The organism is Aureimonas sp. Leaf427 (assembly GCF_001425485.1).
In the GTDB taxonomy this organism is placed as follows: Bacteria; Pseudomonadota; Alphaproteobacteria; order Rhizobiales; family Rhizobiaceae; genus Plantimonas.
Map to the genome: position 1 here is coordinate 1 of NZ_LMQW01000008.1, position 57,671 is coordinate 57,671.

At 61.4% G+C, this 57,671-nt stretch carries 41 protein-coding genes and 2 pseudogenes (1 of these 43 running past the window's edge); 30 read left to right on the forward strand and 13 right to left on the reverse strand.

Going from position 1 to position 57,671, the window contains the following annotated elements; all coding sequences use genetic code 11:
• Positions 1 to 597: pseudogene (locus tag ASG62_RS07120) on the forward strand (hypothetical protein); the annotation flags it as partial.
• Between the two features lie 69 nt (positions 598 to 666).
• Here the strand turns inward: ASG62_RS07120 and ASG62_RS07125 are convergent.
• Positions 667 to 1,124, reverse strand: a pseudogene (locus tag ASG62_RS07125) (transposase); the annotation flags it as partial.
• 806 nt (positions 1,125 to 1,930) lie between these two features.
• Between ASG62_RS07125 and ASG62_RS26265 the strand changes: the two are divergent.
• The 17 genes from ASG62_RS26265 (at position 1,931) to ASG62_RS07210 (ending at position 31,203) form a co-directional block, all read left to right on the forward strand.
• Positions 1,931 to 2,854: a hypothetical protein gene (locus ASG62_RS26265; RefSeq protein ID WP_156382004.1), complete on the forward strand. Its 924-nt coding sequence runs from the start codon at positions 1,931 to 1,933 to the stop codon at positions 2,852 to 2,854.
• Positions 2,855 to 2,966: 112 nt separating this feature from the next.
• Positions 2,967 to 8,873, forward strand: coding sequence for a beta strand repeat-containing protein (locus tag ASG62_RS07140; protein WP_057180343.1), 5,907 nt, complete (start codon positions 2,967 to 2,969; stop codon positions 8,871 to 8,873).
• A 100-nt stretch (positions 8,874 to 8,973) separates the two neighbouring features.
• Positions 8,974 to 11,163 carry a peptidase domain-containing ABC transporter gene (locus tag ASG62_RS07145; protein ID WP_082537077.1) on the forward strand — a complete coding sequence of 730 codons (2,190 nt, stop codon included), beginning with the start codon at positions 8,974 to 8,976 and terminating at the stop codon, positions 11,161 to 11,163.
• Between the two features lie 3 nt (positions 11,164 to 11,166).
• Complete coding sequence (locus tag ASG62_RS07150; protein WP_082537078.1) at positions 11,167 to 12,624, forward strand: HlyD family type I secretion periplasmic adaptor subunit; 1,458 nt, start codon at positions 11,167 to 11,169, stop codon at positions 12,622 to 12,624.
• A 1-nt stretch (position 12,625) separates the two neighbouring features.
• Positions 12,626 to 13,624 (forward strand): hypothetical protein, encoded by a 999-nt coding sequence (locus tag ASG62_RS26270; RefSeq protein ID WP_156382005.1) that lies wholly within the window; start codon positions 12,626 to 12,628, stop codon positions 13,622 to 13,624.
• Entirely contained in the window at positions 13,617 to 21,758 is an 8,142-nt protein-coding gene (locus tag ASG62_RS25370) for a calcium-binding protein (protein WP_156382006.1), read from the forward strand. The genes ASG62_RS26270 and ASG62_RS25370 overlap by 8 nt, the downstream gene beginning before the upstream one ends.
• A 251-nt stretch (positions 21,759 to 22,009) precedes the next feature.
• Positions 22,010 to 22,591 (forward strand): recombinase family protein, encoded by a 582-nt coding sequence (locus ASG62_RS07160; protein ID WP_056692312.1) that lies wholly within the window; start codon positions 22,010 to 22,012, stop codon positions 22,589 to 22,591.
• A 60-nt stretch (positions 22,592 to 22,651) separates the two neighbouring features.
• Positions 22,652 to 23,089: a hypothetical protein gene (locus tag ASG62_RS07165; RefSeq protein WP_056692315.1), complete on the forward strand. Its 438-nt coding sequence runs from the start codon at positions 22,652 to 22,654 to the stop codon at positions 23,087 to 23,089.
• A gap of 155 nt (positions 23,090 to 23,244) precedes the next feature.
• Positions 23,245 to 23,520: an HU family DNA-binding protein gene (locus ASG62_RS07170; protein WP_056692318.1), complete on the forward strand. Its 276-nt coding sequence runs from the start codon at positions 23,245 to 23,247 to the stop codon at positions 23,518 to 23,520.
• Between the two features lie 5 nt (positions 23,521 to 23,525).
• Positions 23,526 to 23,990, forward strand: coding sequence for a hypothetical protein (locus tag ASG62_RS07175; protein ID WP_056692322.1), 465 nt, complete (start codon positions 23,526 to 23,528; stop codon positions 23,988 to 23,990).
• A 49-nt stretch (positions 23,991 to 24,039) separates the two neighbouring features.
• The gene (locus ASG62_RS07180; protein ID WP_056692325.1) at positions 24,040 to 24,855 is read left to right on the forward strand and encodes a hypothetical protein; all 816 of its coding nucleotides are present in this window, start codon (positions 24,040 to 24,042) and stop codon (positions 24,853 to 24,855) included.
• Between the two features lie 78 nt (positions 24,856 to 24,933).
• Positions 24,934 to 25,674, forward strand: a complete 741-nt coding sequence (locus ASG62_RS07185; RefSeq protein ID WP_082537080.1) for a dienelactone hydrolase family protein — start codon at positions 24,934 to 24,936, stop codon at positions 25,672 to 25,674.
• A gap of 110 nt (positions 25,675 to 25,784) precedes the next feature.
• Positions 25,785 to 26,915, forward strand: coding sequence for a helix-turn-helix transcriptional regulator (locus ASG62_RS07190; protein WP_244488596.1), 1,131 nt, complete (start codon positions 25,785 to 25,787; stop codon positions 26,913 to 26,915).
• 374 nt (positions 26,916 to 27,289) lie between these two features.
• A complete protein-coding gene (locus ASG62_RS07195; RefSeq protein ID WP_162246003.1) occupies positions 27,290 to 28,150 on the forward strand; it encodes an efflux RND transporter periplasmic adaptor subunit in 861 nt (286 codons plus the stop codon).
• The gene (locus ASG62_RS07200; protein WP_082537082.1) at positions 28,147 to 28,866 is read left to right on the forward strand and encodes an ABC transporter ATP-binding protein; all 720 of its coding nucleotides are present in this window, start codon (positions 28,147 to 28,149) and stop codon (positions 28,864 to 28,866) included. The genes ASG62_RS07195 and ASG62_RS07200 overlap by 4 nt, the downstream gene beginning before the upstream one ends.
• Entirely contained in the window at positions 28,863 to 30,002 is a 1,140-nt protein-coding gene (locus tag ASG62_RS07205; RefSeq protein ID WP_056692342.1) for an ABC transporter permease, read from the forward strand. The genes ASG62_RS07200 and ASG62_RS07205 overlap by 4 nt, the downstream gene beginning before the upstream one ends.
• A gap of 4 nt (positions 30,003 to 30,006) precedes the next feature.
• Positions 30,007 to 31,203, forward strand: a complete 1,197-nt coding sequence (locus ASG62_RS07210; protein ID WP_056692345.1) for an ABC transporter permease — start codon at positions 30,007 to 30,009, stop codon at positions 31,201 to 31,203.
• A gap of 87 nt (positions 31,204 to 31,290) precedes the next feature.
• Here the strand turns inward: ASG62_RS07210 and ASG62_RS07215 are convergent, their stop codons facing one another.
• The 6 genes from ASG62_RS07215 to ASG62_RS07240 all read right to left on the reverse strand — a co-directional run bounded on the left by ASG62_RS07215 (position 31,291) and on the right by ASG62_RS07240 (position 38,084).
• Complete coding sequence (locus ASG62_RS07215) at positions 31,291 to 31,932, reverse strand: recombinase family protein (RefSeq protein WP_056692348.1); 642 nt, start codon at positions 31,930 to 31,932, stop codon at positions 31,291 to 31,293.
• Positions 31,933 to 32,218: 286 nt separating this feature from the next.
• A complete protein-coding gene (locus ASG62_RS07220) occupies positions 32,219 to 33,229 on the reverse strand; it encodes an ABC transporter ATP-binding protein (protein ID WP_056692353.1) in 1,011 nt (336 codons plus the stop codon).
• 30 nt (positions 33,230 to 33,259) lie between these two features.
• Positions 33,260 to 34,105, reverse strand: coding sequence for a carbohydrate ABC transporter permease (locus ASG62_RS07225; protein WP_056692358.1), 846 nt, complete (start codon positions 34,103 to 34,105; stop codon positions 33,260 to 33,262).
• Between the two features lie 3 nt (positions 34,106 to 34,108).
• Positions 34,109 to 34,975 carry a carbohydrate ABC transporter permease gene (locus tag ASG62_RS07230; RefSeq protein WP_056692361.1) on the reverse strand — a complete coding sequence of 289 codons (867 nt, stop codon included), beginning with the start codon at positions 34,973 to 34,975 and terminating at the stop codon, positions 34,109 to 34,111.
• A gap of 287 nt (positions 34,976 to 35,262) precedes the next feature.
• Positions 35,263 to 36,519 carry an ABC transporter substrate-binding protein gene (locus ASG62_RS07235; protein WP_056692364.1) on the reverse strand — a complete coding sequence of 419 codons (1,257 nt, stop codon included), beginning with the start codon at positions 36,517 to 36,519 and terminating at the stop codon, positions 35,263 to 35,265.
• Positions 36,520 to 36,590: 71 nt separating this feature from the next.
• The gene (locus tag ASG62_RS07240; RefSeq protein WP_056692446.1) at positions 36,591 to 38,084 is read right to left on the reverse strand and encodes an alpha-glucosidase/alpha-galactosidase; all 1,494 of its coding nucleotides are present in this window, start codon (positions 38,082 to 38,084) and stop codon (positions 36,591 to 36,593) included.
• On the opposite strand from ASG62_RS07240, the gene ASG62_RS07245 reads away from it, so the two are divergent.
• Positions 38,059 to 39,123 carry an AraC family transcriptional regulator gene (locus tag ASG62_RS07245; protein WP_244487517.1) on the forward strand — a complete coding sequence of 355 codons (1,065 nt, stop codon included), beginning with the start codon at positions 38,059 to 38,061 and terminating at the stop codon, positions 39,121 to 39,123. The genes ASG62_RS07240 and ASG62_RS07245 overlap by 26 nt on opposite strands.
• 300 nt (positions 39,124 to 39,423) lie before the next feature.
• On the opposite strand, the gene ASG62_RS07250 is transcribed toward ASG62_RS07245, so the two are convergent.
• Positions 39,424 to 39,717, reverse strand: a complete 294-nt coding sequence (locus ASG62_RS07250; RefSeq protein ID WP_156382007.1) for a hypothetical protein — start codon at positions 39,715 to 39,717, stop codon at positions 39,424 to 39,426.
• A 241-nt stretch (positions 39,718 to 39,958) separates the two neighbouring features.
• Here ASG62_RS07250 and ASG62_RS25380 point away from each other — a divergent pair, with 241 nt between their 5' ends.
• Positions 39,959 to 40,216, forward strand: a complete 258-nt coding sequence (locus ASG62_RS25380) for a hypothetical protein (protein WP_082537084.1) — start codon at positions 39,959 to 39,961, stop codon at positions 40,214 to 40,216.
• A gap of 245 nt (positions 40,217 to 40,461) precedes the next feature.
• On the opposite strand, the gene ASG62_RS26275 is transcribed toward ASG62_RS25380, so the two are convergent.
• From ASG62_RS26275 to traA, 5 genes are all read right to left on the reverse strand, one after another.
• The gene (locus tag ASG62_RS26275) at positions 40,462 to 40,854 is read right to left on the reverse strand and encodes a hypothetical protein (protein WP_156382008.1); all 393 of its coding nucleotides are present in this window, start codon (positions 40,852 to 40,854) and stop codon (positions 40,462 to 40,464) included.
• Between the two features lie 63 nt (positions 40,855 to 40,917).
• Complete coding sequence (locus ASG62_RS07260; protein WP_056692375.1) at positions 40,918 to 41,664, reverse strand: DUF6118 family protein; 747 nt, start codon at positions 41,662 to 41,664, stop codon at positions 40,918 to 40,920.
• On the reverse strand, positions 41,661 to 41,996 hold the full coding sequence (locus ASG62_RS07265; protein WP_056692378.1) for a type II toxin-antitoxin system PemK/MazF family toxin: 336 nt from the start codon (positions 41,994 to 41,996) through the stop codon (positions 41,661 to 41,663). The genes ASG62_RS07260 and ASG62_RS07265 overlap by 4 nt, the downstream gene beginning before the upstream one ends.
• Positions 41,993 to 42,295: a hypothetical protein gene (locus ASG62_RS07270; protein WP_056692381.1), complete on the reverse strand. Its 303-nt coding sequence runs from the start codon at positions 42,293 to 42,295 to the stop codon at positions 41,993 to 41,995. The genes ASG62_RS07265 and ASG62_RS07270 overlap by 4 nt, the downstream gene beginning before the upstream one ends.
• Before the next feature lie 62 nt (positions 42,296 to 42,357).
• Positions 42,358 to 45,915, reverse strand: coding sequence for a Ti-type conjugative transfer relaxase TraA (traA, locus tag ASG62_RS07275; protein WP_056692385.1), 3,558 nt, complete (start codon positions 45,913 to 45,915; stop codon positions 42,358 to 42,360).
• A 361-nt stretch (positions 45,916 to 46,276) separates the two neighbouring features.
• Here traA and ASG62_RS07280 point away from each other — a divergent pair, with 361 nt between their 5' ends.
• The 10 genes from ASG62_RS07280 to ASG62_RS07320 form a co-directional block, all read left to right on the forward strand.
• Positions 46,277 to 46,606, forward strand: coding sequence for a hypothetical protein (locus tag ASG62_RS07280; RefSeq protein WP_056692388.1), 330 nt, complete (start codon positions 46,277 to 46,279; stop codon positions 46,604 to 46,606).
• The gene (locus ASG62_RS07285; protein WP_413814185.1) at positions 46,603 to 48,270 is read left to right on the forward strand and encodes a type IV secretory system conjugative DNA transfer family protein; all 1,668 of its coding nucleotides are present in this window, start codon (positions 46,603 to 46,605) and stop codon (positions 48,268 to 48,270) included. Before ASG62_RS07280 ends, ASG62_RS07285 begins: the two co-directional genes overlap by 4 nt.
• 159 nt (positions 48,271 to 48,429) lie before the next feature.
• Complete coding sequence (locus ASG62_RS07290; RefSeq protein WP_200944655.1) at positions 48,430 to 49,254, forward strand: hypothetical protein; 825 nt, start codon at positions 48,430 to 48,432, stop codon at positions 49,252 to 49,254.
• A 198-nt stretch (positions 49,255 to 49,452) separates the two neighbouring features.
• The gene (locus tag ASG62_RS07295; protein WP_082537085.1) at positions 49,453 to 50,244 is read left to right on the forward strand and encodes an AraC family transcriptional regulator; all 792 of its coding nucleotides are present in this window, start codon (positions 49,453 to 49,455) and stop codon (positions 50,242 to 50,244) included.
• 69 nt (positions 50,245 to 50,313) lie between these two features.
• On the forward strand, positions 50,314 to 50,937 hold the full coding sequence (locus tag ASG62_RS25385) for a LysE family translocator (RefSeq protein ID WP_082537086.1): 624 nt from the start codon (positions 50,314 to 50,316) through the stop codon (positions 50,935 to 50,937).
• Between the two features lie 676 nt (positions 50,938 to 51,613).
• Positions 51,614 to 51,910: a DUF1294 domain-containing protein gene (locus ASG62_RS07300; protein ID WP_413814186.1), complete on the forward strand. Its 297-nt coding sequence runs from the start codon at positions 51,614 to 51,616 to the stop codon at positions 51,908 to 51,910.
• A 119-nt stretch (positions 51,911 to 52,029) separates the two neighbouring features.
• Entirely contained in the window at positions 52,030 to 53,499 is a 1,470-nt protein-coding gene (locus ASG62_RS07305) for a hypothetical protein (protein ID WP_156382009.1), read from the forward strand.
• A gap of 456 nt (positions 53,500 to 53,955) precedes the next feature.
• The gene (locus tag ASG62_RS07310; protein WP_244488597.1) at positions 53,956 to 54,861 is read left to right on the forward strand and encodes a helix-turn-helix domain-containing protein; all 906 of its coding nucleotides are present in this window, start codon (positions 53,956 to 53,958) and stop codon (positions 54,859 to 54,861) included.
• Positions 54,862 to 55,049: 188 nt separating this feature from the next.
• Complete coding sequence (locus ASG62_RS07315) at positions 55,050 to 56,114, forward strand: alpha/beta hydrolase family protein (protein ID WP_056692400.1); 1,065 nt, start codon at positions 55,050 to 55,052, stop codon at positions 56,112 to 56,114.
• Between the two features lie 1,110 nt (positions 56,115 to 57,224).
• Positions 57,225 to 57,671, forward strand: partial view of a hypothetical protein gene (locus tag ASG62_RS07320; protein ID WP_056692403.1) — the 5' portion only. 48 nt of this gene lie beyond the right edge of the window; 447 of the gene's 495 nt are visible here — the first part of the coding sequence; it begins with the start codon at positions 57,225 to 57,227; its stop codon lies off the right edge, out of view.

Here is a 57,671-nt window from a genome sequence, read left to right on the forward strand (position 1 = left end):
GGAGAGCCACGATATCGGGGCTCTTGCCCGACTGGGAGMAAGGCCGAGATGGTCGAGCTGCGCCCCTCCGGCGGCGGTCGCCAGCGTCTCGTGTTCCACGCGCCGACGCGCGGCCTCATCGGCTACCAGTCGGAGCTTCTGACGGACACGCGCGGCACGGCGATCATGAACCGCCTGTTCCACTCGTATCAGGCCTATAAGGGTCCGCTCGCGGGCCGCAACACGGGCGTCCTCATCTCCAACGATTCCGGCGAGAGCGTCGCTTTCGCGATGTTCCATCTGGAAGATCGCGGCCCGATGATCATCGATCCAGGCGTCAAGGTCTACGAGGGAATGATCATCGGCATCCACACCCGCGAGAACGACCTCGAGGTCAACGTCCTCAAGGGCAAGAAGCTCACCAACATGCGCGCGTCGGGCAAGGACGAGGCTATCAAGCTGACGCCGCCGATCCGCATGACGCTCGACCGCGCGCTCTCCTGGATTCAGGACGACGAACTCGTGGAAGTGACGCCGAAGACGATCCGGCTGCGCAAGCGCTACCTTGATCCGGCAGAGCGCAGGCTCCCGGTCTATTACAGGCCTTTGACCGCTTAAGCCCTTATTTTAAGAGGTTTCGCCTAGCACTACTTTGGCAGGTTGATTATCAAAGGCGAAGCGAGCGGCTCATTGCAATGAGGGCAACGTGCCGGTGGCGGTCTCGCGAAGACGTTGAGGATGGCTTGCCGGACAGCCGGCATGGTCGGTTGCGGCGGCGGACCCGAGACTCTTTTTTTCCGTTCCGCTGCGGTGAGGCGGCGGGACTGGAGGAAGGCGTAGGCGATCATCGTCATCAGCGCGTGTCGGTGCAGTCCGGTCCATGATCGCCCTCCGAGGTGGTCGAGGCCGAGCTCCTCCTTGAGCTGCTGGTGCGCCTGCTCGCAGATCCACCGCGCCTTGATGGCTCCAGCGAGCGTTTTGATCGTCGCGTCGGTTGGCAAGTTCGAGAGGTAGTATTTGCGTTCGCTGGTCGAGCGATGCTCACCGACGAGCCATACTTCTTCGCCAGGTAGATGCTGGTTGCCCATGTCACGGATACGCTGAGTCGGACCGTCGGCCACGCGCACCCGCAAGACTGTCAAACGGATCACTCCAGCTTAATTGGCGTTTTTCAACGAAACAATACTTGCTGAGGCGATGAGAGTCGCGTCCACCAGCGTGCCGGTCTCCACCATGACGCCCCTCTCGTCGACCTTTTAGGACGCCGCCGTCGGCACCGGCGGCACTGAGCAGCAATGCCCATGCGAAATCGAAATCTATGCCGCATATGGATAACCTAATCATTAATAATTCGTGACCAGATGCTACTATTGCGAGCAAGGTAGAGGCGTGTTCATCTGCAAACCACCGGGCACCTTCGATGCATTTCGCTAATGCCGGCTTATAAAAGTATGACGAGTGTTTAATATGCCTGAATTGCCTTTGCCCGAGCCTTCCACCACCAAACAGCTGACTCACCATCCCTCTCATCCAGCCCAACTTGGCAGCGTCCGAGTTCGGCTTAAGATGCTATTAATTTTTTTTAACATTTAAAAGAAGTTTATTTTGCTAATATTTCAAGACAAAAGTAAATGAGGACTACTGAAGATGACATCAAGAATAAGCTACGCATGTTCTCTAGTTTTTGTACTGTCGCTTATCATTGGAATTTCTATGAGCTTAGAAGTGTTTTCGGAGCTTAGAACTTACGCAATATATAGATATACGTTCAGTTTAGTTTCTCTATTAATTTTTGGGACATTCATACCCGGCCCTGGATCAATGATACTTTCTAGTGGATATAGGGTATTTATAAATGATGGATACTATAGACATCATCTGCTGAATAATCCAATTAAGTACTTGGTTTGGAAAGAAATACGTCAAGGCAACGAATCGGAGTATTCCAAAGATGGCAAATAAGAATACTGCGCGTGTACCAAATCTGATGGAAGGTGGTGCCTACATACAGACGCTAACAGTCGGCATGTATGCCGGTTATAATGAGGATAGTGGCGTAAATATTGGCGTTTTACATCAGGTGTCGGCTGGCATTGCTGTTTATAATTCGGCGGGAGTTAGCTTCAGTCTTCAAAATGGAGTTCATTTTCAAAAAAATGTTGGTGTCGGTGTGGGCGTTCCTACTGGCGTTCCAACTCCCGTCACTGCCTCATCATTTTACAACTTTATGGATAAAACAACAACAGTTCAAGTTGGCACCGGAGTTACCGACGATCTTGAAATTGGTCTGTATGCTATAGCAAACCAGAAGGAAATAGCTGTCACAAATCCAACCCTTCCGATTGGAACAATTTCATCGAGCCGTCTGCCGGGACAAGGTGGAGCTATACCAGTCGGCAGCGAGCTTAATGCATTGGATGTCATTAGTGAGCTGCGCGCGCAAGCAAATCTCAATTTTGGCCAGATGTATTATACTCCGAGCGCTCAAGATATCAGCATAAGCAATAATAAGAAATATACTGGTAATGCCAGCTGGGGACAAAACTCGCCGCCCGGCATCGGCCCCAACAGTCCGGTCAGTTACAGTGGTTCGTCGCGGGTGAGTAACTCCGCGCCTCCCGGCATCGGCCCSAACGCCTCGGTGACCAGGTCAACAGGGAGCGGCGCCTCGGCTCGGGTGAGYAACTCCGCGCCTCCCGGCATCGGCCCCAACGCCTCGGTGACCAGGTCAACAGGGAGCGGCGCCTCGGCTCGGGTGAGCAACTCCGCGCCTCCCGGGCAACTCGTCCGGCTCCAAATCATCCACCTCCAGCAGTTCTTCCAAGAGCCGATCCGGCGGCATCGGTCATGCGCCGGTTCTTCTCGACCTGTCTAGCACTGGGCTCGGCGTAGATACGCTAGCCACATCTCAGCACTTCTTTGACCTTGACGGCGACGGGTATCAGCGGCGCACGGCGTGGGCAGGTGCGGGCACGGGCGTTCTCGTTTTGGATGCCGATGGCGACGGCAAGATCAGCCGTTCGTCCGAGTTCGCCTTCACGGAATGGGCGGAGGGAGCCGACAGCGATCTCGAAGCGCTTCGCCGGGTGTTCGACACGAACCACAACAACAAGCTGGATGCCGGCGATAGCCGCTGGGCGGACTTCAAGATCTGGCTGAACGGCAAGCTGGTCTCGCTCGCCTCGCAGAACATCGCCTCGATCGATTTGATCGCGACCGGCAGCGGGCAGTCCTTCGAGGACGGGTCGGCAATCACCGGCGCCGCCGCTTTTACGCGGACGGACGGCACGACGGGCACGGTCGGTGATGCTGTCCTGGCGTCGGAGGAAGACGGCCAGATCGTCAAGACGGCTGTCGTGACGAACGCGGACGGCACGACCACGACGACCATCACCGGTTTCGAGAAAGACGGGAGCGTGTCCTTCCGCAATGTGGTGAGGACGAGCGCCAATGGCCTCAGCGTTCGAACCCAGTTCGACGATGACGGCGACGGCGTGTTCGACCGCTCGCAGACCGATGTCCGCAGCGTCGTGAGCGGCGTGCAGAAGCGGATCGTCAGCAACTTCAACACCGACGGGTCGCTGAAGGATGCCACGACCACCACCACGAGCGCCGATTTGAAGACGGTCACCACCGAGGTCGACCAGGACGGCGACGGCAAGCTCGATCAGAGCCAAGTCTACCAGAAGAACGCCGATGGATCGAGCTCGACGACCGTCACGCAGTTCAGCGTCAGCGGCGCGGTGTTGAAGCGCGTGCTGACGACGAGCTCTGCGGATGGTTTGACGAAGACGTTCCAGACCGATGCCGACGGCAACGGCACCTACGAGAGAGTGCGGTCCGAAAAGACCAGCACCGACACGAATGGAACGCGCCGGAAAACGGAAGAGGAGCGGGGTGGAAACGGTGCCGTTATCCGCCGCGAAGTCACGTTGACGACCATCGATGGGCTTTCCACGACGGTCTACAATGACCGAGACGGCAATGGCTCCTACGAGACCCGCAGCTCTTCGAAAATCACGACCGACGCCAACGGCGTCATCAAGACGACGACCGACCTGACAAACGGAAGTGGTGCGCTGCTCGCGCGCACGATCACGACGACGAGCAAGGACGGACTGTCCAAGACGGAACAGTCGGACCTCGACGGCAACGGCACGATCGACGGAACTCTCTCCGACGTGACGGTGAACACCGCGGGTGCCCTGACCCAGACGGTGACCGAGAAAAGCGGCAACGGCACGCTCTTGAGCTCGACGACAACGTCGACCAGCGCGGATCGCAAGACCATCACCGAGGACATCGACGAGGACGGCGACGGCAAGCTCGACGCCCGAACCTCGGTTCTAATCGACGCGAACGGCGTGACCACTGCGACCAAGACGCAACTTTCGTCGAACGGCACTATCCTTGCCAAAACCTCGAGCGTGACAAGCGCCGACGGACTGATGACCACGGTGAAGACGGACGCCAACGGCGACGGCGTCTTCGAGAGGACGACGGTCGATACGACTTCGGCGGCCAACGACGGCAGCCGCAGTCGGCTCGTCACGACCACGAGCTCCAGTGGAGCCTTGATGGTTGGCAAGTCGCTGACGACAACGTCGGCGGACGGCCTGCAGAGCGTCGAGCAGACCGATCTTGACGGCAATGGGAGCTACGATCGCACGACCACCGATATCGTCGGGCTCAACGCGGACGGCAGCCGCCTTAATACGGTCACAACGGGCAGCGGCAACGGGGGCTTGTTGTCGAAGGTGGAGGTCTTGATCAGCGCCGACCGTAAGACGGTGAAGACGACGACGGACCTCGATGGCAACGGCAAGATCGACGAGACGGTGGTTGCCGTCACCAATGCCGACGGCAGTCGGCTCGAGACCCGGAGCCGCACGGCCGCCAACGACAAGCTGATCGAAAAAACCGAGACCAGCGTGTCCGGCAATGCCCTGATCACGATCGTCAAGCGCGATGCCAATGGCGACGGCGTCTACGACACCACGCAGACCACGGGCATTGTGCTCGGATCGGGCGGCGACCGGACGACGACGGTCACGGTGACGCCGACGGCCAAGACGACAGAGGTGATGGCGAAGACCGTCACGTCGGTCTCGGCCACAGGTTTGAAGACGGAGGTTGCGACCGATGCCGATGGCGACGGAACCTTCGAAACCAAGTCAACCGACCTGACCACGTTGAACACGGACGGATCGGTGACGGTCACGAAGTCGCTGAGCGACTCCACCGCCAGGCTTTTGTCTCGTACGGCAACCACGACATCGGCATCCCAGCTGATCGTGACGACGCAGGAGGATCGTGACGGCGACGGCACCGTGGAGCGGGTCGTCACTGACCAGACGACCGTCAACGCGGACGGATCCCGGTCGCGGGTGCTCGAAGCCAAGGGGAACGACGAAAGCCTCGTCTCTCGCGAGCAGACGTCGACCAAGGCCAATGGGCACGACGTCACCATCACGACCGATCTCGACGGGGACGGCGTGACGGACGAGACGCGGACGATCGTCGTGGGCGACAACGGTTCGACCACGACCACCGACAAGGTCTTCGACGCGTCAGGCAAGCTGACGTCTCAGAGCACCCTGGTCGTCAGCGGCAACGGGCTCACGCGGACATCGACGGTTGATTCCAATGGCGACGGGACGACCGACCGTTCCACCTCCGACGTGACGACGTTGAATGCCAATGGCAGTCGGACGCAGGTGTATTCCGAGTTCAGCGGTGCCGGTGCGCTGATAAGCCGAACGACCGTTGAGACCGCGGCCAATGGTCTAACCAAAAAGACGGTCTGGGCGGGTGCGGACGGTGTCGCAAAGCGCTCTTCGACCGAGACCAAGGGCATTTATTTGAATGGGGGGACGATCGAGACCGTTTCCTTCTTCAAGGCCGATGGATCTCTGGAGAGCAAGTTCAGCGAGGAGAACTCGCCACGAGCCCGCACGACGGTGTCCAGGCGAGACATCGACGGTGACGGGGTCGTCGATGGGACAATAACGACGACGACGCTGTCCGACGACTCGATCCGCGTCGTCTCGACCGATCTTGGTGCCTCCAATGCCGTGAAGGATACGAGGACGTCGACAACCTCGGCGAACGGCCTGTTGCAAGTGGTGGACTGGGACACCGACGGCAACGGCAACGTCGACAAGCGCGTCACGTCGACAACGGTCCTGAACAGCGATGGCACACGGACCACCACCCTCACCACCTCGATCTCCGGACCGAGCGCGCTCGTGCTGAAGGACAAAACCGTCACCGATGTGTCGGCCGACGGGTTCGGCAAGACCATCAGATGGGATCTGAACGCCGACGGCACATTCGAAAAGAGTCAGACGACCCAGACGGTCCTCAATGCCGACGGCTCGAAGACGGAGACGATCAGCAACTTCGCAGGATCCACGCTCACGAGCCGATATTTGACGACGACGGCGGGTAATGGCCTGTCAACGACGACGAAATGGGATCCGACCGGCTCGGGAACCTATGCCCAGACCTCGACAGACGTCGTCAGCTTCGGTGCGGCGGGTGAGACGATCCGTACCGTTACCGCAACGAATGCCAACGGATCGGTGCTCTCCAAGTCCGTCGCGACGACAAGCGGTGAGACGGTGACGACAGTCCTGGAGGAGGCCGTCCGAACGGTGACGTCGACCACCGATGTTCTGGCCGATGGGGCTGTTCGTCAGACGGTATCCAGACGCTTGTCCACGACCGGAGAGCTAACGGAAAAGACCGTCACTGTGACCAGTGGTGACAAAACCACGGTCGCAATCACGCGTGACAAGAACGGCGATGGCGTCACCGATCAAAGCGAACTGCGGGTCAAGGCCTTCTCGGGCGAAGAGACGACGACCATCACGAACCTAGACGGCACCGGCAATCTCAAAGATCGCGTGACGATCCTTCGTTCGGCCGATGGTCGCCGTACCACCACGACTTTCGACCGCGATGGCGATTGGGCGACTGACCGAACGATGATCACCGACGAGATTGTCAATGTCGACGGCAGCCGGGTGGTCACGACGACGGATGCGGATAGTTGGACGAACAAGCCGGCCTCGAAGACGATAACGAAGGTCTCGGCCGACGGTCTCGTCACGACCACGACCCGCGACATCAATGGCGATGGCACGGTCGATAAGACGGAGGTCGTCACGCTCGACGCGATCGGTGCTGCGACGACCGTCCTGACAAATACCACGCCGGCTGCGCTCGATGTCGGCACACTTCCGTCCGGATTGGTGCAGTGGAAGGCGCTCGTCGCCGAGACCGTCACGACCGTAGCCTCGGCCGACGGACGCTCAAGCGTCAGCACCTTCGCCTATGCCAACAAGGACGCGGCTGGAGTCGTTACGCGCACGACGGCGGTGATGAGACAGGTGCGCCAGATCGACGGCTCCCTTGTCACGGAGGTGACGGAAACGAACGCATCCGGCACTGTGATTGCCAAGGGGCAGATCGCCACCAGCATCGATGGACGGACAACGGTCCTCACCAAGGACGCCGATGCCAACGGCGTCACTGACATACGGCAGACGGCGGTCACGTTGCTCGACGGCGTAGTTACCTTTACGAAGACGGACTACGCCTCTAATGGCTCAGTAACCAAGTCATTGACAGACACAGTTGGTATGGACGGCCGACTTAGGTCGCGGATAGTAGTGGACGCCAGCGGCCGAAAGACAGAAGATATCGCCGTTGCAAAGGATGGTAGCTCCATCAGTTCGATATACGATGTCGATAACTTGGGTCAATGGAAAGAGATCCGAAATTACTACGACAAAGAAGTTAGAAATACATATTTCTATCAGCTTAATGACGACAATACATACAGTTTATACACCTTTGATGTCGCGGGCACTCAACAATGGGGGCGCACAGAGGCTGCTTTTGATGCAAACCAGCGTATGATCCAGCAGAAGGTTTTTTACGACGACGGGAAGAGAGAAACCCAAACCTTTGACGTTGAACGCTCATTCAACTGGCAGAATATCGTTCAAAGGTATGACTCGCAGGTACGGCTGTACTATTTTAATCAGACCAATGATGATGGAACACGGTCTGACATTCAATATGACGTAGACAACACGCAGTCATGGGAAAGAATTGAAGGCTACTATGATACCGTCGGCCGCCTAACTGATCAAATTTATCTCAATGATGGCGGAACCCGCTTGCACATTGACTATGACGAGACAAATAGCAATTCTTGGAGCTCTATAGAAAGAGCCTACGACAAGTCGGGTAATCTTATTAGTCGCACGCACATAAATGATGATGGCTCCCGCATAAGCTATGTCACCCCTATTATTCTCGATCTTGATGGAAGCGGTGTCATAGAAATCAATACCCTAGAAGAGAATTCGCAAATCGTTGGAGGCGGTGTCCAATACGATTGGAACGATGACCTTGATCCAGACGACACCGCTTGGGCTGGGCCCAGCGACGGGATGCTTGTGATTGACTTGCAAGGTGATGGAATTATTGCAGCCTCTCGGGAGATCGCTTTTACCAACTGGTTAGAAGATGAAAATGCTTTCACGGGAAAAACCGACATGGAAGCGCTTCGACTGGTCTTCGACACGAACCATGACAATATTTTAAGTGCTTTAGACGATCGCTGGAGTGAGTTCCGCGTCTGGCAGGACCTGAACCAGAACGGCATTAGCGAGGCGGGCGAGCTGAAGACGATGTCGGAGGCGGGCATCAGCCTCATCAACCTCGTTCCCTCGACGGATGGTGCGCAGACGTTCTCCGATGGCTCGATGATCACGGGCACCAGCTCGTATCAGACGATCGACGGCAAACAGCATCTTGTCGCCGATGCCGCGCTTGCATGGCGGACGGGAGCGAACAGCCAAACGCCTCTCGGTTCCTGATATGAGGAGGGTATCGGCCTCGGCGCCGATACCCTCCTGCTCATGACCTTATCGACAAAACCTTCAGCTCGCCCCGGCGACGATCGAAACTTGGACTTTCATGAGCGCTGTCGAGTTCCACGAGGATGAGGCGTTCACAGACGCCTCACCGGACACGCCGACCCGTGTCGATACCGGACTGACGGCTCTCTGCGCGGTTGCCGGGTACTATCGCATCCCGGCCGAGCCCTTGAGCCTGGTGCGCGAGTTGGCTCTATCAAATCCGGCGGTGCCTGCTGAGATCCTGCGCGCGGCCAAACTCATCGGCCTGAAAGCCCGCATCGTTCCGCTAACGTCCCAAAGCCGGTTGGCGGCAGCGCCAATGCCGCTGCTGGTGGAACTGGCGGATGGCGGCTTTCTCGTTCTCGTCGGGCGCTTGCCGAACGGCCAATTCCGCCTGGTCGACGCAGTCACGCGCATTGACCGGGAAATCTCCTATGACGATCTGATCGCGATCATTCGGCCGCGCATGATCCTGGTGCAGCGCCGTGTCGCGGGGGCCGGGGTCGCGCCCGACAGCTTCAGCTTCCGCTGGTTCCTACCCTCGCTCTGGCGCTACCGGCGCCCGCTTGGCCATGTGCTTGCAGCCTCACTGATCATCCAGGTCTTCGCCCTCGTCACGCCGCTCTTCTTCCAGGTCGTCATCGACAAGGTGCTGGCGCACCAATCCTATTCGACCCTCTTCGTCATCGTCGGCGGAATTGCGGGCATCGGTCTCTTCGACGTCCTTCTCCAGTATCTTCGAACCTACGCCCTGACGCACACGACGAACCGCATCGACGTCGAGCTCGGCCAGCGCCTCTTCGGCCATCTCCTGCGCCTGCCCATGAGCTACTTCGAGACGCGCTCTGCCGGACAAACGGTGGCGCGGGTGCGCGAGTTGGAGACGATCCGCAGCTTCCTGACGGGTCAGGGGCTGTTCTCCGTCCTCGATCTCCTGTTCGCGGTGATCTTCATCGCCGTGCTGGCGGCCTATTCGATTGAGCTCACCTGGATCGTGCTCGGCACCATCCCGCTCTATATCGGCATCGCCTTCCTGATCCGTACGCCCCTTCGCGAGCGGATCGAGGAGAAGTTCAACCGGGGCGCCATCAGCCAGCAGTTCCTCGTCGAGACGGTGGTCGGCATCCAGACGGTGAAGGCAAGCGGCGTCGAGCCGTCGATGCGCGCGCAATGGGAAGAGCGGCTGGCCGCCTACGTGAAGACATCGTTCGCGGCCGGAATGCTCGGCGCCGGCGGCCAGAACGCCATCCAATACGTCTCCAAGGCCTCCACCGCCCTTCTGCTCCTGTTCGGCGCACAGGCGGTGATCAATGGTCACCTGACCGTTGGCGAGCTGATCGCCTTCAACATGATCGCGGGTCAGGTGGCGCAGCCGATCCTACGCCTCAGCCAGCTTTGGCAGGATTTTCAGCAGGTGCAGATTTCGGTTGCCCGGCTTGGCGACATCCTGAACGCCGCGCCCGAGTACGTGCCCCAGGCACTGGAGACGCTGCCCTCGCCAAAGGGCGGTATCCAGCTGAAGCATATCTCCTTCCGCTACAAGCCAAGCGGGCAGGATGTCCTGAAAGGTGTGACGCTCGGCATTCGGCCGGGTGAGGTCGTGGGCATCGTCGGTCCGTCGGGCTCGGGCAAGTCGACCCTGACGAAGCTGATGCAGCGTCTGTACTCGCCGACGGAGGGAGAGGTGCTCCTCGACGGAGCGAACCTCGCCCATGTCGATCCCGCCTGGCTGCGCCGGCACATCGGCGTCGTCCTTCAGGAGAACCTCCTCTTCAACCGCACGGTTCACGACAACATCGCGCTCGCCAATCCGGCGATGCCGCGTGCGCATGTGATCCAGGTTGCGCGCCTGTCGGGCGCCGACGAGTTCATCGCCAAGATGCCCCAGGGCTACGACACGCTGATCGAGGAGCGTGGCACGAACCTCTCCGGCGGGCAGCGCCAACGCATCGCCATTGCCCGCGCGCTGGCGACCAATCCGCCGATCCTCATCTTCGACGAGGCGACCTCCGCGCTCGACTACGAGAGTGAGCAGGTGATCCAGAGGAACATGCGCCACATCGTGAAGGGGCGCACCGTCGTGATCATCGCCCATCGCCTGGCAGCGGTCCGCCATTGCAACCGGATCATCGGGATGAAAGACGGCCGCATCGTCGAGGCCGGCAGTCACGACGAACTCTTGAAGATCCCCAATGGTCTCTATGCCAAGCTCTGGGCGATCCAGTCGAACCCGCTGGAAGAGGCTTGAGGCATGAACGCGCAAGCACCCTCCACCGCCCGCTTCAAACAGCCGCCGCCAGCAACCTCGCGTCGGAACCGGCGCGACCAGGAGTTCCTGCCGGCAGCGATCGAAATCCTCGAGACGCCGCCATCACCGGTCGGCATCGCCTTTCTTTGGATCATCTGCATCTTCACCATCGCGGCGCTGACCTGGTGCTGGTTCGGCCGCCTTGATGTCGTTGCGATTGCGCAAGGCAAGGTCCAGCCGACCGGCAGGGTCAAGATCATCCAGCCCAAGGAGATGGCTCGCATCGCCTCGGTTCTCGTCGAGAACGGCCAGCATGTGGCCAAAGGCGAGACGCTCGCCATCCTCGAGGCTAGTGATGCCGATGCCGACGTGCGGCAGCTCAAGGTCAATCTCGATGCGGTCCGTGCGGAAGCTGACCGGCGCCTAACGGCGCTGACGGCGGCTCGCGCCGGGCTGGGTGCCGTGCCGGCCATCGCCTGGACGTCGGAGCTTCCCGCGGCCATTAGGACGCGAGAGACGCATGTGCTCGAGGGCGATCTAGGGCAGCTTGCGACGACCCTGGACGGACTTATGGCGCAACTCGATCAAAAGACACTGGAAGTGGTCCGGTACGAGGAGATGATGGCGGCCTTCGAGGATCTCGTCGGCACGCTACGCCAGCGGGTGGAGATGCGCACCAGCCTGGAGCAGAGCGGCTCGGGTTCGCGGGCCGACCTCATGACTGCGACGGAGGCCCTTCAGGACAAGCGCACGGATCTCGTGGCTGCTAAGGGTCAAAGGGCCGAAAGTCGTGCCGCGATCGAGGTGCTACGGCGAGAGATTGCCAGAACCCGGCAGGCCTTCGTCGCCGACAATCTTTTGAAGCTTAGCGAGGCCGAACGCCAAGCGGACGACATCGTCGAACGTCTTGCCAAGGCAGAGGCGCGTCAGCGCGAGATGGTCATCAAAAGCCCGATCGACGGCACCGTCAGCGCCTTGTCTGTCACCACGCCAGGCCAGGTAGCGGGCGCAGGCGAGGAGCTGATGCGCGTTGTCCCTGATGGTATCGGCCTGGAGATCGAGACCTATATCGCCAACCGCGACATCGGCTTCATCCACACCGGGCAGGAAGCGACGGTCAAGATCGAATCCTTGCCCTTCACGCGCTACGGCACGATCAAGGCCGATCTCGTCAAGATCGCGAGCGACGCGATCCCCCAGCCGGAGGCCGAGAAGGTCGAAGGCAACCCGGCGCAGAGCCAGAGCGAACGTGGCTTTGCCGGTGCCCAGCGCACGCAGAACCTCGTCTTCCCAGCCATCCTGAAACCCCGGGAAATGCATCTGTCGGCCGATGGCGTGGATGTGCCACTCTCGCCCGGCATGGCTGTTACCGTTGAGATCAAGACCGGAAGTCGCAGAATTATGGAATACCTACTCTCGCCGCTGGTAGAGGTCGCCAGCGGGGCGATGAAAGAAAGGTAAAGTGGCCCTGCGCATCGTATCCATAAGAACCACTAAAGCGGATTCTTGGCATTCCAGCACTCCAACGGAATTGGAGATCGAAGCTTGTCTTTCGAACGTGCACATTGACCTTGTGCGTCCTGATCAGACTGCGGTTGTGAAAATCGGGGCTTTGCCTTTCATGGGCTACGGAACGGTTAACACACCCGTTCAGAAGGTCACGAGAGGAGAAATTCTCGAACTGAATGCGCCCAGTCGAGAAAGCAGCCCAGTCTCTGCCGCTAAAGAGCAACGCCTTGCACACGCCGTGCGCCTGCAAGGCGTCGCCTCTCACGAAAATCACAACTGCTTCAATAAGGGGCCGGCAGGTCTGCCCCTACAGGCGCGGAGTATTAAATCCAACGAAAAAGAGATTCATATGCAAAAAGGCGCAAAATCTGACGCAATAATTGGGCCAGCCGATGGTATTAGGATCTATTTTTGGTATTGTGCCATAAGTATTACTACCAGCACTGGCGTATTTATTTCCCTATTGGCTTCATTGTTTTCATGCTCCATTTCTAGAAACGGTATTTTGTCTTACATATTTAGAGAGATTAAGCCTCATGTTCCCCAATCCACTCATGACAACATATTGTTTTTACAGAATGAGAGGGGTTGTCTTGGCTATAGTTACGAGTTCCTTCTTCTATCAGGAACAGCAATTGTATTTTTTGGATTAATTGCTTTGATAGTATTATTGATTTCTCAATATAGAAATATGAGATCGCCAACAACTAGGCGGCAAGCCGGGGCTATATTCATAGGTTTCATAATGTGCTGGCCAGCTATGTCTGTTCTTTATCTTGAATCTATTTCGACATACCTAGATCCCCCAACCTTAATGCAGCGCACGTTTTCAACATATCTAGTTCTACCTATAATAGCAGTTCTCTTAATAAGTCTATACTTTACGCTTGGACTTATTATCATTTTTTCTATGAAAAAGATAAAGTTCTCAACAGTATCCAACCATGAATGAGGGTGCAAAATTGGTAGACTCTAAGAAAGAGACACAAATCGGTCTGCCCGACGGCTCCAATTTAGCCGTTGGAGCCGTCGGGGGTATTTTTTCGGGAGTTATGGACTATTCAGTTCCTGGAAATTTGGGGGCGAAGTGGGGTCTTTTTGCCGGCGGGTTATTAGGTCTTACGGACATAATATCTGCTGCGCGCCGCGGTGAAGAGGGCAAGCACGAGGTAGCAATCCAATCCTTTGGACTGGGGGCTGGTCTAGCGGCAGGTTACTACGGTGGACTGGCCGGTGCCTACGTTGGCTCTATTGCGCCAGGTCCTGGGAATATCACGGGAGCCGTGTTGGGCTTTGGGTTTGGTCTCGCATCCGGATTCTACGGAGAGAACTACACTGAAAGGTTTTTGAAATCGGTGCTAGAAAATGCCGAAGAGCGAAGTTACCCTTGGACGCTTGATCCCCTATCGAATACTGGTGACCTGAATCCCTATAGACGTTTCGATGCCGAACTTGGGTGGGTTAATAGCGGCTACACTGGCGCCAATACCGGCCTCGACACGCCGTCTGAACGGCGGTTGATAAACTCAGGTGCTGACGCCCGTGCGATCGATGGAATGTCGGTTCCTGGCTTTGGTGGCCGGCCAACATCAGGCACCGCAGCTGGCGCACCAGGCATGATTGTGCCGACAATACCGGAGCCTGCCACACCTAAATCGCCCCTTACTCCGTCCTTTGAATACGAACTCCAACGCTTACGTGATGCCGTTCAGAAGCAAAATGAGCAGGTAAGGCAGGAGAACGAGAGGAAGCGCGCGGAATACGCCGCGCAATTGGAAGAGCATGCGCGCCAAGTACAGGCGGTCAACGAGCAGAACGAGCGCGCGCGTCAGGATTACGAGCGCCAGTTACAGGCAGCAAACGAACAGAACGAGCGCGCGCGCCAGGACTATGCTCGTGAGCAGAGGCGCCAGAATGATATTGCTTTTATTACAGGGTGGAAGTCCTCGAGGGATGGTGATCGACAGCGGAGGGCAGAGGAGGAGCGTCGGGCAGATGATTTAGCTCGCCAGAACAATCTCAATCGTCAGAAGCAAGAGCAGGCGCAACGCTCTGCTGCTACTGCAGCTCGAGCAGAGGCGGAACACCGCCAGCGGGTTAAAGCAGCAGCTTCGGCGGAAGCCGCGCGCAAGGCGGAAATTGCACGTCCTACGGAGGTATTTGGTGGATATTATAAGAAGGAGGTAGAAACTCCGATCGGCATCAAATATGGTACTGAGGTTTTGGGACCTTTTCTTCCGACTCCTCCTCGGGTTATTGACCCCTCGATTCCTATGAGTCCTGTTCTTCTCGACATTTCGGGGCAGGGAACGAAACTCGATTCACTGAATACATCGCTGAACTTCAGCGATATGGATGGTGACGGATTCAAGAGCCGGACGGCTTGGGTTGAGCAGGGAACGGGCGTTCTATTTATCGATGCGGATGGGGACGGCACGAGAAGCCGATCCAAAGAGTACGTTTTTACGGAATGGGAGCCAGGTGCTGACTCGGATCTTGAAGCGATCCGCAGAGTTTTCGATACCAATAACAACAATCAGTTGGACGCCGGTGACACACGCTGGAGCGAGTTCAAGGTTGAGGTCGATGGCGTGGTTCGGACGCTTTCCGAACTCGGCATTACGTCAATCAATCTGATCGCGTCCGGCAGCGGCCAGGCCTTCGAAGACGGCTCCGCCATCACAGGCACCACAACATTCACTCGCGCTGACGGAACGACGGGCGAGGTGGCCGACGCGACGCTGATGGCGGAAGACCAGAGCTACGTCATCCAGGATGCGACGGTGACCGGAGCGGGCGGCACGAAAGTCCGGACGATTAACGGCTACAACAAGGACGGCAGTCTGGGGTTCACGACCCAACAGACGGTCAGCGCCGACGGTCTGTCTCGAACGACGCGGTTTGATGAGGATGGCGACGGGATCGTCGATCGCTCGCAGACCGACGTTCGATCGGTGACGGCCGGCGTTGCCAAGCGGATCGTGACAAACATCAATGCCGATGGCACGAGCCGTGATCGCACGACGACCCAGACCAGCGCAGATCGTCAGACGATCACGACCCAAATCGACCAGAATGGCGATGGTGTCGATGATCAGGTGCAGGTTTTTGCGCGCAACGCCAACGGTTCCTCGACCACCACGACGACGGCTCGGAGCATCAATGGCGCGATTCTGTCCAAGTACGTGACGGAGAGTTCCGCGGACGGCCTCGTCAAAAACTTTCGCACGGATGCCAACGGCGACGGCACATTCGAGCTGGCCACGACCGAGACGACGACGATCGCCAGCGACGGAGCACGAAGCGAGACATCCGAATTCCGGGGTGCCAACGGCAACCTTCTTCGACAGCAGGTTATCTCGACGAGCGCGGATGCCCGTTCGAAAACCGTGCAGAACGACCTGAACGGTGACGGCGTCTTCGAAACGCGTGAGACGAACGATGTAAGTGAAGGCACGAATGGCGAAGCGGTCAATAAGCTGGCGCTTTATGGGAAGAACGGAACTCTTCTCAGCGGTGCCACGACCAGCACATCGAAGGATGGTCTCTCCAAGACTGTCGCCGTGGACGCGAATGGCGATGGCCTTGTCGATGTCACCACATCCAATAGCAAGACGGTTTCAACAGGCATCATCACGGAGGTCTCGCGCTCACGCAGCCGCGATGGGACAACTCTGGCCCAAGCTACGACGATCACAAGCGCCGATCGAAAGAAGATATCGGTATCGGTCGACGCGAACGGAGACGGGTCTGATGATCAGCGGAAGCTGACGGAGGTTGACGCTGCCGGAATCACCACCGTCACCAGCTTCTCCTACGCTCCCAAAGGCCGCCTGCTGGCAAGCACATGGCAGCAGACGAGTGCGGATGGAATGGCATCTACCACAAAGGTTGATCTCAATGGCGATCAGATTTTCGATCTTATCACCACGGACGTCACCACCATCGACGCCGATGGGGGCCGCACGCGTTCGATCGACATCACGAGCGCGGACGGCTCGCGGATAGCCAAGGCTCGAGAGACCGTGTCGGCCGATGGTCTTGTCGTCACATCCAGCAATGACCAGGACGCAGACGGCCAGCTTGACACGACGAGCGTCAACTCCGTCAAACTGGGGTCCGATGGCGGCCGCACAGCGACCGCCATGGTCATGAGCGCAGACGGAACCCTTCTGTCTAAGACGACAACGATCATCAATCGGGCTCGGACCGTTTCTACGACCACCTATGACAAGGATGGCGACGGAAAGACCGATGTTGAAGAGGTCGCCAATCTTTACGGTGATGGCAACCAGAACACATACACATACGAATATGCTGCATCAGGAGCGCTCATCAGCAGTGAGCTGACCTACGTATCGAAGGACGGGCTCGTTAGCATTACAAGCCAGGACTTGGATGGAGATGGCCTTTTTGACAGCACGACCGCGAAGGCTACGACGCTGAACAGCGATGGAAGCCGTACGACGAGTGTCGTGGTTTCTGCCGCGTCCTCTACGAAAAAGCTGCTTGGACAGACGACAAGTACCGTTTCCGGCAATGGCTTGCGTATCGATACGAAGAGCGATCGAGACGGAGACGGCATCTACGAATCAAGAGTCGTCGAGGTAGTGTCCCTTGCAGACGATGGTTCGATGACCAAGACCAGCACATCGCTGGCTGCCAACGGCGTTTGGCGAGGTCGAAGTGTTGTCACAACCTCCGCATCAGGACTCTCGCGCACGAGCCAGTATGATTTGGACGGCAACGGCTCCTTCGATCGCGTGGTATCCGAAACGTCGGAGACCAACGCCGATGGATCCACCGGGAGCACCCTGACGGCCTCTGGTGGCTCCGGCGCGACGATCAGAACAGAGAAGGTCACACAAGCGGCTGACAAACGGACACGGACGGCTCAGATCGACAAGGACGGTGACGGCTCCATCGATCAGTCGACCCAGACCCAAATTGCCGACGACGGCGCGTCGACGTCGACGTATAAAACGTTGGTTCAGGGGATATTGCGGTCCGAATATCGTGAGACGTCGAGTGCCGACGGGCTCAGCGTCGATACGCGGGTTGATATTGACGGCGACGGCTACATCGATCGATCGACCAAGTCGAAAAGAACGCTTGGTGCCGATGGCAGCAGTTCGAACGTCTGGAGCGAATATGGTGCTGATCGCGCTTTAAAGAGTCAGATCATCACCTACACAAGCGCGAATAAACTCTCATCACGTACGGACTGGTCTACGAACGGAATTCTCACACATTCTTTCACATCAGACTCTTCTACAGCTGCAAACGGTGACATTGTCAAAATCTCGACTTATCTAAAGGCGGACGGAACCGTCGAGAGTGTCTCCACGAAAACTGCTCGAGAGGGAGGCCGCTCCGTTGAATCTCTGCTGGATGAAGACGGCGATGCCGTTGTCGATTTCCGCACTTTGTCTACAGTCTCAAGCGATGGAACGGAGACCACGCTAACAAGTGGCAGGAAATCCAGCCTGACGGCCGATGCCCTATACAGCATCACATCGGCAAATGGCCTTTCATCAGAAGATCGTTTTGTCTGGCAGGATACTTCAGGCGGTACGAGCTCTGAAATCACGAAGTTCAGCACCAAGTCTAGTTCAGTTCTCAATTCTGACGGCTCGGTCTCTACGACGACAGAGAATAGTGAACGGGTCAACAGAGCGTCGGAATTGACGCTGATCGAGCGTTCTTTAAGCCAGAAGTCCGGCAACGGATTATCTGTAACCACTCAGTTTGATCTCGACGGCAACGGAACTTATGAGAAGTCGCTATCGGACGTTACCCAACTGCCGGAAACGGGTTACACGACGAGAACTGTAAGCGAATATCTCGGCACTACACTTGTTAAACAGAAGACCAAGTCGACCTCGACGAATGGGTTGATATCGACGACGGAGTGGAATTTTAGCGGACCGGTGGCTCTCGTACAAAAATCGACGGCCTCGACCTCATACGGGACCGCTGGTGAGACGTCATCCGTCGTCAGCAACACTCGATCTGACGGCACCCTGATTTCGAAGTATGTCACGTCGACCAGCGCAGACGGAAGCTACGCAACAGCTCTTGAGGATCACGACGGATCCGGTGTTTGGGATTGGAAGCGAACATCGAGCGTGGAAACGCTCGCTGATGGTTCGTCGGTTGTCACACAAAAGCGATTGACGCTGAATGACGGCCTCATGGATAGCACCGTAACCACTACGACGTCAGCCGGTCGTTTCACATCGATCGCGAAGGATGCTGATGGAGACGGACGTCTCGACCAGCTTCAGATCGGCGTCGTTAATGTTGATGGATCGTCAACAACGACAACGACCGACTACACACTACAGGGAGCCGCCTCCAGCATCAGTGTCAGCACCCGGAGTGCGAACGGATTGAACGAAGCCGTATCGTGGGATTTCGACGCGAACGGAACCGTCGATCAGCAACGAAGTGTCAGCCGCATAAATTATGCCGATGGATCCTCGCTATTGAGTGTTCGGGATTTTACAGGAGCCAAGACTATTAATTCTGCCTCCACGTTTGTCAGCGGAGACGGGAGACATTCGACAGTTTCTACAGATACGGACGGCGACGGAGACATTGATCGCATAGAGACGATTACCAAAGCACTCGACGGCTCTCTTGTATCGAGGGTAGCGAACAATGATGAGGGTCGCAGTGCTCAGTCCTTGCTGACAGGTAGCATATACTTTCGTAAGGCGATTTCGGTCTCTATGTTAACCGAGACAAGTTCTGATGGCTTAACCTCCGTCATGCGATCCGACTACGATGGAGACGGTTTCTTCGAGAATGTGGAAACGACACAAACTCAGATTGACGGATCTCTCATCACGACAATTGTTGAGAAAAATTCGAGCAATGCGATTACAGCGACCGGGACGGTCTTAAGAAGTGCAGATGGCATTACAACAACTCTCCGTAAGGACGAAGGAAATAACGGATCAATTGATCGCGTAGAGGTGTCGAAGGCACGCATTGATGGATCTGTCCGACATACAGCCACCGATTATAACAGTTCAGGGACGATACTGCAGACGGTCGTCACGGATGTGAGCGCGGATGGTAAGGCGGCATCGGTCTACGCGATTACCGATGGCATAGCCTCTGGAAGCGCCACTGGCAGCGGAGTTCGATTTGTCATTGATGGCTGGGTCAACAGTTCGATCTCCGGGAGCGATGGGAGCGACCTGATCTATAGTGGCGGTGGTTCAGATAGGATTTCTGGCGGTGCAGGCAACGATATCATCAGAGGCGGTGCAGGATCAGATATCATTGACGGGCAAGGCGGCTACGACACGGCGGATTATAGTGACAAGACCACGTCTGTTGTGGCGCGGCTGAGTCATGAAAGGGGCGTGACTGTAACTGTCAATGGAGTAGCGGAGGATACTCTTTATAATATTGAGTCATTGATCGGCGGATCCGCATCTGACACGCTGTCCGGAAGCATACTGAATAACGAACTTTATGGTGGCGCCGGAGATGATATTCTCTATGGCGCAGAGGGGTTTGACTTGCTCGACGGTGGTGTCGGATCTGACAACATGAAGGGGGGTATTGGGGACGACGTTTACGTGGTTGGAGAAACAGGAGATGTGGTCACCGAATATACGGGCGAAGGAATAGACGCGGTGAGGTCATCGATTTCCTACGTCTTAGGAAATAATGTTGAGAATCTTACCCTGACAGGCGGACAGAAAACGAATGGAACCGGTAACGCGCTTTCGAACACGATAAAGGGAAATGCAGCGGATAATTCGCTCTCTGGAGGATCCGGTGACGACTACCTCTATGCGGGGGCTGGAAACGACGTTCTCGATGGCGGGTCCGGTGTTGACGAAATGCAGGGTGGGGCTGGGGACGATATATTTATTGTCGACAATACAGGCGACAAGATCGTTGAATGGTCGGACGAAGGCGTGGACTTGGTTCGTTCCAACGTAGCTTTTACGCTTGGTAATAATATTGAGAACCTTACTCTAATCGGCGCTAATTCGATTAACGGAACGGGTAACGAGCTCAATAACGACATCAGAGGCAATACGGGAAGTAACACCCTTAATGGTGGGGCTGGCGATGACGTTTTAACAGATGACGCCGGTAACGACTCGTTGTTTGGAGGATTAGGAGCAGATATTATTTCTGGTGGTGCTGGAAATGATTATCTTGATGGTGGGGTGGGCGTCGATAAGCTAACCGGCGGCATTGGTAACGACACATATATCGTTGATGACATAGGAGATGTCGTCATTGAATATACCAACGAAGGAACTGATACGGTTGTCTCTTCGGTTGCCTTCTCACTGGGCTATGCGACCGAGAACCTAACGCTTTCGGGCAGCGCCGATATCAACGGTGTTGGAAACAACCTTGATAATCGATTGATAGGGAACTCCGCTCGAAACACCTTAAGCGGTGGCAATGGAAATGATTGGATGTCTGGTGGTAGCGGAGTGGATATTCTTGATGGTGGAGCTGGGGTAGACACTGCAGACTATAGTGAAAAGACCGTTTCGATCCGTGTTACTCTGAATGCGTCATCAAAGGTTGACGTATTTGTTGGCGGCATTGCTGAGGATAGCATATCGAATTTTGAAACGATCGTAAGCGGCAGTGCGGCAGATATCCTTGTTGGCGATAATCTCTTTAATACCCTCATTGGACAGGGAGGCGGAGATACTTTGGATGGTAGAGGTGGTGACGACCGGCTCGTCGGTGGATCGGGAAATGACAATTTGACCGGCGGGATAGGAAAAGACGTCTACGTGTTCGATGCCGATCTCAACGGCTCTTCGAACGTTGACGTGATCACTGATTTCAATATCTCAGACGATGGTTTTGAGTTGAAATCTTCTGTTTTCAGAGGGCTTGCGGTCGGCACCCTTCAGGCATCACAGTTCTCGTTGGATGGGATCTTTTCATCGGGGGCCCCCGGCGTCTTCTATGAAGCCGGGACGGGTAATTTGTATTTTGATGCAGATGGATCCGGCGGGGGATCAAGTGTTCAGTTTGCGAAGACCACTTCGAACCTCGCTATAACTGCGAACCACTTCCGGATCGTCTGAATATTTTAGACGTCGGCGGAGCCCCGAATGGGCTCCGCCGATTGGTGGGCTCGGTCATTGGATCGGTTGAGAAATCCGATACCGCGTGAAAGCGGAAGGACCGCTTCGGCGTGCGCAGCTCCCTTCTTTTTGTCTCTTAAACGACCGTTTTCGCGACAATCCCAGTGCTCACAACCGGCCTCAGGAAAACCAGACTGCGCGCTGTCGTAGATCCGTGTTGCATAATCACCATCCTTAGATGATGATCAGACATGAGTTCTGCGACAAAGCTTGGCTATGCCCGGGTCTCCACCGAAGACCAGCGCCTCGACCTCCAACGCGATGCGCTGCTAGCCGCCGGATGCAGCCGCATCTTCGAGGACAAAATATCAGGAGCACGAACGATCCGGCCCGGTCTCGACCAGGTGCTCTCTCATCTGCGCGCTGGCGATACGCTCGTCATCTGGCGCCTTGATCGCCTTGGGCGAACGACCCATCAGCTCGTCGGTCTGCTCGAGCAATTCGAACGGGATGGCATCAAGCTGCAATCGCTTCAGGACGGGATCGACCCTTCCACCGCGCTTGGACGCGCCATGCTCCAGATCGGCGCGGTCTTTGCGGAGATGGAACGCAACCTCATCCGCGAGCGGACGAAGGCAGGGCTGTCGGCGGCCCGTGCCAGAGGACGGCTCGGTGGACGCAAGCCGAAGATGGATGCGGCCATGCTCGACACGGCCAGGCGCCTGATGAAGGATCCCGATCTCACCATGGCGGGAATCGCCGAGCGGCTCGGCGTCAATCGGTCAACCCTCTACCGAGCGCTCGATCGCAAGACGACGGGGCAGACCAAGTAGGGCAAGGCGGCTTGGCCGGTGCAGACTGGCAAGACAGGGAACGGGGGAAGCGGGAGGACCATGCCGATCAAGCCGGAGCTGCGTGGGTTCTATCCGATCGACTGGCGCGAGCTCTCCCATTCGGTTCGCTTTCGCCGGGCCAAGGGCGCCTGTGAACGCTGCGGTCGCCCACACGGCAGGATCGTCTGCGTTCTGGCGGACGGCCGCTGGTTCGATGAGGACCGTAGCCAATGGCGCGATGGGCGGGGCAAGCGCGTTCGCACGAACATCGGCGCTCCCGCAGAGTTACCCGAAGGCTTTGGTCATCGCTCAACGAAGGTCGTGATCGCCTGTGCTCATCTGAATCACGACGTCGCCGACAACGCGGGGGGCAATCTCGCCGCGCTCTGCCAGCGCTGTCACATGATCCATGATCGGCCGCATCATCTCGCCCGACGCCGCATCACCTACCTCATGCGGCGCGCGATCGGAGACCTGTTTGCCGGGCCATACCGGTAGCGGCCAGCTCGAAACCGCGGCCTACGCCTTCATCGAGAAGAGCGTGGGCAACGACCGTTCAGGTCCTCCATGGCCTTCCACCTTGCTCATGACCGTGGTCAGACGGTATGCGCTCGCTTGGCAAAACGACGACGCGAACCACCTAGGAGCCGGACGTGAACAACAGTGATATCGCGGTCCTGGTGGCCGAGCAGCATTCCATGTCGAAGGCTGACGCCAAGGCGATCGTCGAGACCGTCTTCGCAGCCCTATCGGACGCAGCAGCGCGCGATGAGGAAGTCTCCATCAACGGGTTCGGAAAGTTCAAGGTGAAGGAAAGCGGACCTCGCGAAGGGCGCAATCCCTCCACGGGTGAGACCATTCAGATCGCGGCATCCAAGAGGCTGGGCTTTGTCGTGGCCAAAGCGTTGAAGGATCGCCTGAAGGGCTGATCGCGATGAACGAACGATGGCTTGTCGAGGATCTGATCCTCGTCGGCCTGCTGAAAGTCGTGCAGCAGGGTGCAACCCTGCTCGGCTCTGCCAAGATTGACGCCGCCGAGCATCTTCAAACGGCAACCCGCGAACTCATCGATCAAGCACCGCCGAATGCTCGCCCGAAGATCTTGCGGCGGGTTCGATCGACGGCTCGCCGATGCGTAAGCCCCTGCGTCACCAAGGAAACGCCCATCGCCACACTCGGTCTTGCCACGTTCCACCTGCTACAGCACCTTGTTGACGAAGGTTACGTCTCCGTCGGCACATCAAGCCCGCTATCAGCAGCGCTGGATATCATCCTGCCCGCCCTTGAGCCGGCGGCCAATGACGAGGAGCAAATGGCTGTAAGCCGGACGACCGCGATCGGCATCTTCGACAACCTGCATAAGGAGGGGCTTTTCCGCGACGTCGTGCCGTTGGGGTGAGCAGTCGGGATATCCTTGTCACTGGGCACATAGGATACAGTGATCCCCAATGTTTCTGGCGCTTTCTCCGGACCCCAAGCTGTCGGCCTTCGTGCGCACCTATATCCTTGTACAGGATCTGCCGGGCAAGCACGCTGGGCAGCCCATTCGCACCAGCCCGGTTCCCCTTGCGGTTCTTTCCGTGAATATAGGTCGGCCGAACGCGGCCGAAGACGGGTCTCTCGTGCCCCGCGTGTCCCTCCTCGGCCTGCAGTCGCGCGCCCGCTTATGGCGCTCCGGGAGTGAAACCTGTTTCGTCATGGTCCTGCTGACCATTCCGGGCATCCTCCGCTTGTTCCCCGGTACCGGCGCCGGGTGCGCCGACGCGCTTCTCGATCTCGGGGCGCTGACGGGCGACACGATTGCAGGATCGCTGTCGAGGGATGTCGACGCGGCCAATGAACCGATTAAGCTGCGTTTGCAGCTCGATCGTTGGTTGATGACGAGAATGGCGGCCACGGCGCCCACCGCGAATGCAGGACGGATTGCGGCGGCCCACGATGTCTTGCGCTGGAGTGGCTCCGTCGAGACCACGGCGCAAACGGTCGATACCACACGGCGGCAACTCCATAGATGGTTCGTTCCGCACCTCGGGATTGGGCCGCAGGAGCTTGCCGACCTCGAGCGGCTGCATGCGAGTCTTCGCAGCGTTCAGACCGGAGAGGGTGACCCCGTCATGGGCTTCAGCGATCAGGCTCACCAGATCCGATCCTGGCGCAGACGGCTGAACGTGACGCCGGGCCTTTATTGCAGAACCGAGTTGTCGCCGATGGCGGCCTCCTTGATGTCGAGCGATGCCGCCATTGCTGCCGGTTACTACCTTTGAGACCCTTGTCCCAATCCTTCAATACGAGATCGGCGCCGCAGCCCATGATCCAAGAGAACTCGGATCGAAGGCATCGTCATGACCCGCGGCACTCCTATGTTTCGAACGCGAGCGATCCACTATTCGGACGGTGAAACACGCTTCGAGGGTCACGTTGTCATCCAGCAACCGGCGTCCGGGAAAACGCCCTGTATCGTCCTCCTACACGACTGGAGCGGCTTGACCGAGCCGACGATGCGCCTTGCTGAACGCTATGCCGGCCTCGGCTGGATCTGCATCGCGCTCGACCTTTACGGAGAAGGCGTGCGCGGCGATCCGCTTGGCGACAATTCGGCGCTGATGAACCCGCTGATGGAAGATCGCGCCCTCCTGCGCCGCCGCCTCATGGCAGGCTTTGATGCGGCATGCCGTTTCGAGGGCGTCGATGAAACGCGCATAGCCGCCATCGGCTATTGCTTCGGCGGTCTTTGCGCGCTCGATCTGGCGCGCGCAGGCCCTGCAAACCTCAAGGCCGCGATCAGTTTCCATGGCGGGCTCCAGCCCCCCGCCTTCGCAGATCAGCCGGCGATCGGCGCCAGCATCCTACTGCTGCATGGCTGGGAAGACCCGATCGTCCCGCCCGCCGATGTTCTGGCCATCACCAGGGAACTGACGGATGCGCGAGCCGACTGGCAGCTTCACGTCTACGGGCATGCGCGACACGCGTTCACCTTCGAAGGTGCGAACGCGCCCGAAAGAGGCGTCGTCTACGATCCGATCGCCGATGAAAGGTCCTGGGCAGCCATGCGATCCCATCTCGATGCCGCCCTCCATCACTGAAGCCGCGGCGGCTTATTCGAACAAGAAAGCCTAGAGAAGACGTTACACGCCCGCAGCATGAGGCGCGCAACTGCGCCTGTTCTGTGAAAAAAGGGCAGAAGCATCCGCATGTGGTAACGTTCGCCATGCCGTCGATCCCGCTTCCCTTCGTCGTGTCGCTTGTCCTCTGCCTTGTCCTCGTCCGGATGATACGGGAGGGTGAAGGGCGGCTGGGATTGTTTCCCCTGCTCGTTGTGACCTTCGCGCTCCAAGGCGCTCTGTCGGGCGCGAGTTGGAGCTTCGGGTGGCCTCCGGCACGCGCCGTGCAGCCGATCCTGGCCGCGGTTCTGCCGGCGCTTTCCTTCGTCGCCTTCGATCAACTTCGGCACGGACCCACTGCGGCACCCTCCCAGCTCTGGCCGCATCTGGTGCCGGCGGTCATCGTGGCCTGCCTCGTCGTCGTTTGGCGCGAGCCGATCGATCTCGTCCTCTTTGCCGTCTATCTCGGCTATGGGCTCACGCTGCTGCACACCGCCCGGAAGGGCCCGGGGGCGCTCGCGGCGACGCGGTTCGGCGACGAACGGGCCGCGCACAAGGCGCTTCTCGCCATCGGGATCGTCCTCGTCGCGAACGCCTTCATCGACGCCGCCATCTCGCTGGATCTCGCCTTCGGCGACGGTCACCAGGCCATGGCGATCCTCACGGCGGGGAGTGTCCTGTGGCTGGGGGTCGCCGGCTATGCCGCGACGATCGCGGATGCCAGCCGTCCAGGCCCCGCAGGCGATGTTCCGGAGCACCTGCCGGAGCGCGTAGCCTCCGCGCCAACCACTCGCCCACCGCCCGTCCTTCCGGCGACGGAGATGGACGCAGGTCCCTTGGCGGCGGACACTGTCGTCCTCCGCAGGGTCGACTCGCTCATGACCGAACAGCATCTCTACCGTGACCCCGACCTTACCCTGGAGCGCCTCGCACGGCGTGCCGGCATCCCGGCCCGGCAGATTTCCGGCGCCTTGAACCGCATCCAAGGCCGCAACGTCTCCCAGGTCGTCAATGCCTACCGCGTGGACGAGGCGCGTCGCAGGCTCCTCGCGACGAACGAGCCGATCACGACGATCCTCCTGGAATCCGGCTTCGGCACGAAGTCGAACTTCAACCGCGAGTTCCTGCGCGTCACCGGCCTGACGCCGAGCGCCTATCGCCGGACCGGCGGCACAACGCCCGGCGAGCCGGCGGCGCGGACCGTGGCGCCCGAAGCGCCCTGATCGGTTTCGAAGGCGTCGGCGAAGGCCTCGGACGTCCTCGATCATGATTCTGCACGTCCAAGATCGCGTTCCGGGGCGAACCGACCGGGCCTTGCGTCCGATGTGGGGGCATGAACGCTCACGCCCACCCCGATCCGCTCGCCGCGAGCCGGCCACTTTCCGAAGCTTTGGCGTCGTTGTCTCTCGCGCCGGTTGCGGCGCGGCCGTCCCCGCGAAGCCGTCGCTCATCGCGCGCTCTGGTTCGCGCCGGGGCGGTCGTGCTCCTGACGATTCTGGGAGCGGCCGCCGCCGTTCCTCTTATGGGCGAGGTTTCTCTTGTCGGCCTGTTCTCTCCAGGTAAAGGTCTCGAAAGCGATTCCGCCGGGCCGATGCCGATGGGGGAAGCGGCCCAACCTCCCCTTGCGACCCTCGCGCCGCCGCAACGCCATGTCGCCGGCTCCGGCCATGTCGTGGCGCTCACGCAAGTGGCGGTGCAGTCCCGGCGCGGCGGAACGATCGTCGAGCTGGTCGCCGACGTCGGCGACGCCGTCACGGTCGGGCAGATGCTGCTCCGGCTTGACGCCCCCGACCTTCGCTTCGCGCTTCGCGCGACGGAACTGGCGCGCCGGCGAGCCGAACTCGCGCTTGCCGCCCGGCGCCTCGATGCCGCAGACGCAGAGGCCCTCGGTCGCCGAATGGCAGCGCTCGCCGAGAGCGGCACGGTCAACGGGCAGTCGGCGCGCGATGCCGGGACCGCCGCCGAGCGATCCGCCAATTTCGTCGATCAGGCCGCTGAAAGCCTCGCTGAGGCCGAACTCGCCGTATCGAAGGCGCGGCAGGCAATCGACGAGCTGACGATCCGCGCCCCGATCGCGGGCGTCGTCAGCGTTCGAGCCGCCAATCTCGGCGAGATGATCCTTGCCCAGGTCGATGCCCGCGACGACGCATTGCTCTTCACCATCACCGATCCAGCTCGGCTCGCCGTCGATATCGACATTGCCGAGACCAACGTCGCTGCCGTGCAACCGGGTCTGAAAGGTGAAGCCATCCTCGACGCTTACCCCGACCGCCCCTTCGCGGTGATGGTCCAGCGCGTCGCCCCCGTGGCATCGGCCGAGCGCGGCACGCTCGCCTTGCGCCTCGCCATCCTCGATCCGCCCGTCGGCATCCGTCCGGCCATGGCCGTGCGGGTCAGCCTCTTCCTCGACGCGCCGACCGCCGCCGGCGCGATCACGTCCAACATCACGGGACCATGACCATGCCACCTTCGAACGACGAGCGACCCTTCATCCGGCTTGCCGGCATCACCAAAAGCTACGGCCGGGGGGAGGATCGCATTCCGATCTTCTCCGGCCTCTCGCTGAAGATCCCACGCGGCGATTTCGTCGCGATCATGGGCCCGTCCGGCTCCGGCAAGTCGACGCTTCTCAATATTTTCGCCGCGCTCGACGGCGTGGAAGCCGGCCACGTCTCGATCGACGGCTCGAACCTTTCCGCGATGAAGGAAGGCGCGCGGGCACGTTGGCGAACGGAAACGCTCGGCATCGTCTTCCAGTTCTACAACCTCCTGCCCATGCTGACCGCTGCCGAGAACGTCGAGCTGCCTCTTCTGCTGAAGCCGCTTACCCGACGCGAGCGGCGCGAGCGGGTGGCGACCGTACTCGGCCTCGTGGGACTCGGCGAACGGGCGCGACACTATCCCCGCGAGATGTCCGGCGGGCAGCAGCAGCGCGTCGGCATCGCGCGAGCGATCGTCACCGATCCGTCGCTTCTTCTCTGCGACGAGCCGACCGGCGATCTCGACCGTCGCTCGGCCGACGAGGTGCTGGAGATGCTCGGGCTGCTCAACCGCGATCTCGGCAAGACGATCGTGATGGTGACGCACGATCCCGCCGCCGCAAAGGCGGCGAAGCGGACGCTCCACCTCGACAAGGGCGAGTTTCGGACCGACGACGGGGCAGGCGACCGATGAGCTTCCTCCGCTTGATGCGCCGCAACGCATGGCGCAAACCGCTGCGCACCATCCTGATGATGCTGTCCGTCGCCGTCGCCTTTCTCATCTACGGGCTTGGCCAGGGGTTTCTGGCGGGATCGCAGGGCGTCGGCGGGGCGAACGAGGACCGTCTCGTCGTCCAGAGCCGAAACGGCCGCGCGCAGCCGTTGCCCGTCGCCCATCTCGCCCGCATCGCCGCCGATCCGGATGTCGCTGGCGTCGCGGGCTCGGCCCGCATCCGCGGCTTCGTCGGGTCGCAGACGAACGTCGCCGTCGCGAGCGCCGTCGAACCCGGCGCGATGGCCGCGATCATGGGGGACGAGCTCGCTCTGACGCCCGATTTGCTCGATGGACTCGACGGCGCCCGTGACCGCGTTCTCGTCGGCCGCGCGCTAATGGAGGCGCAAGGGTGGCGGATCGGGCAGCGCATCGCGCTGACGCCCTTCCAGGTGGCGCGGGCGGACGGAGCGAACTGGAGCTTCGAGATCGCCGGCGTCTTCGATGGCGCGCGGCCGGACGTCGATACGTATTTCATGCTGGCGCGCTACGACTACGTGAACGCCGCCCGCGCCCGCGACAAGGATACGGTGGACGGCATCCTCGTCGATCCGCGCCCCGGCGTCTCGCCCGGTGCCCTCGCGGCGAAGATCGATGCGGCCTTTCTTTCCTCCGCCGCCCCGACGCGAAGCCAATCCGAGAAGGCCTTCCTCGAAGCCCTCATCCGGCAGATCGCGGATTTCGGCCTGATCGTCACGCTCGTGACCTCGGCGGCCTTCGTCACGATCCTGATGATCGCCGTCAACACGATGGTCTTCGCCATCCGGGAGCGAACCTTCGAGATCGGGGTCCTCAAAGTGCTCGGCTTCTCCGGCTCTCGGATCCTCGGTCTCGTGCTCGGCGAGACGCTGCTCGTCTTCCTCGCCGGCGGAGCGATCGGCCTCGCGCTCGCCAAGGCCGCCTCGCTCCTCATGGGGCCGGAGATCGGGCTCGCCCTGCCGCCGCTTCTCATCGGGAAGACGATCCTCGTGCTCGTCGCGCTCGGCCTTCTCGCGGGACTCCTGCCCGCGGGGATCGCGATGCGCATTCCCACCATCCGTGCCCTTCGCTCGAGGTAGTGTCATGTCCACGGTTCCCCGGCAGATCCTCGTCCTCACCCGCGCATCCCTGGCAGGCATGCCGCGTCGTGCGGCCGTCTCGCTCTCCATGGTGCTGTCGATCGCGCTCGTCGTTGCCGTCCTCGTCGGCTTCCTCGCCATGGCGGCCGGGCTCGGCAGGACCACGAATTCCGGCGGATCGCCAAGCGTCGCGGTGATCCTCGGTGGCGGCAGCACGCTGGAGATCGCCTCCAGCGTGGTGCCCGAAGCGGTGCGGAACCTGGAAACCCATGGGCGACAAGCGGGCATCGCTTCCGATGCCAACGGTCGTCTTCTCGTCTCGCGCGAGATCCTCGTGCCCGTCGAGGCGTCCGCACCCGATGGAGCCGCTCAAACCGTTTCGCTTCGCGGCATGGACGCGGCAGGCTTGGCGCTGCGCGATGGCGCCGCCATCACGGGCCGTGCTTTCGCTCCCGGTTCGCACGACATCGTCGTCGGCGCGCGCCTCGCCCAAGATCTCGGGGGCCTCGGTCCGGGCGGCACGATCCGCCTTGGGCCGGTCGACTGGACCGTTTCCGGCATCGTCGCAGCGGGCGGCGGCTTGGCCGAGTCCGAGATCTGGGGGGATCTGACCACCGTCCGGGCGGTCTTCGATCGCCAGGGCGAAATTCAGACGGTGCGGCTTCGCCTCGATGGACCGGACGCTCTGGCCAAACTTCAAAGTGCGCTACCGAACGCCTCTGCGACACCGCTCGCGGCCATGACGGAGGCGAGCTTCCTCGCCGGACAGTCCGCGCGCACGGAGTGGCTCGTCACGCTGTTCGGCTGGCCGGTCGCGCTTCTCATGGCGATCGGGGCTGCGGCCGGGGCCTTGAACACGATGATGACGTCGGTCTCCGATCGCGCATCCGAAATCGCCACGGTCCGCGTCCTCGGCTTCAGCCGTCGCGCCGCCTTCACAGCCACGTTCGCAGAAGCCATCCTCCTGTCGTTCGCAGGAGCCGTGCTCGGCGCGTTCGCCTCCTGGGGGCTTCTCGACGGCTGGCAGAGCTCGACGCTCGGCGCCAACGAGACGCGCGTCGCCTTCCAACTGGCCGTCACGCCCGCCGTGCTTCTTCAAGCCGGATGGCTCGCACTCGCCATCGGCGGCATCGGCGGGGCCCTGCCGGCTTACGCCGCAACCCGGCTGCCACTCGTCTCAGCGCTCCGGCAGAACGGGTGAGAAGCTGATGATGGCTAAGCAGCGGACCCTTAACCTCGCACTGGGATCTGTATCCTATAGCGCCTCTTACCCCGAAGGCCCTTGGGCTTACACGTTCACTTCCGCCTCCTGGATCGTTCGAGGCGCCGTTCGCTTCGCGATTTTCGCGACCGTCGCCCGCGAACACCCGAAGGCCTGCTGAACGGCGCTCCAGGACGAGCCGCCCTTGAGCATGGCGGCGATACCAGCGTTGCGTTGGGTGTCCTCGGGGCGTCCCTTATAGCCCCCGGCCGCCTTCGCCCGCTCCTGGCCCTGAGCTTGGCGGCGGCGGCGATCCTCGTAGTCCTTGCGCGCGACCGCCGCGAGAACGTCGAGCATCATGCCGTTGACCGCCGCGAACATGCGCCCGGTGAACTCGTCGGTAGGTGCGGTCAGCATCCAGGAGGCTGGAAGATCGAGCGCGACGACGCGGACCTGGCGCGTAGCCAATTCAGCGCGCAGCAGTTCCCAATCGGCGGAGGTCAGGCGGGAAAGCCGGTCCACCTGCTCGATCAGGAGCACGTCGCCTGGATGGCTGTCGGCGAGAAGGCGAAACAGTTCGGGACGGGCAAGCTTGGCGCCGCTCTCGTTCTCGACGTAGTAGGCCGCGACCCGCAGGCCCCGCTCTTCAGCGAAGGTCCGCAGCTGATCACGTGCCCGGTTCGCATTCTGGTCGTCAGTGGATGCGCGGAGATAGGCACGGACGAACACGAGAACCCGCTATGGTCTGTTTTGCATGGTGCACACCATGCCGGTACAGTTTGGATCGGTCAAGACGCTTCCTGAACCACCCCTAACGATGGTTCAGTTCAGGCATACCTAAAACGAATGCCACGCCACGTAAGCTAGCCGGTTTAGACTACGTATCCCGACAGTCTTCCTCCATCAGCAGGGTGACCCTCCAGACGCTCGCAACCGTGAATCTACTCGACTCCACTCCGAAAGGCGGTGCCGCCGCTCAAGAACAGCAATGTTCGAGCCGGAACCAACAATACTTTCAATTTCGAGCTGCCACCTGCAGACCTGTTCGATCGAACCGATGCACGCGTCCGGCTTCCGGCGTGAGATAAATCGGATCGCCGTGCGACACGCGATAGTCGCCGTGACCACGGGCCGTGACCTGTCCGCCATTGTCGAGATGGACGTGGATGAACGTGTCGGACCCGAGATGCTCGCAGACACCGGCGGTTCCTTTGAACTCGCCGTTCCGATCGGAGATCGCGAGATGCTCGGGTCGGATGCCGATCGTCGCGGCCCCGTGCTTCTCGGCCGCCTCGCCCGACAGGAAGTTCATCTTCGGCGAACCGATGAAGCCGGCGATGAAGAGGTTGGCCGGGCGGGCATAGAGCTCCAGCGGCGAGCCCACCTGTTCGACCTTGCCCTTGTTGAGCACCACGATCTTGTCCGCCATGGTCATGGCCTCCACCTGGTCGTGCGTGACGTAGATCATCGTCGTGCCGAGCTGCCGGTGAAGCTCGCTGATCTCCAGCCGCATCGCCACGCGAAGCGAGGCGTCCAGGTTCGACAGAGGCTCGTCGAAGAGGAAACCCTTGGGGCTGCGCACGATCGCCCGCCCGATCGCCACTCGCTGGCGTTGCCCCCCCGACAGCTCGCCGGGACGGCGCTCCAGGTAATCCGTCAGATTGAGCGTCGCGGCGGCGGCAAGGACCTTCCGGTCGATGACATCCTTGGCGTCGCCCGCCATCTTCAGCGGGAAGCCGATATTGGCACCTACCGTCATGTGGGGGTAGAGCGCGTAGGACTGGAAGACCATGGCCAAGCCGCGCCCGGCCGGTGGCACATGGGTAACGTCGCGGCCGTCGATCGAGATCGTGCCGTTCGACGTGTCCTCCAGCCCCGAGATGATGCGCAGGAGCGTGGACTTGCCGCATCCGGACGGGCCGACGAAGACCACGAATTCACCATCCACGATCTCCAGGTCGAGTCCCGGGATGATGACCGCTTCGCCGAAGCGTTTGGCCACACTTTTCAATTGGATCGATGCCATCCCGTCGTCCTTGGTTTTGGAACCGCGCTCTCAGCCCTTGACGGCGCCGTTCGAGAGCCCTTCCACGAGGAAGCGCTGGAGGTAAACGAAGCCGATCGCCACCGGCACGACCGCGAGGACGGAGGCGGCGGTGAGCGCGCCCCAGTCGGTCTGGTGCGAGCCCTTGAAGATCATGATGCCGGGCGTCAGCGTGCGCCGCGCATCCTCGTTGATCAGCACGTAACCGAACATGAACTCGTTCCAGGCGGCGATGAAGGCGAAGACGGCGGTCGCCAGAATGCCGGGACCGGAGAGGGGAACGAGAATGCGGACCATGAAGCCGAGGCGCGAGCACCCGTCCATCTCGGCCGCTTCTTCCAGCTCGCGCGGGATCGCGTCGAAGAACCCCTTCAGCATGAAGGTCACGAGCGGGATCATGAAGGTGCAATAGACGATGATCAGCGCGGAATAGGTGCTGAGCAGCCCGAGATTGCGCATGAGGACGTAGAGCGGGATCAGGAGGAGAACGCCGGGGATCATCTGCGAGACGACGAGCGCCGAGCCGACGAGGCGCGTCACAGAAAGATGCCCCCAGCGGCTGAGCGCATAGGCCGCGAAGATCGAGATCACGAGCGTCAGGAGAGTGGAGGCCACCGCTACGATGACGCTGTTGCGCATGTAGGTCATGAAGGAGCTGTCGAAAACGACCTTCTGGAAGTTGGCGAGCGTCGGGGCGGCGATCCAGAAGGTCGGATCGGTGCTCATCACCTCCGATGCCGGCTTCAGCGCCGTGTCGAGCATCCAGAGGAAGGGAAACAGGCAGAAGACCGAGAAGAGGACGAGGACCGCGTAGGTGAGGGCGGTCGCGGCGAGGCGGTGGCGTTGCGACGTGACCATGGTTCAGCGCAGTCCCCGGCTTTGTTTGGCATAGAAGTAGACGAAGAAGATCGTGGCCATGAACGCCATGGACATGGAGGCGAGCGCGCAGGCGGCGCCGACATCGAAGTCCTGCATGGCATATTTGTAGATCATGATCGGCAGGGTCTGCGAGGCATCGAGCGGCCCGCCTTGCGTCATCACCCAGATGAAGTCGAAGTTGATCGCGGTCCAGACGACGTGGATGAAGATCAGCGTCAGCGACACGACTTTCAGATGCGGAAGGGTGATGACGAAGAAGCGGCGGATGGTGCCGGCCCCGTCCATGGCCGCGGCCTCGTGCAGGTCGCGCGGCACCGCCATGAGGGCGGCCAGCAGGCTGATCGTGTAGAAGGGGAAGGAACGCCAGATGTTCACGAAGGTGACCGTCAGGAGGGACGTGTCGATGCCGCCAAGCCAGTCGCGCGGCCTGTCGAGAAGGCCGATGTCGACCATCCAGGTGTTGAGGATCCCGTAATCCGGGTTCAGGAGCCACATCCAGTTGACGCCGGCGATCGCGATCGGGATTACCCAGGGAATGACGACGATCGCCCGGAAGACCGCCCGGCCTCTGATCGGCTGCGCGAGAGCCAGCGCCGAAGCCAAGCCCAGAGCATATTCGCCCGCGACCGACAGGACCGTCCAAACGACCGTGTTGGCGAGGGCGGGCAGAAAAGCCTCGTCGTCGAGAATGGTGCGGAAGTTGTCGAGCCCGGCGAACCCGACCGTCAGGGGATCGACGAGATTGACGTAGTGAACGCTCTGCCAGACGACGCTGACGAGCGGCCAGGCGATCAAGAGAAGGAGAAGCAGCCCGGTCGGCGCCAGGAACAGAGCCGCGATGCCCCTCATGCTCGCTTTGGCGGATTTCGATCGCCGTAGACCGGCGTCTGACCGAAGGGGAACGGCGGCTTCCGTTGCGGACATGAGACTTGGTCCTTCTCGGGCGGTGGTGCTGCAAACCGATGAACCTGATCATCCGACGCGTCGACAGGGGCCGCTTGCGCTCCTGCTCACGGGGGTTGGATCATCGACGCTTCTCGGGCTGAAGGATGCTCCGGCGCTGACTTGGCAGCGCCGGAGCATCGGGCGTCCGACCGGGAGGACGACGAACGCGATGTAGCGGAGAGGGCGAAACCCTACTGGGTCGAGATCTGGCCGGACTGGCGCAGGCTCTTGTTCACGGCTTCGCCGAGGCGGGCTGCGACCCTCTCGGGCTCTTCGTTCTTCAATAGAACGCGGCCGATCGATTCCTCCATGGAACGCGTGATGGAGCCAAGCGCCACGGGAGGGAAGGAAACGCCGATCGGTGCGAGCGAGGTGAAGGGTAGACCCCAGACCTTGTCGCCGGCGACATCGCTGCGGGCGGAACTGTCGGGATACATCTTGGCCTGCACGTCCTTGTTCAGCATGAAAGAGGCAAACTTCCAGACGGCCTCCTCCTTGTCTCCCTTGTAGACGTAGATCGGCGCGATCTCGAAGAAGGTCGCGGACTTCCTCCCCGCCGGCGGTGCGGCGACGAGAACGTCCTTCATCTCCTGCGGATTCTGCTCGACGCGCGAGCGCATCCAGGAACCGTTGACGACCATCGCATACTGGCCGAGGCCAAAATTGGTGTCCTCTTCCTCCCAGCCCCAGCCGCTCGCCTGCGGCGGCACGACGCCCTCGTCGAGCATGCGACGGTAGAAGGCGAACACCTCGCTGGCGCGTGCGAGTTCGGCTGGGTCGTCCTTCCAGGTGTTGCGATACTTGCCGTCCGCCTGCGGGCGCGCGATCTCGACGTCGTTCTGGGCCAGGAACATGATCAGCTCCTGCGGCGAGCGCACGCCCCGGCCCGCGATGCCGAAGCCCGGCTTGCCCGTTTTCTCGCGGATCGCCTTTGACGCGGCGACGAGTTCCTCCCAAGTCTTCGGCGGCTCAGAGACGCCCGCCGCCTTCAGCATGTCGGCGTGGTAGAGAAGGCCGCGAAGGCCGAGATAGTTCGGCAGCGCCCTGAGTTTACCGTCGACGGACAATTGCTCGAGAGCGTTCGAATAGATCTTGTCGCGATCGGGCCAGGCCGACATCGGGCCCGACAGGTCGGCGAGCGCGTTCATCCGGTTCAACTCGCCGAACCATTCGATCAACCCCCAGGACAGGTCGGGGGCGTCGCCGGCGGAGATCGACGTGATCAGCTTGTCGTGGAGGGCATCGAAGGCGATGACCTGCGTCTTCACCTTGATGTCGGGATTGGCCGCTTCGAACTCCGCGATCGCGGCCTGCGCCGCCTTGGCATCCGACTTGCCGGGGTCCCAGGCGGTCCAGAAGTCGATGGTGACCGGCTCGGCATTGGCTGCGCCCGCCAGAAATGGCAGCGCGACGGCAGCTGCCAGAAGCGTACGGCGAAGAATGTTCATGGTGTTCTACCTCCCGAAAGAACGATGGAGACCGGTAGGACGAGCCGGCCTTGATGACGCTGGTAAGAGCCTCAGGCGACGATCTGCTCGTCGGGCGAGACGGTTTCGTTCCCCGTGCGGCGAGCGTTCCGGATCTCCTCCACCGAGCGCACCGGCAAGCGCGCGGCGCCCTCCCACTCGCGTCGTTTCACGTTCGTCGAGGCAAGGCGCGCCTTCGCGTCCTCGATCGCGCCGGCATACTGGGGAAGCCAGCGCGACTGCGCGACGAGCAGTTCGTCGACCATCTGCCAGACCTCGTCGGGCGTACAGACCGCGCCGACCAGCGGATCGTTGAGAACGGCGAGCTTGAGAAGACCGACATCGCCCGTCACCGCCGCCTTGACCGCCATGCGCTGCACGTTGATCGACGCGATGCAGGGCGCCGCGCAGCCGTCCGGCAGGGTCAGGCCCGCCACCATGTTGAGGCCGAAGCGATCCACGAAGCCCGTGCTCTCGACGATCGCGTCCTCCGGCAGATTGGTGACGAGGCCGCGATTCTTGACGTTGAAATGCCCGCGATAGACGCGTCCGGTCTCCAGCGCCTCGATGATGTAGCTGGCATGTTCGGTGGATCGGCGGGCCGGATCGATCGGCTTGTCGGAGCTTGCCAGGAATTGCGGGAACTCTTCCTCGAACCAGTTTCGCCCTTCCGTGCAGACGCGCAGATAGCCGCCGGTCTCTCCGTGGATCCAGTCGGACATGTCGATCCAGCGGCCGATCTCCTCCGGGCGTTTGCGATACCAGGGCAGATACTCCGACAGGTGGCCGTTGGATTCCGTGGAATAGACGCCGAACCGGCGAAGAACGTCGATGCGCACCTTTTCCTGCGAGGAGATCACGGGATGGCGCTCGTAGGCCGCCAGGAGTTCCTCGCCCGAGATCTTGCGCCCTTTTACGCGGACGTCGACATACCAGGTCTGGTGGTTAATGCCCGTGCAGACATATTCGAGATCGTCGGGATTCTCGACGCCGAGAACCTCGACCATCTGCTTGGCGCCATGCTGGATGCCGTGGCAGAGGCCGATCGTATCGACGCCGCCATGGTCGATCGCCGCCCATGTGTTCATCGCCATGGGATTGGCATAGTTGATGAGACGCGCGCCGGGCTCGGCGACCTCGCGGATGTCGCGGCAAAAATCTAGAACCGCGGCGATGGAGCGCTGCCCGTACATGATGCCGCCGGCGCAGAGCGTGTCGCCGACGCACTGGTCGACGCCGTAGCGCAAGGGGATGCGGATGTCCTCGGCGAAAGCCTCCAGCCCGCCGATCCGCGTGAGATTGATGACGTAGCGCGCCTGCGACAGCGCTTCGCGGCGGTCCTCGGTCGCCGTGATCGTCGTCGGCAGCCCGTTGGCGGCGACCATCCGCTCCAAGAGCTCGCGCACCATCGACAGATTGTGGGCGTTGATGTCCGTCAAGGCGACCTCGGCGCCTTGCAGTTCCGGCACGCAAAGAATGTCCCGCACGAGGGTACGGGTAAATCCGACGCTACCAGCGCCAATGATCGCGATCTTCAGTCTGTTCATGCTCATCCCCATCGCTGGCGCTCCTGTCGTGCAGGGACGCCGCATCCGAGACGTTATCCGCTCGCCTCAACGCTATCTGAACGGTTATGAGAGACAGCAAGATCGAAGAATAGAGGAGGTCCGTGCTCTCATGGGTAATTCTGTGCTAGATGCGCTCGTTGCCACGGGACCCTTCCGGCAAACCCTCTCCTTTCCCAGGCGACGCGATGGCTTCCACATCATGGCGACGAGCGCCGGTTATGAAGTCGCGAGCGGACCGAGCTATGATTGGAACGGCCGTACCCGGGGGCACACACCATTCTCGATCCTCCAGCACACGGTATCAGGGGCAGGGCGGCTGCGTTACGAGCGAATGGACCATCGGATCTCGGATGGGGAAACCATGCTGGTCTCCATTCCACACGCCCACCGCTATTGGCTGGAGGCCGGCGAAAGCTGGAGCTTCTTCTGGATCGCGATGAGCGGACAAGAGGCGCTGCGCTTGCATCGGACGATTCTCGCTGCGGCCGGGCCGGTCTTTCGGCTACGCGAGGCGACTGTCGCGACTCTCGCCGGAGCCTGCCGAGAGCTTTGCCGTCCCGACATCTCGGCAGGACAGGCATCCAGCGAGGCCTACAAGGTGACGATGGCCCTGCACGACGACCTGATGAGCCGCATCGATACGGGACCGGGAAATCCGGTCGCGCATCTTGCCATCGACCGTGCGGTCGCCCACGTCCGGGCCCGTCTCGAAACGCCGCTCGACGTCCCCTCCCTGGCGACCGTCGCGGGCATGAGCCGCGCGCATTTCGTACGCCTTTTCAAGCGCTTCGAAGGCATCGCGCCATCAGAATTCGTCCTGCGCGAGCGGATGAATCGCGCGACGCGCCTTCTCGTCAAAGGGCAGCTCAGCATCAAGGAAATCGCGGACGCCTGCGGCTTCGAGGACCCCAACTACTTCGCCAAGGTCTTCCGCCGCACCTACGCCATCAGCCCATCCGAGTTTCGAAGCACCGGCATGTACTCGGCGAACACCGCGCGGACTACGCCAATTCCATGAACCACGAGCGACTTCATCCCTAGCGCTGGCCGCTACCACTATGACATCTTGGAGAGCCCGTGGACAAGTTGGCTAGACGCCCGCGGTGAGAATTTGAAAGCTTAGCACCTCATTCAATATCTGAGATCATTGTTAGTTCGACGGGCTTCAGCGCGTGAGACAAAGCATCCAACGCCCGTCCGCCCCACCTTAACCCGTTTCCCAATCGAAATATTCGATAAAGGACATTATCATATATAAGATCGAGAGAGCATTTCCCGCTCATATGTACCCGCGTGGTGCACACGCCAATTCTGAGCGTTAGAGGTTCGGGACGGAAGTGATGACGCCTCTGACGACCTCTTCGTCTTCCACCAGGATTTTGCACACGGCTTCAAACCTCTCGCCAGGCCAATGCCGTTCTCGCAGCAAGCTTTCTGCCTGCGGGATCTCTTTGCCAGTCGGAGGACGGCAAAAGGCCCACGTGTCCTTTAGATAAAAGGGTACGTCCTGCGGAAAGCCAATGTAGCGCCGGGTTTCTTGATCGTTCGGCACGTCGATCAGGATTCCTCGAAGCCCGTTTTGGTAGGAGATCGAGAAGGCACCTTCCGGCATAGCGGGCCTTGTATGATATCCTGCCCTGTAGGCATCGTACGCGAGATAACAGCCTCCAGCGAGGACAACCGCGAGCACCATTCGCTTCACCATTGCCAAACGCACGCTCCTAAAAATGGCTATGTTTTTGCGTTGAGTCGCATGTGAGACAAAGCTGATTAGCGATAGTGATCCACACGAGTGCAAATGCGGTTATTCTCTGGCGGCGCTATACCCTGAACTGATCTGGGAAGATGCAGCGATGCTGAAAACCGACACCCGCCAAGCAAACTGGCGTCGTGCCAATCCAGGAAAGTATGATGCTCACCTTGCGGTGCAACGAGCCGTGAAGGCAGGCCAGCTGAAAAAGCAGACGTGTGAGGTCTGTGGGGGCAACGCTGTCGATGCCCATCATGACCAGTACGACGAGCCTTTGAAAGTGCGGTGGTTATGCCGGCGACATCACGCAAGGCTTCATCACTACGGGGAAGACATGTTTCCAATCAGGAGTGCCCTTTAGAAGCTTGTCGGACTGCTCTTTGGCAGTTCGATACAGGAACTGATACAAGCCGTGTCTACAGAGATAAGCGATCGAACATTGACAGGGACGCGCTACTGAGCTATATGCAGATCACGTGTTTTCGAGGTGGGAACGGCTTCCCCACGCGCCATTTGCAAGAATGGTCAGTAGTCGAAAGACCAAGAGATGCGGACGTTAGCGCCCGCCGAAAACAATCAAAAGGCCCCGCTTTTAAGCGGGGCTTTTTATTTTGCAGCAATGATGAATTTCTTTCGTATACGGCGCTCAAGCTTATCCCGTGCAATCGGATAGGTCGACTTCACGATGTAAGTCCCGGCTGGCGTCAATTCGAGATGGACAGCTACCAAGATAATGACCTTGTCCATCACATGCTCGTAGATCAATTCGACGCCGACGCCCTTGTGTTGGGGCGCTTGGCCGACATGCGTGGGTGTTTGTACTGCACGATCCAGATAGCGCAGGCAAAGGGCGAACTCCTGAGCGTGTCCTTTGATGGCATGCTTCTGAGCGGCAACGGTGAAAATCACATCGCCAGGGGCGGCGACAATTCCAAAATCTTTGAGCTTATCGACAGGCAGCGGCCCCAGATTCAAAGGCGTAAGCTTATTATATGACATGCAAGTAACTCACGATCGATTGATCTCCCACGCCAAAACCATCAAACACATCGCTTTCTCACCTTATCGTCCTACTGCCACGGTGATCATGCATGCTTGATCCTTGCCGGTTTTAGCGGCCGCTGCCTGGCACGCCGCGACTTCGGCCCGGTTCGCCCGGAAGAGCTCATCGGCAGTCACCACGCGGTCCCAGACGGCGGCGTCGTCGAACTCCATGATGCTCATACCGGCCTGCCATAGCGGCTTGGCCATGACGACGCTGGCGACATGGGGCGCAACCGGGCCTGGCAGGATTGCCGGCAGAAACAGGATCGCGAGAATGCCGGCGGCAAAGCCGGCGAGGCCGCAAACCCCAAGCCACCGGTCCTGTGTTCGCCGCTCACGGGCGCTGGCGATCTGGCTGGCCATATCGCGCGCGACCCGCTGCAGATCCCGGGCTTCGATCTGGAACTGCTGCGCGGCCGTCTTCACCAGGCTTTCGCCGCTGCGCTCGAGCGCGCGGGCATGGTGCTCGGGACCGTTTTTCAGGATCGGAGATGCCTCGACGCCCTTCAGCCGCTCCTGAACCTCTGCCAGGCCCTGGACAAGGCGGCCGAGATCGACGCTGTAGTCGGTGGGCTGCTGGAATCCCTCGATCCGGTCGAACGCCGCCTCCACGCCCTTGCGGATCGTCGTCATCTCCCGGGACAGATTGCCGGCGAGATCCTCGACCGTCTGGCGCAGCGCCTCGAAGGCCTCAGCCGGATCACCGGCGTCATCTCCGGCATCGGCAACCTGCGACTCGAACTCCGGCTCCTCGAACGGCGTCATGCGCCGCGCCCTGCAATGCCGAAGAACTGCAACACCGCGGCATCGACGCTCGCCATGGTGCCGGCATCGAGAGCGCCGAACACCGCCCCGGCCTTCGCGCGCGGCACGGTGATCGCGCGATCGACCATCACCTGTGACGGTCTTCGCAGGCCGTTGCCCGCGTCGGGCTGTACCGTGATACGGATCAGATGGTCCTCGTGAACCTCGCTCGTCAGTTGCAGCACCGTGACCGAGGGCAGCGCCGCGAAGGCGTCGTCCTGCACCACCAGCGCAGGGCGCGGCTTGCCATAGTCGCCGTTCACCGCGATCGTCACGAGATCGCCGCGCTTCATGCTTTCCACTCGTCCGCGAAGTGATCCTCATCGACCAGAGCGTCCAGCTCGCGAAGAGACCGCGCCTCGTCACTGTCCGGATCACGGGCACGCTCGGCGATGGCGAGGGACTGCCGCCGCGCCTCGGCCTCGAGCGCCTTGCGGTTGCGACGCTCGACATAGCCGCGCATGAACTCCCGCAGCACCTGGGCCGCCGGTCTGTCCTCGGCCTCTGTCGCTTGGGTAAAGGCGGTCTTCAAGGCCGGATCGACCCGGAAGTTGAACGTGTCCCCCTTGGGGTGCTGGCTAACGCGGGGCATGGCGTGCTCCTCCTATGATATGATGTGCGCATATTGTACGTGCAAATACTCCAGTCTACAATTCACCGCTCAAGCCCGATGCCGTGGCCCCGGCTCAGTTCGCGCTCCATCTGAAGCGCGATGCTGCGATCGGGCTGCGGCGAAGCGATCCCGAGTTCCTTCGCGCGATCGCGCACGATGGACTCAACTTGCGGGTCGCGCTCGATGGTGCCGGCGATCTGGCGCATCTGTCCCTCGACCTTGCTTCGTGCCTCCTCGTGCCGCCAACCAGGGAGGGCCTGGCGCTCCTTGTGGAGCTCCTGCCAGCAGCCGATCAGCCGATCGGCCCGCACGTTCGGATCCGCCAACGCCGCGCGCTCGCGGTCCATGCCGGCGACGATCTGACCGACCCGCTCCCGCCCGGACAGGTCCGTCAGGGCGCGGGCCGTCTCCGGGTCGTGCCGAGCGGCAGACACGATCAGCGCCGCCGCTCCGGGCCGCGCCTGGTCGAGGACGAGCCCCGCCTGATGGAGTTCCTGTCTCTGCCCTTCCAGAACGGGCAACCCGTCCCGCATCTGACGCTCGATGGCATGGTGAGCCCGTGCATAGCGATCGACGGCCTGCTCAAACCCGGACAGGGGCCTGAGCCGATCGGCTTGGCGTTGTATTGGACGATCCTGCTCGGCTCTGATGGTTTCCGGTCGTGCGACAGGTGGGGCCGGGAGCCGCAACCCGTCGAACATGCCGCGTTGGCGGACCTCGGCCGGGCGCGTCAGCTCCCGGGCCGTCTCTGCCGGTCCCGGCCCGCGAGCGGGTCCCTCGACCGCCGCGCCCCGTGACAGCTTCAGTCCGTCGAAGGCGCTGCGGCCGTGCTCCGGCTGCGGCTCCTGACGATCCCGCCGCGCCTCCTGCCGCCGATCGATGGCGAGGTCCTGGCGCGGCATCTCCACGCGCGAGGCCTCGGCACGCGGCAGCTCGATGTCGCTGCGAAGGCCGAACGCTTCCGCAATCCCCCGACGGTCGGCAAAGTCCCGGGGATAATCCAGCGTCGTTTCCTTGGCGCCCGATCGCGACAGGCGGGCCTCGAGCCCGGCCAAGGCCAACTCGTTCGCATCCCGCACCGACCAGGAATGGCGCTGCGCCTCGGTGCCGTCGAGAAGCCGCACCGTTTGCGATCCCTCATGCACCAGCCCGATCGTCGCCCCGATCGCAGGTGCCGCTTGCGCCATCGCCCGTTCGAGATCGACACCCCAGGTCGTGCGCCTCTCGCCGCCCGCGCCCTCCAGCGTGACGAAGTAGCTGCCGCGGTTGCCGGCCTGGTGCTCGTAGGGCGCCGGGCCATGCTCCACCAGTCGACCGGCTTGCCCCGCCTGCCCGAACGGCCCCGCCTGCTTGTCGATAAAGGCATCCCGCGCGGCATGAAGCTCGACCCCATCGCGATGCCGCGTCATCGCGATATAGGTGAGATGCCGGTCCATCATGCCCGACGCCAGCACGAAGCTCCGGTCGACGGTCGCACCCTGGTTCTTGTGGATCGTGGTGGCATAGCCATGGTCAACGGCCTGGTAATCTTTGACCGGCACGATGACGGTACGGGCTTCATCGGCCCGCCAATCCTTTCCGTCGAGCCGCACTTGTATGGCATTCGGCTCGACGGACTCAACCGTTCCCAGCATGCCGTTCTTCACGCCGAGTTCGCGGTTGTTCTCCAGGAACACGATGCGGTCGTCCGGCGCAAAGGCACGCGGTCCGTTGATCGTCTCGAAGATCCGCTCGCCGCCCTCCTCGCCACGCCCCAGACGATCCCTGTCCTGAAGCGCGGAGCGAATGCCCTCATTCAGCGCCTGCACGTCGACGCGCCGATGCGCCATGGCGACCCGGCTTGCCTCCGGATGCGCTTCCCGATCCGCGATGTAGCTGCGCACGATCGCCGCGCGCGCCTCGTCCTGTCCGTCCGCGAGATGGATGGCGCCATGATCCTGATAGGCGGCCAGACCCTCACCCGTTCGGTGCGTGGCGAAGGCGACGGAAGCCTCGCGCTGCCAGTCCTCGCGCTGGCGCCTGATGTCTGACAATTCGGCATGGCCGATCTGCTCTGCGATCGCCCGGAACGGAGCGCCGGCGCCGATGGCTTGCAGCTGCTCGTGATCGCCGACCAGCACGATCTTCGCGCCCTGCTGTTCGGCCTCGGCAACGAACCGCGCAAGCTGTCGGCTGCCCACCATGCCCGCCTCGTCGATCACGAAGACGGCGCTGCGATCGAGCAACCGCCGATCATTCTGCCAGCTCATCTCCCAGGAGGCGAGCGTGCGCGATGCGATGCCGGAACTCTCCTCCAGTCCCTCCGCCGCCTTACCCGACAGCGCCGCGCCGTGGACGGCATAGCCCTGCGCCTCCCACGCCTCGCGTGCCGCCGCCAGCATCGTGCTCTTGCCGGCACCGGCGTACCCCACGACAACGGTCATGCGCTCCGACCCGGTCACATGCCCGATCGCCCGCCGCTGCTCGAGCGACAGCCCGGCCAAGGCATCGCCCGAGCCTTGCCGGATCGCCGCATCCTGGCGCTCCATCGCGCGATCGACATGGCGCAGATCGACGCCGTGCGAACGCGCTTCGCTCATTCGAGCCGCCGCATCCGCCATGCCGCGCTCCAGCGACACCATCTCGTGTGTCGAATAGCGCGCCAGCGCGATCTCACCCGTCGCTCTGTCCGCCGTTTCCGGCTGAAGTTCGACCAGCGCCGGCGACGCCATCACGGTGGCGAACGCATTCCGGAAGGCCTGCGCGTCGTCGTCGATGTAGCGGTGCAGGGCGCGAGCGACATCGTGCCGATCGAATACGCTCTTTTCCCCCGTGATGATCGTCAGAACCTGTTCCGGCTTCTCCCGGATCAGGTCCGCATTGCGCCGGGCGGCATCCGCTTCCAGCCGTCCGCGTGAGACAGCCAGCCCGCGCCGCTCCATCTGCGTGGAATGCACGCCCATATGGTCGGTCGGCTCGATCTCGAGCCCGCGCTCCGCATGCGAGCGATGATCGATCCGGATCTCCAGACCCGCCCGCGCAAGATGCGCGTTGGCGGTCTGCTCCCACGATTGCCGGATATCGCGCAGCTGCATCTGCGATGTCGGCAGATCGTTCGACAGCAGCCACTTGTTCTCCCGCTCGATGAAGGTCTTGTCGCCAAGCCCCTCCTCCGTCACGCGCCGTGTCGTCATCAGGATGTGCGCGTGAATGTTGCGCACGTCGCTCGCCGAATGCGGCTGGTGCACGGCGACGTCCACCGCCGCGCCATGTCGGTTTGCCAGATCCTGGGCGAACTCCCGCACCAGCGCGATCCGCTGTTCGCCGGAGAGCTCGTGCGGCAGCGCCACCTCGAACTCCCGGGCGACGCGCGCGTCCTTGCGCTTCTCCGCCGCCTCCGCCGCATTCCACAAGGCCGAGCGATTCAAAGCCCAGGCCGCATCCACCCCGTCGGGGAGAACGATCTCTGCATGCTCGACACCTTGCTTGGCGCGATAATCGTGCACCAGTCCATCTCGCTCGTTCACGAGCATTTCCGCGGACCGATAGGCCGCGGCCGCGACGGCGCTGCGGCCACCGCTGCGGGCAATCGGCTTCATGCTGAGATGATAGATCGCCAAGCGGCAAGTCTCCAAACCGCATTCAGCGTATCAAGCCCTGAGTTGCGCAGCAACTCGTAAGTGCGCCCTTGTGCCTTCCTTCGCTGCGCTCATTCAGACACGGTAAGGCGCGCTTGTTATACGCCGGATCGCGACCTGTGACACCGAGAATGCTGACAGATGAGCAACATCGGTATGATGGACATACGAAGGAGCGGGATTTTAAGCTTCGGATCGACGAGGCGAGTGCGCAGACGCCTTGATGATGGGTGCGTGCCGCGGGGATGGGAACGCGTCAGGTCCGTCATCCGGCCTGCAGCGACTGTGTCTGACGTCTGAGGTTTTGGCGGAGCCCGGTGCTCAATCTGAATGAAGGGATGCCATGGCGCGCAAATCCATCGAACAGCGGCTCGCCGAGATCGAGAACCAGCGCAAAACCCTTAAAGCCCGGCTCGGCAAACAGGAGCGCGCTCAGGATACGCGCCGCAAGGTCCTGCTCGGCGCGCTCGTGCTGCATCGCCTGGAAAGCGCTGGCGACCCCGAGTTCACCAAGCGTCTCGGCGACTGGCTGCGCCGCGAGCTGCCGGGCTTCCTGACGCGCGACGGCGACAAGGAGCTCTTCGTCGATCTCCTGCGGCAGGACGCCGGCGCCGGGTCCGCGGCCACCGATGCAAATGCGTCCGGAAGGGAAGGATCGGAGACCGGTTCGTGAGCCATCCGGGGCGCGCCGCGGCGGCCTTCGGGGCGATGCTGCGGATCGCCTGGCAAAGACCTCTCTGGGCCCTGTTCTCGCTGATCGCTCTGCCCTTCCGCATCTGGAAGTCCGTCTTCGCCTGGCTGATCATCGTCGTCATCATCGCCTATGTCATCGGCATGGGCGGCGCCTTCGCGCTGAAGGACCATGGCTATGCGCAAGACAGCTGGCCCGCCTTCGTCCTCATCGGCGTCATGTTCGCGCTGATCGGCTTCGTCACCTATCGCTGCATCACCGATCCGATCATCCATCACTTCGGCACGAACGAGGATGGTGACACGCACGGCACCGCGCGCTTTGCCACAACTCGGGAGATCGCGCCTCTGACGCGATCGACGTCCGGGCTTCTGATCGGCCGCGAGGGACGAACGGGAAAGCTCCTGCGCTATGACGGGCCCGCCCATCTCCTGACCATGGCGCCGACGCGCACCGGCAAGGGCGTCGGCACGATCATTCCCAATCTCCTCACCGCAAACCGCTCCGTCATTTGCGTCGATCCCAAGGGCGAGAATGCCAGGATCGCAGGACGGGCCAGGGCGACGTTCGGACGGGTTTATGTGCTCGATCCCTTCGGCGTTACGGGTCAGCCCTCGGCCGCATTCAATCCGCTCGCCGATCTCGATCCTGAGGGCCTCGACGGAGCGGAGGATGCCGGAACGCTGGCCGATGCGCTCGTTCATGACGAACCCGGTCAAGCCGGCGAGGCGCACTGGAACGAGGAAGCCAGGGCGCTGATCGCCGGCATCCTCCTTCACATCGCCGCGCACGAGCCGCGTGATCGGCGGACCTTGGCGACCCTGCGCGAAGGACTGACGCTGGCACCGGAAGCCTTCTCCGCCCTTCTCAAAACCATGCAGAGCACGAGCGCCGCCGGCGGTCTGATCGCGCGCGCCGCCAATCGCCATCTCGGCAAGGCCGATCGCGAGGCCGCCGGCGTTCTCTCAGCCGCGCAGCGGCACACCCATTTCCTCGACAGTCCCCGCATGTCGGCCGTCATGGCGCGATCCGACTTCGCCTTTCGCGATCTCAAGTCCAGAACCGAAACGGTCTTTCTCGTCCTGCCGCCCGATCGCCTCTCCACCTATTCGCGCTGGCTGCGCCTGCTCGTCGCCCAAAGCCTCACCGACATGGCCCGCGATCCAACGAAGCCTCAAAGCTCCGTCCTCTACCTCCTCGACGAGTTCGCAGCGCTCGGTCACCTCGCCCCCGTGGAGCGCGCCATGGGCCTCATGGCAGGCTACGGCGTCCAGCTCTGGCCGATCCTCCAGGACATCCATCAGCTGCGCGCCACCTACGACCAGCGCGCCGGCACTTTCCTCTCCAACGCCGGCGTCCTCCAGGTCTTCGGCGTCAACGATCACGACAGCGCCAAACTCGTCTCCGATCTCCTCGGGCTGGAAACCGTCGTCTTCCAGACCATGGCCCGCGCACTCGACGCCGAACAGTCCGGCATCTCCTATGCCGAGCAGCACACCGCTCGGGCGCTGCTCACCCCCGACGAGGTTCGCAATATGCCGGCGCGCACCGAGCTGCTCTTCCTCGCAGGCCAACGCCCGATCGTCGCCACCAAGCTCGAATATCATGCCGATCGGGAGTTTCGCCGGCGGTTCGATCCGCCGTGACCGGAATAGACATGCATGAACTTGGGAGAAGACTCCCGCCTCGTCTTCGTCATTTAACACCTCATTGCCTTCACAGGCTTACCAAAGGTGTCCACCAAATTGAGGGACCATCAATCAGGCTCAAAGCTGAAATGACGTTCAAGACAATGGGAACCGCCGATGCAAAGTCAGCTCGACCGCAACGGAGATTTTTTTCTCATGCAACATTCGGCATCCGAATTCGAGAGCTTGGTCGAACGGCACCTGACTTCACTCTCTGATAGCCTCGTGCACTACCTTGCCCAAGATTACCGCGACGACACGATGGTCGTGTTTCGGGATATCCTGCCGATCGAGTTGCGACACGCGATGGAGGCTGAAGCGCGAGCTCTCTTACAGGCCGAGGCGTGCCGACGCGAACTCATCATCGAACAGAGCGGTGGTACGCCTCGTGCCTATAGCAGTGTCGGACGCGACGCGATCCGAACGAACGGCACTTACATCCCGGCCTTTTTCGACAGCGAAGCCATCCTGTCGTTCCTGAGCCACATCATTGGCGAGCCCATCTATCGCGTGCCCTACAAGCCCGAAGAATTCATCATCAACTCCCAGAGCCGGGCGGGTGATACGCACGGTTGGCACTGGGATGACTATGCTTTCGCTCTGGTATGGGTCGTTGACGAACCGGACGTGCTGAGCGGTGGTCGCGTCGAGTTCGTGCCTCGCATTCATTGGGATAAGGAGGACACCCGCTCTCACTTGCAACGCACGCTTGCATCTGAACAAATCCGTAGCGTCCATGTCCCCGCAGGCTCATGCTATCTTCTACGCGCTAAGGACGCCCTGCATCGCATCTCTCCCCTTACAAAGGAGACGCGGCGCACTGTGATCGTTTTCACATACGCGACGACTGATGAGCTATCGGACCAAACGATCTCACATGAGTCCATGGAGTCCATCTACCCAACGGACACTAACGTCGCTTCCAGCCTGGAAGCTGCCTGAGAAGCAAAGTTCCATGATGTCCGCGTTCTCGACGTATCCACTCGGCCGACAGCTTTCGACGCCGGCGGCCTGAACTCGAAAACCGGCTTTGTGGTTCGCTCCACGAAGGCTTCGGCTCGTCCAGATCGCTTCAATACGATCACCGAGGAGGGGTAGCTGAGATGCGAATGGGAACGGACGAGCTTCAATCGTCCGAGATTGGATAGTCGCAGCGTGAGGCCCTTTGCACGTCGCAAGTTCCACGGGATTGAGGTCGCCAGCCTTGATTGCGCAGGCAGTGCCTTCGCGCCCCATTTCCACGACGAATTCGTGCTGAGCGTCAACGTGTGTGGCAGCGAACGCATCCGGCTCGACCGCAAGGCGCTGGAGGCAGGTGAACGCGAGATTACTCTCTACAATCCGGCACAGGTGCAGAGTTCCCATGCCGTGAGCAGGGAATGGAGGTTCCTGAGCCTCTATGTCGACCCCTCGGTCCTGAACGAGTCTTTTGACCTTCCGCTTGAAACGGTGTTCGAACACCCTGTCCTGAAACACGAGGGCGCTGCAGCACGCATGGCCGACGCGATCCTCTATGGACTCGATCCGGACGTTCTCGCCAATGAAGCCATAGAGCGCCTGATCCAGACGTTGGACGAACTGCTAACGCTCGCAGGATCTCAGCGCGCGCCGAACCAACGACGCATTCCCGATGCCCTTTTTCGTGTGGCAGAGCGGTTGAGCGACGGCGGCGCGCCGCCGTCGCTCCAAGAACTGTCAGAGGACACCGGATTGACACCTGTTCAATTGGTGAGGGCCTTCACTCGTGCCTACGGACTTCCGCCCTTCACCTGGGCGTCGAACCAGCGCGTGAACGAGGCGCGCGTCCGAATGCTAAGAGGCGAGGCCATCGCACAGATTGCGGCCGACCTTGGCTTCGCCGACCAGGCGCATCTGACCCGACGCTTTCGTGCGACCTACGGTGTTCCACCGGGACGCTGGCGGAACAGCTGAAACCACATCCAAGACAGAAGCCGAATTCAAAGGCACAGGATCACAGTCGCACCCCAGTAGAGGCCACTCATGACCGAACTTTTCGCCTCCGCTTTTATCCTCGGCCTTCTGTTCAACGCCATACCTGGTGCGATCTTTTCAGAAAGCCTGCGGCGAGGTCTTCGAGGTGGCTTCCAGCCAGCCCTTGCCGTCCAGATCGGATCGCTTGCCGGGGACTTCGTTTGGGCTGTTCTTGGTCTTCTGGGCACGGCAGCATTGTTCACGCTTCCCTATATCGAGACGCCCCTTAGCATTACTGGTGCGGGCCTTCTCTTCTGGATTGCTTGGCAGGCGCTGCGTGACGGTCTCGGTCCCATGCCCATATTTGACTCAGCACTGCACTCTCAAGCGGGACGCTCAGCTCTAACGACAGGCGCGGCGCTGTCACTGTCCAACCCGATGAATGTCACCTACTGGGCTGGGCTCGGCGGCACCATAACCGCGCTAGGTGTAAGTAATCCCGGATGGTCCGCGTTCACCATCTTCCTGGGCGGCTTTATGGCATCGTCAGTGCTCTGGTGTTTTTTATGCGCCGGGGCGATTGCATGGACGCGCCGCTATGTCGGCTCGCGTACGTGGACCGTTCTGAACCTCGGATGCGCGATCGGACTTGGCTATTTTGCCGTACTTGTTCTACTGCGAACACTTGGATGAAATACAGTCTACCGCACTAGATGCAATGGCACGATGGGCGATGAAGGTCGGCCCCGCTGCTTGAAACAGAATTACTAGTTCTCTTTCAATTGACAATTTGAAATTGTGACCGTCGTTGTGACGATTTGAGATGGCGCGCTGTCATGTTCAGTTTCACCATGATGGATTCCAATCTGCCAAGCTCATCTGCCAAGGTTGGTCGTGCAGCGGTTGCCTCAACGGAGGGAAAGCTGGAACATTCAGGTTCCGGCTTTCCCTGGATAACATCGAACGACATCAAAATTCGGCCCATTCGTCCTTAGCAGGTGCCGCAGCTCTGGTTGCTCCGCCAGTCCCCATGCTGTCAAACGGCCTGCAAAACTGGGTCTGACTTACAACTGATGCAGTTTGCGGCGGGAATGGTAGTTTCCGTAAGGGATCGCTGCCATGTCGTGCCGCCTTTCGCTCTCAGCCATCGTTCCAACCGGACTCGCCGTCGATCATCAGGAGATCGTGGACGGGGTCGTGTCCGTCACCACCTCCGCCTCGCGGTTCCTCCCACCGCTACAGGCACAAGATGACGCCCTGACCGGTCCTCCCCCGGTGAGGGCGTTTTCGTTCGGGGATCTTGTGGTCGCTGGGAATCGACGGTTCCTATGACGATCCCACGACTGGAGGACGCATGACACGGCAGCTCATGATCTCACTGGCGGGCTATGTCCTCATCGTCAACGTCCTCGCCTATGGAGCCATGGTTCTGGATAAGGCAAAAACGCTTTTGAGCCTGGCAGAGGTCGGGGGAAGCGCTGGAGCCGTGTTGGCCCAGCAGATGGTCCGTCACAAAACGCGCAAGGAGCCGTTCCGCTCGCAGCTCATCCGCATCATCGCCCTTCAGATCGTTGCCATCATCACTTTGAGCATCGCGCTGATCGTCGCGGGATCGCCGGAGGCCTTCTGGAACGCCATCGTTTCTCTGACACGCGGCGGTTCGTAACCCTCACTGAAGAAACACCTGTCTTCGGTGGAAAGGATCCCAGCCGGACCTTTGAGCGATCAACAGGCCGCCTCGAATTTGTCATGGGCACGCCCGTTCAACAACCGAACGAGGCCTTCATGAGTGCATCCGCCTACCGCCTGACATCGCAGCGCATCGATCTCTACTGCAAGGTCCGGCTTGCCGACCTCCTGCCCCAGGACGACCTCGACCGCCTTCGCGACTACCTCGACGATTGCCTGACCCGGAACCTGTTCCCGCCCTATCGCGGCCGGGCGATCGACATCGGCCTGATCGCCGACGCCGCCGGCATCGAGCCTCACGTCCTCGCCTCGGCTCGAGCGCAGATTCAGCCCATCTGCGACGCCATCTGCCGGGCTCTGGCGGACCAGCCCCTCACCTCGCCCGCTTCCAAACAAGAACCCCGACGCCGAACACGTCCTGCCCCGAGTGCAGCCACAACAGCCGATCGCGAGCCATCGTCGGCATTGAGGGCCAAGCCCGGACCGAAGCCTCGGCCGATCGAGGAGCATCCCGAACCGCTGTGGACCGAATGGGAGGATCGCGACGATTTCGCCAGCGCGCTGGCGCTGCACATCACGCGCCACGGCGAGACCGTCGGCCGCCTCGCGCGGGCGATCACCGCCACCGGGGTCTTCCTGGACCGGATTACTCTGGACAAATGGGTGAAGGGCACCTCCTCCCCGAGCTCGCTCACCAGCCTCCAGGCCCTCGATCAAATCGAGCATCGCTATCGACTACCGGCTGGAAGCCTGCGCGCCAAACTGCCTCGATCGGGACGAGCTGCCCGCGGCAATGTCCTCGACGACATTCCCCGCCCCGAGCGGCGACGCCTGGCCTGGCATCTGCCGGAGGATTTCAGCAGGAAGCCGATCGTCGAGCAGGAGGAGATCCTCACCTGGGTCCGCACCACCATCATCAGCGGAACCACCGACTACCGCCGCTATCAGGCCGCTGCCCAGCGCCAGCGTTTTGCCGTGCGCTTCACCGGGCTCGATGGCGCCAGGCGCCGGACGAAGAGGGCGGCGGCATCGCCGAACTCCAGCCCGCTCCATCCGCGTTTTGCGCCGGCAGCCAATGCCAACGACGAGGACACCGAACCCGGCATGGTGGTGGATGCCCCCGCCCGTCTTCAGCGCGAGATGACCGATCTCCTGCGTTTCAAGACCGCGACCCTCACCGCCTTCGGCCTCCGGCGCTCCGGCGTCTGGAACCCCGAGACGGCGTCGCAGAAGGTTGAGCATTTCGGGCTGATGTTCGGGGCTTTCGCCGCATCGCCCGCCGGCGAGATCCGCGGGCATGGCGTCGAACTTTCCGCCCTCACCTTCGCCATGCTGCTCTTTCCCCGGGTCTGGGACTGGTACCTGCAATGGCGAGAGGAGCGCCGTGGCTTCTACACACGGTGGGAACTCGACCTCCTCGCCGTCGGCTTGTCCCTTCTGCAGAAGGAAACCGGCTGGATCCGGCAGATGCCGCGCCTCGGCGACCATCTCGTGCCGATCTCCGGTCTTGTCACCGAAGACGACATCGCGGTTGCCCGGGCCGACTGGAACGGGGCCAGCACATAGAACGGGCCCAGATATACGCTCTCATGACTGCCATCTGGGGTCAGCACATAGGACGGACCCAGATATACGCTAAGGGACCGCCGCAAGGAAGAAAGCTGACCGCCTGCCAGCGCGAAAGATGGGTGAATAGCGGGGCGTCCGGTTTTTTGCGACGTCGACGCGAAAGCCGACATTAGGGCATCCCAGCTCGGCCATTCCGCTCGGATGCGGGACCGCCAATCGTGATATGTCGGCTGCATGCCATCGATCCCTTTGCCGTTCGTCGTCTCGCTGGTGCTTTGTCTGGTCCTCGTCAGAATGGTCCGGCAGGACCGCGAGCGGTTTGGCCTCTTCGGCTGGCTCGTCGCGCTCTGTGCCGTGCAGGCGTTCCTGTCCGGCCTGCATTGGGGTCTCGGGTGGCAGGCGACGCGACTGACCCAGCCGGTCCTTGCAGCCCTTCTGCCGGCCTTGGCCTTCGTGGCCTTCGAGGAGCTTCGGCGCGGAACGGCAGCCAGCTTGATCGAGCATCTGCCTCATCTCCTTCCGGCGGTGGCGGTCCTTGGTCTTGCCGTATCGTGGCGATTGCCGATCGATGCCGTCCTCTTCGCAACCTACCTCGGATACGGCCTCGCCCTTCTTCGTGCGGCCCGGATGGGACCGGACGGCCTCGCGGCAACGCGACTCGGGGACGGCGTCAGCACATACAGAGCGCTTGTCGCCGTCGCCATCCTCCTGATCGTGACGGCCTTCATCGATGCGGGCGTGTCGCTCGCTCTCGTCTTCGGCGAGCCGCGGCAAGCCATGGCCGTTTTGACCGTCGCAAGCGTCCTGTGGCTGGCCGCCGCCGGATACGCCGCGACTGTCGCGGATGCCGGGCGACCAGAGACCGACCTCGTCGCGGACGGCATGGTGGCGGCCGTCGACTCGCGAGCCATCACTCCACCATCCTCTTCGCGGGACACCGACGCAGCCACCCTGCCGCCCGTCCGAGAGGAGGCGTCGGAGGAAGACGCCGCGGTCCTCCGAAGGCTCGACACGTTGATGGTGGAACAGGCCCTGTATCGCGATCCCGACCTGACCTTGGATCGCTTGGCTCGTCGCGCCGGTCTCCCATCACGAAGGATCTCGGCCGCCGTGAACCGCATCCATGGCCGCAACGTCTCGCAGGTGATCAACGAGTTCCGCGTCGATGCTGCGCGGCGGATGCTTGTATCGACCGCCGATCCGGTCACCTCGATCATGCTGGAGGTCGGCTTCGGCACGAAGTCGAACTTCCACCGCGAGTTCCAGCGTGTGACCGGGATGACACCCAGTGCCTACCGGCACTCGAGTGGCAGCGCCGACGTTGCGGAGGACGATCGCGCAAACCATCCAGTGGCCTGATCCGACGACTTTACGACTGAACCGAACCTTCGGCCGTCCTCGATCGCGATCTCGGACGTCCGGAAGCGTGTTCGAGGACGCGACCGTCGCATCGATCCGCCATCCTCCCGTTGCGACCCCATCCCGATCCGCATCGGCGCGACGGCAGGGTACGAGCAACAGCAGCATCGGAACGAAAGGGAACGGCGATGAGGGTTCGAGATCAGGTCGTGGCGGTTCTGGGGACCATCACACTCCTTGCGTTCCATTCGCCGATGGCCGCCGGCGCGGAGGCCGGGGTCGGCGTTCGACGGATAGAGGTTCCATCGCCTGAGCGCGGCCGCCCACTCGACGTCACCATCTGGTACCCGGCCGCTTCCGGCGGAAGCGAGGTCGTGCTGGGAGACACGCCGTTCTTCACGGGCACACCTGCACAGCGGGATGCGCCCGTCGCAGAAGGCCGCTTCCCGCTCGTGCTTCTGTCCCACGGGGCGGGGCTGGCGGGACAGGCCGAGATGATGAGCTGGATCGCCGCTCCCCTGGCGCAGCGAGGGTTCATCGTGGCGGCCCCGACACATCCGGGCAACGGCGGCCCGAAGCGGTCGGCTGCGGAGACCATGAAGCTCTGGCTCCGCCCGTCCGACATCTCCCGCACGCTGGATGCGATGGAGCGCGCCGAACCCTTCGTCCAGCATCAGGCGCCCAACCGGGTGGGCGTCCTCGGCCTGTCCATGGGCGGCAGCACCGCGCTGGCCTTGGCCGGAGCACGTTTCGACGCCCGGCTGCTGGCGGCGTACTGCGACGGACAGACCCGCAATCCCTCGCTCTGCGGCTGGGTGCGCCAAAGCGGCGTCGATCTGCACGCCATGGACATGCGAGCGGCCGGTCAGGACTACCGCGATGAACGCATCGGCTTCGCCATGGCGATCGATCCGGCGCCAGCGGATATTTTCGACGAGGCCTCGCTGCCGACGATCAGCATACCCATCGCTCTCGTGAACCTTGGCCACGCGGCGGAGATCCCGGCAACGGCTCAGGCTTCAACCATCGCGGACTCTATTCCGGATGCCGACTACGCCGTGATCGAGGACGCGAGCCACTTCAGCATGTTCGGCACCTGCAAGCCCGGTGCGGCACAGGTGGCTGTGGAAGAGGGCATCGACGATCCGATCTGTTCAGACGGTGCGGGGCGTTCGCGCCAAGGGATCCACACGCGCCTCGTCGACATGGCGGAAGCCGCGTTCCGACGCGAGCTGGAGGTCAACGCTCGGTGAACCTGCTCGCCTGCGGATCGCAGCCCGTCGAAGCCATCGCATTGACATCTCCGTGCGGCAACCGCCCGTCATGGCGACTTTCGGGTTACCGGCGGTGAATACGCGACCGACCTGGAAGGGTCGATATCTGCCTGTCGGAAAACACCTGTTTCCCGACAGGGCGAGCGGGGAACGACGATCCTTGCCGATCAGGTCCCGATGCCGATGCGACAAACCCTGTCGGATTGACCCCGTTCCTCTTATGTGCTGCCCCCCCGAAGGCGTCAGAATTTGCGTGACGGATCACGCCCATGGCCGGATACTGCGGTAGCTAAACGTCGTGTCCGTTCCAGTGCCTCCAAAGGGTTGGTGCCTCGTGATGAGGGCGGGTCGTAGTCGTCCTCATGGTGATGCGTCCTCGTGGTTGCTCGGTTGAGCCTTCCCGGTGCCGTGCCCGTAGGGTCGTCGCGGCCGGGGTGGTGACTGCCCGAGGGCAGCCGGTGTGATGCCTGACGGGTTGATGCCCGCCGCCTGTCTCCTGAAAGGTGCCTGGTCCAGCGCACTGTGACCGAGATGTCGCTTGTTGAATCCAACACGTGCCCGCGTGGCACGTGTCGAGCATTTATGCCGGACCGCGCCATCCTGGCTGACATGTCGGCGCCGCCGCGGCCGTGGGCGCCATTCCGCTGCGATGGTGTCAGATGGGATTTGCCCTGTCACTGTCAGCGAGGTCGCCGACAGTGACAGGGCCGCGGTCGCGCCCTGTGTCGTCCTTGCCCGTGGCGCGGACGAGTGAGAGGGGCCGTTCGCCCCTCCCACACCCACCCCCGGTGCCGAAACGCCGGCTGCGCGCCGGCACCCCGGCAGCAGGGCGCACGCCCGCCCCGCACCCTCGGCGCTGCCCGGAGCCACGGGTCTCCGGGCAGGCAGGGGCGGATGCCCCCGCACCCCCGTGAGGCTGCCAGTCGGGCCATCTTCCCTGCGCTATGGAGGGCTTCGGTCAGATAGCCCTTAGGTCGAGCGAGCGCGCAGGCGGTCGGGCCAACGGCGATGCGGCAACGCCGCCACAGTCGTGGTGCGGATCTCGCCACACGCGGTTGCTAGGACCGCGATCGTGCCGCACGCTGGGGCATGTACCGCTTACCCACCGCGCTAAAGGCCAAAGGCGACAAAGCCGAGGCTGTGTTTCGCGAGTGGCTTGACGCATCGGGCGTGCCGCATCTGTATGTTGAGCAGTCGCCGCTTACCGTGCCAGAGGCCTACAGGGGCCGCATCAAGCGGCCGGATTTCATCGTGGGCGTGCCTCAGGTCGGGCAACTGGCGTTCGATGTGAAGGCGAAATCTCTCTACGATGGCCAGCTCCTGTTTGATCCGGCCGAAGTGGAGAAGCTGACCCGGTTCGCAGGGCTGTTCCATCTCACCGTCAACTTTGCGTGCTTCGACGAGGCGACACCCGACGTGTTCTACTGGGTGCCGCTGGCCGACCTCGAACTCCGTCCGCGCGAGTTTCGCGGCAAAAACCGCGTCATCCCTTTCCCGGTCACTGACGCTTTCACGATCATGCTCGAGCATACTTTT

Bases quoted from the DNA above. Each gene is read 5' to 3' on its own strand.
- ASG62_RS07145 (WP_082537077.1), top strand. From the start codon at position 8,974: ATGAGCGCTGTCGAGTTCCACGAGGATGAGGCGTTCACAGACGCCTCA.
- ASG62_RS07150 (WP_082537078.1), top strand. From the start codon at position 11,167: ATGAACGCGCAAGCACCCTCCACCGCCCGCTTCAAACAGCCGCCGCCA.
- ASG62_RS25370 (WP_156382006.1), top strand. From the start codon at position 13,617: ATGAATGAGGGTGCAAAATTGGTAGACTCTAAGAAAGAGACACAAATC.
- ASG62_RS07160 (WP_056692312.1), top strand. From the start codon at position 22,010: ATGAGTTCTGCGACAAAGCTTGGCTATGCCCGGGTCTCCACCGAAGAC.
- ASG62_RS07165 (WP_056692315.1), top strand. From the start codon at position 22,652: ATGCCGATCAAGCCGGAGCTGCGTGGGTTCTATCCGATCGACTGGCGC.
- ASG62_RS07175 (WP_056692322.1), top strand. From the start codon at position 23,526: ATGAACGAACGATGGCTTGTCGAGGATCTGATCCTCGTCGGCCTGCTG.
- ASG62_RS07180 (WP_056692325.1), top strand. From the start codon at position 24,040: ATGTTTCTGGCGCTTTCTCCGGACCCCAAGCTGTCGGCCTTCGTGCGC.
- ASG62_RS07185 (WP_082537080.1), top strand. From the start codon at position 24,934: ATGACCCGCGGCACTCCTATGTTTCGAACGCGAGCGATCCACTATTCG.
- ASG62_RS07195 (WP_162246003.1), top strand. From the start codon at position 27,290: ATGGGGGAAGCGGCCCAACCTCCCCTTGCGACCCTCGCGCCGCCGCAA.
- ASG62_RS07200 (WP_082537082.1), top strand. From the start codon at position 28,147: ATGACCATGCCACCTTCGAACGACGAGCGACCCTTCATCCGGCTTGCC.
- ASG62_RS07205 (WP_056692342.1), top strand. From the start codon at position 28,863: ATGAGCTTCCTCCGCTTGATGCGCCGCAACGCATGGCGCAAACCGCTG.
- ASG62_RS07210 (WP_056692345.1), top strand. From the start codon at position 30,007: ATGTCCACGGTTCCCCGGCAGATCCTCGTCCTCACCCGCGCATCCCTG.
- ASG62_RS07220 (WP_056692353.1), bottom strand. From the start codon at position 33,229: ATGGCATCGATCCAATTGAAAAGTGTGGCCAAACGCTTCGGCGAAGCG.
- ASG62_RS07225 (WP_056692358.1), bottom strand. From the start codon at position 34,105: ATGGTCACGTCGCAACGCCACCGCCTCGCCGCGACCGCCCTCACCTAC.
- ASG62_RS07230 (WP_056692361.1), bottom strand. From the start codon at position 34,975: ATGAGGGGCATCGCGGCTCTGTTCCTGGCGCCGACCGGGCTGCTTCTC.
- ASG62_RS07235 (WP_056692364.1), bottom strand. From the start codon at position 36,519: ATGAACATTCTTCGCCGTACGCTTCTGGCAGCTGCCGTCGCGCTGCCA.
- ASG62_RS07245 (WP_244487517.1), top strand. From the start codon at position 38,059: ATGATCGCGATCTTCAGTCTGTTCATGCTCATCCCCATCGCTGGCGCT.
- ASG62_RS07240 (WP_056692446.1), bottom strand. From the start codon at position 38,084: ATGAACAGACTGAAGATCGCGATCATTGGCGCTGGTAGCGTCGGATTT.
- ASG62_RS07250 (WP_156382007.1), bottom strand. From the start codon at position 39,717: ATGCCGGAAGGTGCCTTCTCGATCTCCTACCAAAACGGGCTTCGAGGA.
- ASG62_RS25380 (WP_082537084.1), top strand. From the start codon at position 39,959: ATGCTGAAAACCGACACCCGCCAAGCAAACTGGCGTCGTGCCAATCCA.
- ASG62_RS26275 (WP_156382008.1), bottom strand. From the start codon at position 40,854: ATGTCATATAATAAGCTTACGCCTTTGAATCTGGGGCCGCTGCCTGTC.
- ASG62_RS07260 (WP_056692375.1), bottom strand. From the start codon at position 41,664: ATGACGCCGTTCGAGGAGCCGGAGTTCGAGTCGCAGGTTGCCGATGCC.
- ASG62_RS07265 (WP_056692378.1), bottom strand. From the start codon at position 41,996: ATGAAGCGCGGCGATCTCGTGACGATCGCGGTGAACGGCGACTATGGC.
- ASG62_RS07270 (WP_056692381.1), bottom strand. From the start codon at position 42,295: ATGCCCCGCGTTAGCCAGCACCCCAAGGGGGACACGTTCAACTTCCGG.
- ASG62_RS07280 (WP_056692388.1), top strand. From the start codon at position 46,277: ATGGCGCGCAAATCCATCGAACAGCGGCTCGCCGAGATCGAGAACCAG.
- ASG62_RS07290 (WP_200944655.1), top strand. From the start codon at position 48,430: ATGCAAAGTCAGCTCGACCGCAACGGAGATTTTTTTCTCATGCAACAT.
- ASG62_RS25385 (WP_082537086.1), top strand. From the start codon at position 50,314: ATGACCGAACTTTTCGCCTCCGCTTTTATCCTCGGCCTTCTGTTCAAC.
- ASG62_RS07300 (WP_413814186.1), top strand. From the start codon at position 51,614: ATGATCTCACTGGCGGGCTATGTCCTCATCGTCAACGTCCTCGCCTAT.
- ASG62_RS07305 (WP_156382009.1), top strand. From the start codon at position 52,030: ATGAGTGCATCCGCCTACCGCCTGACATCGCAGCGCATCGATCTCTAC.
- ASG62_RS07315 (WP_056692400.1), top strand. From the start codon at position 55,050: ATGAGGGTTCGAGATCAGGTCGTGGCGGTTCTGGGGACCATCACACTC.